Source organism: Solibacillus sp., from assembly GCF_040273735.1.
In the GTDB taxonomy this organism is placed as follows: domain Bacteria; phylum Bacillota; class Bacilli; order Bacillales_A; family Planococcaceae; genus Solibacillus.
In genome coordinates, this window is the sequence record NZ_JBELZM010000014.1 from 57,672 (window position 1) to 115,342 (window position 57,671).

At 37.5% G+C, this 57,671-nt stretch carries 56 protein-coding genes and 1 riboswitch (2 of these 57 cut by a window edge); of the genes, 11 read left to right on the plus strand and 45 right to left on the minus strand.

Annotated features, from left to right (window positions below; genetic code table 11):
* Positions 1–68 carry the start of an rRNA methyltransferase gene (locus tag ABS917_RS13920; protein ID WP_350479548.1) on the minus strand. Its footprint begins 307 nt before the window's first position, so 68 of the gene's 375 nt are visible here — the first part of the coding sequence; its start codon is at positions 66–68; its stop codon lies off the left edge, out of view.
* A gap of 499 nt (positions 69–567) precedes the next feature.
* On the opposite strand from ABS917_RS13920, the gene ABS917_RS13925 reads away from it, so the two are divergent.
* Complete coding sequence (locus ABS917_RS13925) at positions 568–1,941, plus strand: nucleoside-diphosphate sugar epimerase (protein ID WP_350479549.1); 1,374 nt, start codon at positions 568–570, stop codon at positions 1,939–1,941.
* 271 nt (positions 1,942–2,212) lie between these two features.
* Here the strand turns inward: ABS917_RS13925 and ABS917_RS13930 are convergent, their stop codons facing one another.
* Positions 2,213–2,374, minus strand: coding sequence for a transcriptional regulator (locus tag ABS917_RS13930; protein WP_350479550.1), 162 nt, complete (start codon positions 2,372–2,374; stop codon positions 2,213–2,215).
* A 210-nt stretch (positions 2,375–2,584) separates the two neighbouring features.
* Between ABS917_RS13930 and ABS917_RS13935 the strand changes: the two genes are divergently transcribed.
* Complete coding sequence (locus ABS917_RS13935) at positions 2,585–3,844, plus strand: mechanosensitive ion channel family protein (RefSeq protein WP_350479551.1); 1,260 nt, start codon at positions 2,585–2,587, stop codon at positions 3,842–3,844.
* Positions 3,845–3,978: 134 nt separating this feature from the next.
* Here ABS917_RS13935 and ABS917_RS13940 read toward each other — a convergent pair whose 3' ends face one another.
* Positions 3,979–4,920, minus strand: a complete 942-nt coding sequence (locus ABS917_RS13940; protein ID WP_350479552.1) for a tyrosine recombinase XerC — start codon at positions 4,918–4,920, stop codon at positions 3,979–3,981.
* A 277-nt stretch (positions 4,921–5,197) separates the two neighbouring features.
* Here ABS917_RS13940 and ABS917_RS13945 point away from each other — a divergent pair, with 277 nt between their 5' ends.
* Positions 5,198–6,619 (plus strand): sugar phosphate isomerase, encoded by a 1,422-nt coding sequence (locus ABS917_RS13945; protein ID WP_350479553.1) that lies wholly within the window; start codon positions 5,198–5,200, stop codon positions 6,617–6,619.
* Between the two features lie 53 nt (positions 6,620–6,672).
* Here ABS917_RS13945 and ABS917_RS13950 read toward each other — a convergent pair whose 3' ends face one another.
* Complete coding sequence (locus ABS917_RS13950) at positions 6,673–7,077, minus strand: hypothetical protein (RefSeq protein WP_350479554.1); 405 nt, start codon at positions 7,075–7,077, stop codon at positions 6,673–6,675.
* Between the two features lie 38 nt (positions 7,078–7,115).
* Complete coding sequence (locus ABS917_RS13955) at positions 7,116–7,985, minus strand: tyrosine-type recombinase/integrase (RefSeq protein WP_350479555.1); 870 nt, start codon at positions 7,983–7,985, stop codon at positions 7,116–7,118.
* Between the two features lie 172 nt (positions 7,986–8,157).
* Here ABS917_RS13955 and ABS917_RS13960 point away from each other — a divergent pair, with 172 nt between their 5' ends.
* Entirely contained in the window at positions 8,158–8,958 is an 801-nt protein-coding gene (locus tag ABS917_RS13960) for an enoyl-CoA hydratase/isomerase family protein (protein WP_350479556.1), read from the plus strand.
* 40 nt (positions 8,959–8,998) lie between these two features.
* Here the strand turns inward: ABS917_RS13960 and ABS917_RS13965 are convergent, their stop codons facing one another.
* The 6 genes from ABS917_RS13965 to ABS917_RS13990 form a co-directional block, all read right to left on the minus strand.
* On the minus strand, positions 8,999–9,700 hold the full coding sequence (locus ABS917_RS13965) for a FadR/GntR family transcriptional regulator (RefSeq protein ID WP_350479557.1): 702 nt from the start codon (positions 9,698–9,700) through the stop codon (positions 8,999–9,001).
* Positions 9,701–9,716: 16 nt separating this feature from the next.
* A complete protein-coding gene (locus tag ABS917_RS13970; protein ID WP_350479558.1) occupies positions 9,717–10,985 on the minus strand; it encodes a TRAP transporter large permease in 1,269 nt (422 codons plus the stop codon).
* Complete coding sequence (locus ABS917_RS13975) at positions 10,985–11,452, minus strand: TRAP transporter small permease (RefSeq protein ID WP_350479559.1); 468 nt, start codon at positions 11,450–11,452, stop codon at positions 10,985–10,987. Before ABS917_RS13975 ends, ABS917_RS13970 begins: the two co-directional genes overlap by 1 nt.
* Positions 11,453–11,467: 15 nt before the next feature.
* Entirely contained in the window at positions 11,468–12,448 is a 981-nt protein-coding gene (locus ABS917_RS13980) for a TRAP transporter substrate-binding protein (RefSeq protein WP_350479560.1), read from the minus strand.
* 11 nt (positions 12,449–12,459) lie between these two features.
* Entirely contained in the window at positions 12,460–13,824 is a 1,365-nt protein-coding gene (locus ABS917_RS13985; protein ID WP_350479561.1) for an FAD-binding oxidoreductase, read from the minus strand.
* 163 nt (positions 13,825–13,987) lie between these two features.
* Positions 13,988–14,788 carry a nucleoside/nucleotide kinase family protein gene (locus tag ABS917_RS13990; RefSeq protein ID WP_350479562.1) on the minus strand — a complete coding sequence of 267 codons (801 nt, stop codon included), beginning with the start codon at positions 14,786–14,788 and terminating at the stop codon, positions 13,988–13,990.
* Between the two features lie 165 nt (positions 14,789–14,953).
* Between ABS917_RS13990 and ABS917_RS13995 the strand changes: the two genes are divergently transcribed.
* Positions 14,954–16,117 (plus strand): aminotransferase class I/II-fold pyridoxal phosphate-dependent enzyme, encoded by a 1,164-nt coding sequence (locus ABS917_RS13995; protein WP_350479563.1) that lies wholly within the window; start codon positions 14,954–14,956, stop codon positions 16,115–16,117.
* Positions 16,118–16,162: 45 nt separating this feature from the next.
* Here ABS917_RS13995 and ABS917_RS14000 read toward each other — a convergent pair whose 3' ends face one another.
* The 3 genes from ABS917_RS14000 to ABS917_RS14010 form a co-directional block, all read right to left on the minus strand.
* Complete coding sequence (locus ABS917_RS14000) at positions 16,163–16,555, minus strand: cysteine synthase (protein WP_350479564.1); 393 nt, start codon at positions 16,553–16,555, stop codon at positions 16,163–16,165.
* 107 nt (positions 16,556–16,662) lie between these two features.
* Positions 16,663–17,874: an AI-2E family transporter gene (locus ABS917_RS14005; protein WP_350479565.1), complete on the minus strand. Its 1,212-nt coding sequence runs from the start codon at positions 17,872–17,874 to the stop codon at positions 16,663–16,665.
* A 93-nt stretch (positions 17,875–17,967) separates the two neighbouring features.
* On the minus strand, positions 17,968–18,906 hold the full coding sequence (locus tag ABS917_RS14010; protein WP_350479566.1) for an LCP family protein: 939 nt from the start codon (positions 18,904–18,906) through the stop codon (positions 17,968–17,970).
* A 285-nt stretch (positions 18,907–19,191) separates the two neighbouring features.
* Between ABS917_RS14010 and msrA (ABS917_RS14015) the strand changes: the two genes are divergently transcribed.
* Entirely contained in the window at positions 19,192–19,713 is a 522-nt protein-coding gene (gene msrA / locus ABS917_RS14015) for a peptide-methionine (S)-S-oxide reductase MsrA (RefSeq protein WP_350479567.1), read from the plus strand.
* Between the two features lie 74 nt (positions 19,714–19,787).
* On the opposite strand, the gene ABS917_RS14020 is transcribed toward msrA (ABS917_RS14015), so the two are convergent.
* The 5 genes from ABS917_RS14020 to ABS917_RS14040 form a co-directional block, all read right to left on the minus strand.
* Positions 19,788–21,035, minus strand: a complete 1,248-nt coding sequence (locus ABS917_RS14020) for a helix-turn-helix domain-containing protein (RefSeq protein ID WP_350479568.1) — start codon at positions 21,033–21,035, stop codon at positions 19,788–19,790.
* 275 nt (positions 21,036–21,310) lie between these two features.
* A complete protein-coding gene (gene recQ / locus ABS917_RS14025; protein ID WP_350479569.1) occupies positions 21,311–23,074 on the minus strand; it encodes a DNA helicase RecQ in 1,764 nt (587 codons plus the stop codon).
* Positions 23,075–23,385: 311 nt separating this feature from the next.
* Positions 23,386–23,766 (minus strand): hypothetical protein, encoded by a 381-nt coding sequence (locus ABS917_RS14030; RefSeq protein WP_350479570.1) that lies wholly within the window; start codon positions 23,764–23,766, stop codon positions 23,386–23,388.
* Positions 23,767–23,856: 90 nt separating this feature from the next.
* A complete protein-coding gene (locus tag ABS917_RS14035; RefSeq protein WP_350479571.1) occupies positions 23,857–24,054 on the minus strand; it encodes a hypothetical protein in 198 nt (65 codons plus the stop codon).
* Complete coding sequence (locus ABS917_RS14040) at positions 24,051–24,479, minus strand: hypothetical protein (RefSeq protein ID WP_350479572.1); 429 nt, start codon at positions 24,477–24,479, stop codon at positions 24,051–24,053. The genes ABS917_RS14035 and ABS917_RS14040 overlap by 4 nt, the downstream gene beginning before the upstream one ends.
* Positions 24,480–25,120: 641 nt before the next feature.
* Between ABS917_RS14040 and ABS917_RS14045 the strand changes: the two genes are divergently transcribed.
* A complete protein-coding gene (locus ABS917_RS14045; RefSeq protein ID WP_087616647.1) occupies positions 25,121–26,725 on the plus strand; it encodes an ABC-F family ATP-binding cassette domain-containing protein in 1,605 nt (534 codons plus the stop codon).
* A 52-nt stretch (positions 26,726–26,777) separates the two neighbouring features.
* Here the strand turns inward: ABS917_RS14045 and ABS917_RS14050 are convergent, their stop codons facing one another.
* The 3 genes from ABS917_RS14050 to ABS917_RS14060 form a co-directional block, all read right to left on the minus strand.
* The gene (locus ABS917_RS14050) at positions 26,778–27,077 is read right to left on the minus strand and encodes a hypothetical protein (RefSeq protein ID WP_350479573.1); all 300 of its coding nucleotides are present in this window, start codon (positions 27,075–27,077) and stop codon (positions 26,778–26,780) included.
* A 111-nt stretch (positions 27,078–27,188) separates the two neighbouring features.
* Positions 27,189–27,389, minus strand: a complete 201-nt coding sequence (locus tag ABS917_RS14055; protein ID WP_079526785.1) for a cold-shock protein — start codon at positions 27,387–27,389, stop codon at positions 27,189–27,191.
* A 218-nt stretch (positions 27,390–27,607) separates the two neighbouring features.
* Positions 27,608–27,898, minus strand: a complete 291-nt coding sequence (locus ABS917_RS14060) for a DUF1033 family protein (RefSeq protein ID WP_350479574.1) — start codon at positions 27,896–27,898, stop codon at positions 27,608–27,610.
* A 296-nt stretch (positions 27,899–28,194) separates the two neighbouring features.
* On the opposite strand from ABS917_RS14060, the gene ABS917_RS14065 reads away from it, so the two are divergent.
* Both ABS917_RS14065 and ABS917_RS14070 read left to right on the plus strand, forming a co-directional pair.
* Positions 28,195–28,842 (plus strand): 5-bromo-4-chloroindolyl phosphate hydrolysis family protein, encoded by a 648-nt coding sequence (locus ABS917_RS14065; RefSeq protein WP_350479575.1) that lies wholly within the window; start codon positions 28,195–28,197, stop codon positions 28,840–28,842.
* A gap of 3 nt (positions 28,843–28,845) precedes the next feature.
* A complete protein-coding gene (locus tag ABS917_RS14070; RefSeq protein WP_350479576.1) occupies positions 28,846–29,958 on the plus strand; it encodes a toxic anion resistance protein in 1,113 nt (370 codons plus the stop codon).
* A 46-nt stretch (positions 29,959–30,004) separates the two neighbouring features.
* Here ABS917_RS14070 and ABS917_RS14075 read toward each other — a convergent pair whose 3' ends face one another.
* The 10 genes from ABS917_RS14075 to dapF form a co-directional block, all read right to left on the minus strand.
* Entirely contained in the window at positions 30,005–30,202 is a 198-nt protein-coding gene (locus ABS917_RS14075; protein WP_079526794.1) for a DUF6501 family protein, read from the minus strand.
* Between the two features lie 335 nt (positions 30,203–30,537).
* The gene (locus tag ABS917_RS14080; protein WP_350479577.1) at positions 30,538–31,272 is read right to left on the minus strand and encodes an amino acid ABC transporter ATP-binding protein; all 735 of its coding nucleotides are present in this window, start codon (positions 31,270–31,272) and stop codon (positions 30,538–30,540) included.
* Between the two features lies 1 nt (position 31,273).
* Entirely contained in the window at positions 31,274–32,020 is a 747-nt protein-coding gene (locus ABS917_RS14085) for an amino acid ABC transporter permease (RefSeq protein WP_350479578.1), read from the minus strand.
* Positions 32,021–32,142: 122 nt separating this feature from the next.
* The gene (locus ABS917_RS14090) at positions 32,143–32,979 is read right to left on the minus strand and encodes a transporter substrate-binding domain-containing protein (RefSeq protein WP_350479579.1); all 837 of its coding nucleotides are present in this window, start codon (positions 32,977–32,979) and stop codon (positions 32,143–32,145) included.
* A 114-nt stretch (positions 32,980–33,093) separates the two neighbouring features.
* Positions 33,094–33,281: riboswitch (Lysine riboswitch) on the minus strand.
* 145 nt (positions 33,282–33,426) lie between these two features.
* The gene (odhB, locus tag ABS917_RS14095) at positions 33,427–34,689 is read right to left on the minus strand and encodes a 2-oxoglutarate dehydrogenase complex dihydrolipoyllysine-residue succinyltransferase (RefSeq protein ID WP_350479580.1); all 1,263 of its coding nucleotides are present in this window, start codon (positions 34,687–34,689) and stop codon (positions 33,427–33,429) included.
* A gap of 93 nt (positions 34,690–34,782) precedes the next feature.
* Positions 34,783–37,590, minus strand: a complete 2,808-nt coding sequence (locus ABS917_RS14100) for a 2-oxoglutarate dehydrogenase E1 component (protein ID WP_350479581.1) — start codon at positions 37,588–37,590, stop codon at positions 34,783–34,785.
* A 315-nt stretch (positions 37,591–37,905) separates the two neighbouring features.
* Entirely contained in the window at positions 37,906–39,300 is a 1,395-nt protein-coding gene (locus ABS917_RS14105; protein ID WP_350479582.1) for a HAMP domain-containing sensor histidine kinase, read from the minus strand.
* Between the two features lie 5 nt (positions 39,301–39,305).
* Positions 39,306–39,977 (minus strand): response regulator transcription factor, encoded by a 672-nt coding sequence (locus ABS917_RS14110; protein ID WP_350479583.1) that lies wholly within the window; start codon positions 39,975–39,977, stop codon positions 39,306–39,308.
* A gap of 123 nt (positions 39,978–40,100) precedes the next feature.
* Positions 40,101–42,110, minus strand: a complete 2,010-nt coding sequence (locus tag ABS917_RS14115; RefSeq protein ID WP_350479584.1) for a diguanylate cyclase domain-containing protein — start codon at positions 42,108–42,110, stop codon at positions 40,101–40,103.
* A gap of 30 nt (positions 42,111–42,140) precedes the next feature.
* Positions 42,141–43,103, minus strand: coding sequence for a diaminopimelate epimerase (dapF, locus tag ABS917_RS14120; RefSeq protein WP_350479585.1), 963 nt, complete (start codon positions 43,101–43,103; stop codon positions 42,141–42,143).
* Between the two features lie 390 nt (positions 43,104–43,493).
* Here dapF and ABS917_RS14125 point away from each other — a divergent pair, with 390 nt between their 5' ends.
* Entirely contained in the window at positions 43,494–44,042 is a 549-nt protein-coding gene (locus tag ABS917_RS14125) for a GNAT family N-acetyltransferase (RefSeq protein ID WP_350479586.1), read from the plus strand.
* A gap of 125 nt (positions 44,043–44,167) precedes the next feature.
* Here the strand turns inward: ABS917_RS14125 and ABS917_RS14130 are convergent, their stop codons facing one another.
* The 8 genes from ABS917_RS14130 to ABS917_RS14165 all read right to left on the minus strand — a co-directional run bounded on the left by ABS917_RS14130 (position 44,168) and on the right by ABS917_RS14165 (position 52,309).
* Complete coding sequence (locus ABS917_RS14130) at positions 44,168–45,244, minus strand: undecaprenyldiphospho-muramoylpentapeptide beta-N-acetylglucosaminyltransferase (protein ID WP_350479587.1); 1,077 nt, start codon at positions 45,242–45,244, stop codon at positions 44,168–44,170.
* 448 nt (positions 45,245–45,692) lie between these two features.
* Positions 45,693–46,514, minus strand: a complete 822-nt coding sequence (locus tag ABS917_RS14135) for a CAP domain-containing protein (RefSeq protein WP_350479588.1) — start codon at positions 46,512–46,514, stop codon at positions 45,693–45,695.
* Between the two features lie 178 nt (positions 46,515–46,692).
* Positions 46,693–47,595, minus strand: a complete 903-nt coding sequence (locus ABS917_RS14140) for a CobW family GTP-binding protein (protein WP_350479589.1) — start codon at positions 47,593–47,595, stop codon at positions 46,693–46,695.
* A gap of 83 nt (positions 47,596–47,678) precedes the next feature.
* A complete protein-coding gene (locus ABS917_RS14145; RefSeq protein WP_350479590.1) occupies positions 47,679–49,166 on the minus strand; it encodes a lmo1851 family serine protease in 1,488 nt (495 codons plus the stop codon).
* A gap of 167 nt (positions 49,167–49,333) precedes the next feature.
* On the minus strand, positions 49,334–50,179 hold the full coding sequence (locus ABS917_RS14150; protein WP_350479591.1) for a DUF6612 family protein: 846 nt from the start codon (positions 50,177–50,179) through the stop codon (positions 49,334–49,336).
* 189 nt (positions 50,180–50,368) lie between these two features.
* The gene (locus ABS917_RS14155; protein ID WP_350479592.1) at positions 50,369–50,827 is read right to left on the minus strand and encodes an RND transporter; all 459 of its coding nucleotides are present in this window, start codon (positions 50,825–50,827) and stop codon (positions 50,369–50,371) included.
* A 359-nt stretch (positions 50,828–51,186) separates the two neighbouring features.
* Positions 51,187–51,894, minus strand: coding sequence for a purine-nucleoside phosphorylase (deoD, locus tag ABS917_RS14160; RefSeq protein WP_350479593.1), 708 nt, complete (start codon positions 51,892–51,894; stop codon positions 51,187–51,189).
* A 190-nt stretch (positions 51,895–52,084) separates the two neighbouring features.
* Positions 52,085–52,309 carry a YozE family protein gene (locus tag ABS917_RS14165; RefSeq protein WP_350479595.1) on the minus strand — a complete coding sequence of 75 codons (225 nt, stop codon included), beginning with the start codon at positions 52,307–52,309 and terminating at the stop codon, positions 52,085–52,087.
* Positions 52,310–52,402: 93 nt separating this feature from the next.
* On the opposite strand from ABS917_RS14165, the gene ABS917_RS14170 reads away from it, so the two are divergent.
* Positions 52,403–54,190, plus strand: coding sequence for a methyl-accepting chemotaxis protein (locus tag ABS917_RS14170; RefSeq protein WP_350479620.1), 1,788 nt, complete (start codon positions 52,403–52,405; stop codon positions 54,188–54,190).
* A 42-nt stretch (positions 54,191–54,232) separates the two neighbouring features.
* Here ABS917_RS14170 and msrB read toward each other — a convergent pair whose 3' ends face one another.
* The 5 genes from msrB to ABS917_RS14195 form a co-directional block, all read right to left on the minus strand.
* A complete protein-coding gene (msrB, locus tag ABS917_RS14175; protein WP_350479596.1) occupies positions 54,233–54,661 on the minus strand; it encodes a peptide-methionine (R)-S-oxide reductase MsrB in 429 nt (142 codons plus the stop codon).
* Positions 54,662–55,189, minus strand: a complete 528-nt coding sequence (gene msrA / locus ABS917_RS14180; protein ID WP_350479597.1) for a peptide-methionine (S)-S-oxide reductase MsrA — start codon at positions 55,187–55,189, stop codon at positions 54,662–54,664.
* A 16-nt stretch (positions 55,190–55,205) separates the two neighbouring features.
* Entirely contained in the window at positions 55,206–55,778 is a 573-nt protein-coding gene (locus ABS917_RS14185) for a YpmS family protein (RefSeq protein ID WP_350479598.1), read from the minus strand.
* Positions 55,779–55,782: 4 nt separating this feature from the next.
* A complete protein-coding gene (locus tag ABS917_RS14190; protein ID WP_350479599.1) occupies positions 55,783–56,694 on the minus strand; it encodes a GDSL-type esterase/lipase family protein in 912 nt (303 codons plus the stop codon).
* A gap of 156 nt (positions 56,695–56,850) precedes the next feature.
* Positions 56,851–57,671: the 3' portion of a DegV family protein gene (locus tag ABS917_RS14195; protein ID WP_350479600.1), read on the minus strand. The gene runs 25 nt beyond the window's last position; the window shows 821 of its 846 coding nt (coding positions 26–846); the start codon falls outside the window, past its right edge — the gene reads right to left on this strand; its stop codon occupies positions 56,851–56,853.

A 57,671-nucleotide genomic window follows, 5' to 3' on the forward strand; every position in this document is an offset into this window, starting at 1 on the left:
CGCGTTTTGTACCGGATTCTTGATTCATCCGTTGTTTGAATCAGTTTCCTATTATGTATCTTCCACATTGTCATTCTCCTATCAGCAATTCATTACGTATATTATAGCCAATATTGCACAAAAGAAAACACTCCTTATGGCATAAGGAGTGAAAGTGGTAAAGTTGCGGTCGGTATTTCCTATTAAGTTGTAATGTTCCGTACGTTAGTTTAACATCATATAAAACGTTTGAGCTGAAATTTTCAATGGTATATCTCAAGTCGTGTATGCATTTCGCTCGCCTAACTTAAGTTGGCATCTTTCGAAAATCTTCGTTAAAGCATTTTGTTCATTAATTGCCTAAAATAAACTGTGAATGTTACTTGATAAACGCATACAACGAAGCTAATAGAAATCATCATATAAACAATCTAAACTAGTGGTTAACTTACATCTACTCTTCTGTGACCGCAACTTTACTTACAAGTTATATACCACGTCAAAACATCCTTAAACCTAATTTGCGAACTTTTTTTTCGGAATTTCTATGATTCAAGTATATAATAATAGGAACGGAGGTGTCTTAGCATGTTAAAAATTAAAAAGATCGAGTTTATTAAAGTTCTGTATGATGACGCATTGGCGCAAAATTTCTTTTCAATCGCGAATATTACCTTTTCAAATAGAAGTCCGATACAAGGAGCCCTCCTCTACTGGCAGCAAAATGAATCAAAGGAACCTTATACAAAAGAAGGCGACTACAAGTTTTTCTATGACTTGGCAAAAGCGCAATATTTTGCGGCTGTAAAGTTTCCGAAAGACTGTGACTTAACACGGGATGAACGCCAGGAACTTGCCTATATATTACTGGAAGAGCGCGGAGCAATCGGGACGTACAGTTTTGTTTCGACGAAACCGAAAGCAACTTTCCATTTAAATAAGGCTTTTCGGGAAATTCCGTTTCCTGCACAGTTTTCAGTAGATGATTTTAACGATCTGTCCATTGTGAAACAGCTGGAATCGAATGATGAAACTGTTTACGAGCTGCTTCCATATGACCGCGTATTTTTAGAAGCTTATCGGAACTGGTGCAATCAGGCGGTTCAGTTGCATCCTTCTCGCTTAACGGCTTATTTTCAATACTTGCCGTTTACGTATATGAGTTATGCCAATCCGCTTTTATCAGAGCAGTTTTTAATTGATTATTTGCCTGACGTGGATCTGGAAGCGCTTCAGTACAACAAGCCGGTACTTGCGCGGTTGTCGATGTCCTTTAGACGTTATTTAGTAACAACGTTAATGGCAAACAAAAAGCGTCTGAATCCGGATTTTGTCGATCAGCTGGATGATTTCATCGAAAGCAATGTCTTTTATAATTCATTTGAGCTTATTTATTTACCGGAAGCCGATGAAATCCCGGATATGGATATGCAGCTTTTCGAATATGACCGCGGTTCGTATAAATGGGCTGGCAGTGAGCATTTGGTTAAAGGTATCCCGTCACTAGTTAGTCAGAAGTATAACCGGTATGGGGACCGACGTTTAACAAATGCTGAGATGGATAAAAAAATTAAGGCATACAGTGACGAACAAAAGCAGTTATTCACTGCAATTGCGGAGCTGCATTGGCTGAATAAATACAAAAATGAGCTGGATTGGTCTTACATTTGTCAATACAATGTGCATTTGACGGAACAATTTTTAACAGCGCATATCAGTTACGTCGATTTCAATGCATTGGGCTTGAATACGGATATTGTAGTAAATGAGGATTTTTTATCAACATATTTGTACCGGTTTAACCATCAAAAAGCGGTTCCGTTAATTATTTCTCATTTAACAGAGCAGTTTTATTTAACGCATAAAGATGAAATTAAAGTCGACCTCGATTTGCTTTATAAATATATGGACAATATCGATGAGGAAGAGTTTTTACGAATTGAAAGTTATTTGCTTGATTAATAAAGGGCTGCTTTGTAACTCGTTTACGAAGCAGCCTTTTTGATTTATAAAGAATCAAAACATAAAAAAATCAATCTACAACGGATTCGTAGATTGATTTAATACAGTAGATTAAGTTGTGATTTCATAAACACCTCGATGCAGCATGGCGTAATTTGCACATATGTGGGACATTTCTATCGTCGGATTCGTCTGGATATAGTGAATGTTCACAAGTTCGATGGAATGAATGGGCATTACATCCTTATAATAAACAGTTTCGGTTTGAGGATTAATCATTTTGTCTCATCTCCTGTTCCATTGCATAGCCGTTGTAAGCAAGTAATTGCTGATAGGAAAGCTGATTAACGTAATATCGGAAATTCACCGGCTGTAATCCGAATTGTTCACATTTCTCTACATACATCTGATACCCTTTTTCAAAATAACTCATTGTTCTTCTCTCCTTTGTTATATAACAGTTATTATTTGTAGATTAAATATATAACAGTTTATAAACAGTGTCAATGAATTATAATGAATTATCTGAATTTTTATTTTAAATTTAAAAGTTTTCGGCAAAGGGTTTTTATCTGGAATCTCCAGTAGACAATCATTTCATCTCATCGACATCTTTGTTACCATAGGAGGCGGGAGGAATTAGATGAAACTTATTTATAAAAAACTAATCGATTTTGGATTAAGTCCATTATTTGCTGAATATCTTTCAGTAGCGCTCATGATTATATTTATTGTAATCATTTGTTTAATAGCAAACTTCATCACTAAAAAAATCGTCATCCGATTTATTACACATATTGTGAATAACAATAAGTATCGGTGGGATAACATTCTGTTGGAAAAGAAAGTGTTCCATAAGTTATCTCATATCGTGCCGGCGATCATTATTTATTATTTTGCTGAAGCCTTTACGTATCAAGCCCTTATCGAAAAAGGAGCTATTACGTATATTATAATAGTTGTATTAAGCCTAATTGGCAGTTTATTAAATGCTGTACATGATATTTATCAAACGTTTGAAATTTCAAAAGTACAACCGATCAAAGGCTATATTCAAGTCGTTAAGATAATTGTCTATGTCCTCGGTATTATACTGGTCATAGCGAATTTAATTGGTGAAAATCCGTTGATCATCCTAAGTGGACTAGGTGCACTATCAGCTGTATTGCTGCTTGTTTTTAAAGATTCCTTATTAGGCCTTGTCGCAGGAATTCAGTTAACATCGAATGATATGGTGCGTGTAGGTGATTGGATTGAAATGCCGAAATATGGAGCGGACGGGGATGTTATTGATCTTTCATTAAATACAGTGAAAGTCCAAAACTTTGATAAAACAATTACGACAATACCTAGTTATGCATTGATTTCGGATTCTTTTAAAAACTGGAGAGGTATGCAAGTTACTGGTGGCAGAAGGATAAAGCGCTCCATCTTTGTCGATACGACAAGTATCGCGTTTTGCTCGGAGGAGAAAATTGAGAAGTTACGTAACATCCATTATCTTACGGACTATATAGATACGAGACAACGTGAAATTGCCGAATACAATATTAAACATCATATTGATACAAGCAATCAGGTGAATGGCAGAGCGCTGACAAATGTCGGGTTGTTCCGAACGTATATTAGCAACTATTTAAAAAACCATCCAGGAATCCATAAAGAAATGACAACAATGGTGAGACAATTAGCGCCGAACGAACATGGGCTACCAATTGAAATTTACGCCTTTTCAAATGATATCAACTGGGCGGTCTATGAGTCGATTCAATCGGATATTTTCGACCATCTCTTTGCAATCGCAACCGAGTTTGACTTAAGACTATTCCAAAATCCAACCGGCAATGATTTTAAAGCTATGAGTTCCTTACAACCGAATAAACATGAAGGCGAATTAGATTGATTGATCGCTTCAAAACACCCATTTTCTCATGAATAGAAAATGGGTGTTTTTTTCGATTTAAACATGTTGCGCTCAGTCGCCTATCCTGTTATATGTCTTCTATATTTATTTAGTTTACATAATATTATTATGAGTTATAAATTATTAAACGGATTGTTTTTAAGTACTTCCTGAATTTGTTCGTCTTCGATATGTGTATAGATTTGCGTTGTTGCAACACTGGAGTGGCCAAGAATATGCTGCAAAGTTCGAATGTCTGCTCCGGATTTATACATCATTGTAGCAGAAGTATGTCGAAGTTTATGCGGTGTCAGCTTTTCTTTCGGTGACTGGCTGTTGGCATTGATTTCTTTCACGATCCGTGCAATCGACTGTCTCGCAAAACGTGTGCCTTTTTGAGAAATGAACAGCGGTTCTTTTCCTTCCCCTTTATATGCATGCCGCTCCTGTAAATACTTATCTAATGCATTTATACACGCATCATTTAAATACACATGCCGTTCTTTATTCCCTTTCCCGATCACCGTCAGCATTCGGCCATTGATGGAATCGATATTGAGTGAACACAACTCGGAAACACGAATGCCGAGGTTCAGGAAAAAGACCATCATGCATTCATCGCGTGCACTGTACGACTGTGTCTGTACAGCACCGATAAAATCCTTTGCCTCATTATAGTTTAAATAAACCGGTTGGCGTCGGCCGATTTTTGGTGTTTCCAAATGCTCGGCCGGGTTTTCATCAATCAGACGGCGCTTCCCTTTTAAGTATTTAAAAAAGGCTTTTAATGTTGCTACTTTACGTGCACGGGCTGCTGAGGAATTGCCGCGCTGTACTTCGCAATATTCCATAAACAAATATAAGTCTTCCAGAGACACTTCTTTAATTTGATCGATTGTAATCTCAGAAATGTCGATTGTATGTAAACGGTCTAACGGAATATCTTCTTCGATCGCTTTTAGAAAACGCATGAACAAAATAAGATCATATTCATATTCTTTCCGGGTTCTTTGGGACTTTCCCGTAATCGTTGTTAAGTAGATCAGAAAATCACGCAAAAATTTCGGCAGCTTCATTTTCGTCCATTCCCCCTCTAATTAGCTCTTATTATAGCACAAAAAATGTTCCCAAATTTATATTTGGGAACATTATTGCTAATTTAAGAGATTTATGCGGTTTTTCGACAACAAAAGGAAACATATGTTCTCTTGTTGTAATTTCGCTCTCAGACGAAGTGAAATGTCGATTCGTGGATGATGACCCGTGTCGAATCGTCTGAACTCGATTTTTGTCGAAGCCCTTTTTGGTTAAATTTATCGAATTTTGGGAATAGATGTTCCAGGAGGTGAAAGGATGAATTCGCTAAAAACCCACTATGTTTTTTATTATCCTTTCAATTATCGACAGTACGATTTTGAAAAGTTACAGCAAGTATTAAAGCGCAACAAATTTTATCATTTTACAATCGATGAAGAGGAATTTAACGAGACACTTTACGGACCCGACATCAAAGTTTCCCCCCAATTGTTAACGCAATTCTTTTATCCTTTCATGGAAGAAAAATTATTGAATGACGAAATTTCAGTACGAAACTTTAACCGCTACTCGAAAAAAATCCAATGCGAAGGAAAAATGAAGACGGCATTCGATGAGGTGCCATTTACATTATTGAGCGCGGATATTAATCTTTGTCCATTTGGTATTGGAATTTTAGCGTTAAGAATTCAATTGGCAGATAATGTGGATATGAATGCCGCGTTATCATTCGGTCATTTTTTTAGAGTGTTGCGTCCGAAAATTGATGAAGAGCTAGGTACGGAAATTTATTACGACAATTTTGTTTTTAATAATACAGATGAATTATTATTAACAAAAATCGCCCCTTTTATAGAAAGTTATTTTGTTGATTATTCATCAATTCACAAAAACATAAGCAAAATTCCATTTTTCGAAGATGAGCGTATGTATGTCAGTGCTTTTTTTCATATGGGAGAAGACGCGGAAATCGACGAAAAATTACTGTATCGAGCAGGACAGTTAAATGGACGGGATAGCATAGGGGAACCTTATATTTCGAGTACAAATGAGGAGTATATCGAACGATTTGTCGAGGAACATTGCTATGAGAGATGGGCACCAAAATTTCATATTATTACGACATTGCAAGGCCATATTCACCTATCATCCGTAGATGAAAAAAGCATGTATAAATATTTAAACAGCTTTCACTCTGTCTCTTACTATACATTGCTCATCCATTATTTTTATAAACTAATGTTGTTAAAACTCGTTTTCGAACATAGTGAATTAAAGTTTTCAAAAGATAAGGATATTGTAAAGGAGTTAATCGAACAGATTACGAAGTTTGCATCGAGGTATTATTTTTCGGAGGTATCGGCACGGACAGAAGGGAAAGAAATTTCGCATTATTTCAGGAAAGTATTCCGAATTGACGGACTATACCGTGAGACGAAAGAAACGCTTGAAGAACTATACCGAATACAGGAAGACCGTTCAACTGACAGGTTAAATAAACTGATTTTTATTTTAACGATATTCAGTATGATTTCCGGTATATACGGAATGAACCTGGTCATAGAAATGCTGGCAGAGCCATTTAAAATATCCGAAATTTTTAGTTTCACTTTCTTTGAATGGATTGCACTCATTCTAATGGTTATCGGCTTACTCACGCTGGCACTGCTTATTTTAAATCAAGTTTATAAATATTCGGTTAGCTATTACGGTAAAATAAATAGGCGACGACAACGCTAAAGGGGATATGGGATGAGTCGATTGACTGTTCCCGTATCCCCTCTTTATAATAACTAGACAAATAGTGTGATTAGTTCCCCATCACGCTCGACTTTCCAGTTTGAAGAAAGCATCCTGCGAATTTGCTGTTCAGTAATTAGATCGACTTGTAACGATTGCAGACCGTTCCCTTCAGGTAGTAGTTCGTATTGGTCATCGGATATTTGGAATCGCATGCGCAGCAAGTTTTTCAAACCATTGATCGTTACAAATTTCACCTCATAGTTGCCTTCAAAAGCCTGTTCCATCTCTTCAGCGTTTTCATTCAATAAAATTTTCAAACTATCTGTATCTATGTTGAAAGTTTCTGTTAATAAATAAAGTTCATCATTTTCAATATAGTGTTTTACTTGTTTAAATGTATAAGGATGGGTTTTCAGTAATTCAATCGTATACGCTTCCATCATTGAAATTGCCATTATGTTCCCTCTCAATCTTTTAACATACCTATTATTTACTAGCCGTTTTTCGGAAATCGTTGTTCTCGTTCAAGCAAGACGCCTTTTCTTGCATAGCCGAACTGCTCGTACAAAACTTTCGGATCCTCGTTTTTTGTTAATAGTTTTTGAATTGCATGGTAGCGCATATTGGTAGCAGTTACTTTAAATTGGAGCTGTTCGGACATCGCTTTGAAAATCCGTTCGATCGTTTTGACGGTGACCGGCTCACCCATTTTATTGCCGACGCCGAGCCAAACATAGGGTGACTGCTCCGTTAGCGGCATAAATTCAATCGTGTGGCTTTTATAGTCCTCGAGCAGTTCAAGCAGTTTTTTAGAACACTGCAAAACACGGTAACTTTTCGAAGCCAGTACAATGATTTCACGCTTTTCAGCATGTATATGCTTCCATTCCATCCGCACGAGCTCTGCTGGTTTAATACCGAGTTCCGCAACGGTAAAAACAATGACGGTATTGCGTAATGCAAGCCATTCATGTTCCTCATTCAATGCAATTTCATACTGCTTCGGCCAATAGGCTAATGCCCGGTTGAATTGCTTTTCCTCCAGCACATTCAGTTCCGTTTCCTGCTTTGTTAACGGAGCAATGATATCTTCATTATATACGGAAATAACACCGCGCAGCTGTAAGAAAGTAAGAAAATGGCGAATGGATGCGAATTTGCGGTTGACTGAATTGAACGAAGAATACTTTTCCTGAATCATTTTTGAATAAAGTTGCAATGCTTCATTAATCTGATTTTCATGCTGAATGATCTCCGCGAATTGCTTTGCGTCCAATGTATATTGTTTCGTCGTATGGAAGGATTTATTTAATGACTTCAAATAAGCTGTAAACGCTTTAACATACGGTTGAATTTCTTCCACATTTTTCGCCCCTTTCTTTATATTGTATCATGCGAAGGGGTAAGATTTATACGGATTTCATACGCTAAATTGCTGAATATTCGATAAATTTACTTGAACCGTCCAGATTGCATGTTATTGTATATTGTTTCGTCTATAATGACTATGTATATATAGTTAAGGGGGACCATAAATGCAAGTACGTACGACAAGACTTGAAGCGGAAGAAGCGAAAATCATTTATCAGGAAACAGCGGGGCTCGCCATTATTACGATTCATCGCCCGCAACTAAAAAATGCATTGACGGCGAATATGTGGGATCGGCTTGCAAAAATTGCATTGCATACACTGGATAATCCGAAAAATAAAGTTCTGTTATTACGGGGTTCCGGCGAGAACTTTACAGCGGGCTCGGATATTAAAGAATTTAATTCGATTTCGCTGGAAAAAGCGGAAGAAGCCTTCGTGCATATGGAAAGAACGATTTCGACAATAGAAAACTTGCCGATCCCTGTGATCGGTGTCATTAACGGACCGGCTATGGGTGCTGGACTGGAGCTTGCCCTTGCATGTGATATTCGCATTGGCTCGGACAAAGCGAAAATGGGCATCCCTGTCGGTAAACTCGGCATCACGTTGAATAATAAATTCGCCAAGCGTTTAGTCGATTTGGTCGGCCCATCCGCAACGAAGGATTTTGTATTTACAGGACGCATGTATAAAGCAGAAGAAGCGTTTAAAGCTGGAATGCTCAATTATTTAGTTGCTGAAAAAGATCTAAACCGTTTTGCAATCCGTATGGGTAAGCTTGTTGCCGGTATGTCACCGGATTCTTTATTGGCAGTAAAACGTTCGGTTAAGGAATGTGTGGATTCAGCCCCTGCTTTATGGGAAGAATCAACACCGTTTGTTTCCGAAAGAGACTTTTCTGAAGGTGTCCGTGCATTTGTTGAAAAACGTCAGCCGGTGTTCACAAGACAGCTTTCAAAATAATAAAAAACTGCCTCCATCGCGAGAGGCAGTTTTTAATTGTTTAGATCGATAATTCGGATAGTTCTTGTCTGATCGTTCGAATATGGCTCTCCATCAAGACTTTTGCCCGCTCGTTTTCCCCGCGGCTAATTGCAATAAATATCGCACGGTGTTCTTCTAAAGTACGGGCAAAATTTTCTTGAGAGGATAGTCGATGTTTTCTTGTTACTTCAATCGTACTTCGCATATGGGGTGCTAATGACGAAATTAGTTCAGCAAGCACACTGTTATTCGCGGCTGCTGCTATTGCCATATGGAAATCCAAATCGGCTTGTATCCCGACTTCTTCATCGTCGGTATTTTTCATCGCTTCCAATGTACGCGCCATTTTTTCAATATCTTGTCCTGTTGCACGTAATGCAGCAAGTGCAGCACATTGAGACTCTAAGATTAGACGTAATTCGAGCATTTCATACAATGTCGTCTGGTCTGTTTTTAATACAACGCTTGTCAATTGCTGCTGAACGGTCTGGTTTGTTTTGTTTTTAACAAAAGTTCCATCACCATGGCGAATTTCGACAAAATCGCTTAGCTCCAGTAGTCGGAGTGCTTCGCGTATAGATGTCCGGCTGACACTATATTTTGCTGATAGCTCGCGTTCCGGAGGCAATTTATCTCCAACGTTTAATATACCGGAAGTAATGTCGGACTGAATTTTCTGAAATATAATTTCGTACACTCTTTGCTTATTAGTGGAAGTCACTTTCTTCACACCTTTACTATTTTACTAAAAATAAACTTAAGGCCGGAACAAATGAAATAATGAGTACACATACAACCATTACAATGATAAATGGAACGATGGCACGCATGACTCCTTCAAATTTTGTTCCTGCAATTTTATTTGCCACAAATAAGTTTAATCCGACTGGAGGCGTAATGTACCCAATTGCCAAATTCACAATCATAATAATACCGAAATGCACTAGATCCAAACCCAGTGCGGTAGCAACCGGTGCTAAAATCGGAGTTAATATTAAAATCGCTGCCGCTGTTTCCATAAAGGTACCGACAATAAGCAAAATTAAATTAATGATGAGCAATGCAATAATCCAATTATCCGTAATGCCGAGTAATGCTTCCGTAATTTGCATAGGTATACGTTCGCGTGTCAAATAGTAGGCAAAAATTGAAGCCCCGGCAATAATAAAGAGAATTGTTGCGCTCATAATCGTTGCCGATGAGAAAATGTGATATAAATCTTTCATTGAAATTTCTCGGTAAATAAATACCCCGACGATCAATCCGTAAACGACCGCAACGAGCGCTGCTTCTGTTGCCGTAAATATACCGCTATAAATGCCGCCTAAAATAATGACAGGCATTAATAGAGCTAAAATCGAATCTTTGAAGGCAATGAAAAACTCTTTGAAATTATATTTTTCACCACCACCATATCCTTGCATTATGGAAATAATATAAACAAGAATCAATAGTGCAACTGTTACAAAAATACCCGGGATAATACCGGCCAAAAACAGGTCGCTAATCGAAACACCTGCTGTTACGCCAAACAATACGAGTGGTACACTTGGAGGAATAATAACACCAATTGTTCCCCCGGCAGCTTGAATGGCTGTGGAAAAGTTTTTATCATAGCCTTTTTTCACCATAGCCGGTATCATAATCGCTCCGACAGCTGCCGTTGTTGCAGCCGCACTCCCGGATAATGCCGCAAAAAAGGCACAGGCAACAATGGAAACGAGTGCCAAGCCTCCGCGAACCCGACCGAGCATTACTTCTGCCAGGTGAATCAAACGACGGGAAATTCCACCTGACTCCATCAGCTTACCGGCTAATAGGAAAAATGGTACCGCAAGTAATGGAAATGAATCAATAGAATTAAACATACGCTGGAAAATTGCCACAATGGGCATTTCGCTTTGCGTCACAAAAAATAGTGTTGCCGCCATTGCAAGCGCAATTGCAATCGGTACATTAATAAAAATTAATGCTAGTAAAACAACGAAAAGAATAATATCTGCCATTAGGATAATTCTCCTTTCAGTTGTTTAATCGTTACATGAAACAGATTCACAACGAGAATTACCCCACTGATCGGAATAACGGAATATACAATCCCCATCGGAACTTGCAATACAGCTGATGGCTGATCCATCACTCTCATCGACAGCTCATACCCTTTTATGACCATTAACACGAAAAACACTAAACATACTGCTGCAGCAAGCACAATCAAAACTTGTTTCAATATGCCTGCTGTGCGATCAACGAAAAGTTCCATTCCGATATGTGCGCGTTTGGCCAATGCATACGCAGCACCTAAAAAGGTCATCCAAATCATTGAGTACCGTGACAGTTCTTCGGTCCATGCAATGGAATAGTTGAAAAAGCGCAATGTAATTTGGCAAAATACAGATACGACAAGCACAACCATTAAAGCAATCAATACAATATGTACAACTTTATTAATCCCTTCTACTAATTTCATCATATTCTTTCTCCCATCCTACTGCTCACTTAAAATACGCTGCAATAATTGTTGATTTTCTGCACGATCGTATACTTTCATAATTTTTTCTCGGAATGCACCTGTATCAACTTCTTCAACAATTTCCATTCCGTTTTCCTCTAGTCGCTGAAGTGCCATTTTCTCCATCTCGACAACAAGTTGGCGTTCATAGACACCGATTTTTTCGCCTTCTTCCATGACAATTTGACGAAGATCCTCCGGCAAGCGGTTATATGCATTTTCACTCAACATAAATACTGCAGATGAATAGGCATGACTCGTTAAAGTCATATAATGCTGGTTGGCATCGTAAAGTTTGTAGCTGTCAATTACTAGAATAGGATTTTCCTGTCCATCCACTACTCCGGATTGAAGTGCTGTCAATGCTTCTGTCCAAGCCATTGGAGAAGGTGTTACACCTAGTTCATTAAAGGCAGAAATGAAAACTTTATTTTCCTGTACCCGTAGTGATAATCCTTCCAGATCTTCAGGTGTCGCAACCGGTTTTATGCTGTTTGTAACATGACGGAAACCATTTTCCCCCCAAGACAAACCGACGATTCCGATTTCACGTAATTGGGCAAATAAATCTTCACCAATTTCTCCTTCCAAAATATTAACGGCCGCTTCACGGTCATTAAATAAAAACGGTAAATCGAGTACAGCAAAATCTTTTACAAAGTTCATGATCGGACCTGATGTTGAAACGACAAGGTCTACTGAACCTAACATGGCTCCTTCAATCAACTCTCGCTCAGCACCGAGCTGGCTAAGCGGAAAAGTCTCGATAATTACGCGGCCATCTGTTCGTTCTTCCACCCGCTCTTTTAACTCTTGCATCGCCAATTCAAACGGATGATCTGCTGCCAGAGAATGCCCGGCATATAACACATACTGCTCTTTTTCATCTGAGGTGGAGCAAGCGGATAAAAACATGCTCCCTAACATCAGCCCAACGATATATATTATTTTTTTCATCTTTTAATCCCCTAATCAATAAAAATTTTGCCAGGATTCATAATGTTGTTTGGATCGAGTACCCGCTTAATCTCTTTCATCAAATTATAGGCAAGTCCGTGTTCCTGTTGTTGGTACTTGGCCTTGCCGACCCCTACACCATGTTCGCCGGTACAAGTTCCTCCTAATGAAAGCGCATATTCAACAACATGCTCATTCAATTCTCTTGCTCTTGCAATCTCTTCTTTACTGGCAATATCAACCATTAGTAAAATATGATAATTGCCATCTCCTACATGCCCGACAATCCCCGCGTCAATCTGCATACTTTCAATTTTATCGCGGGAATTCTGAATTGCATCAGGTAATGAATTTATCGGCACGACGACATCTGTAGACATAAGTCGTTTCCCCGGCGCGGAATGAATGTATGTATAGGCCAAGTTATGACGAAGCTCCCATAATTGGTTACGTGCACGTTCATCCTGTTCAAATGCTAGCTCGATACAGCCATTGTCATTCAATAATTCAGACGCAAAAACGATATCTGACTGCAAACCTGCCTCATTTCCATGGAACTCCAAAAATAATGTCGGCGTTTCGGCAAAGGTTGTACCGGAAGCGAAGTTTACTTGTTCAATACTGCGCTTATCGACAAGTTCAATGCGTGCCATTGGAATTCCGGCTTGTTTTAATGAAACGACAGCATCAACCGCTTGTTGGACCGTCACAAATGTAGCGCGGCCGGCAACAATTTTTTCAGGAATCCCGTAAACTCGTAATGTTAATTCAGTGATGACTCCGAGTGTTCCCTCAGAACCGACCATTAAACCATTCAAGTGATAGCCTGAAGAAGATTTCGCAGCCAATCCCCCAGTATGGATCACATCCCCATTTGCTAAAACAACTTCTAAATCACGGACCTGATCACGCATGATACCGTAACGTACAGAAGTAGTTCCACTCGCATTGGTCGCAGCCATCCCGCCTAATGTCGCATCGGCACCTGGATCAACAGAGAAGAATAAGCCGTATTTTTTTAATTCTTTATTAAGCTGGCTGCGTGTTACACCTGGTTGGACCTTTACAAGAAAATCATCCGGTCGTACTTCCAATACGGCATTCATAAGCGATAAATCTAGGGAGATTCCGCCTTGATAAGGAATTACATGTCCTTCTAAACTAGTACCTAGCCCAAATGGTACTACTGGAATTCGCTGTTCATTTGCGAGGGCAACAATTATACTGACTTCCTCAGCTGTTTTCGGAAATACGACAACATCCGGTAAATGCGGCTCATGATACGATTCGTCTTTTCCGTGTTGAGTACGTAGCACTTCATTCGTTGTTACTTGCTCATGTGATAATAGTTGCTGCAGTTTTTCAATGTAATTCAATTCAGTTCCTCCTAACTATTGTTGTTGGACCTTTGGAGATTTGGTCCAACCAACTCTTAATAATAAGAATATATTTATTTTTCTGAAAATACAAACTATTTATTTTTTGTACAATGTTTTCCATTAAAAAGAGCTGACATAAAGTTGTCAGCTCCGGATAAACTTATTTAATTCCTTTAATTTGAATATGAATCGTTTCGGGTTCAATGCCGAAATGCAATGAAAAATCGTCCGCAATTTCCTTCTGAAGATTATATAAAAAGTTTGGTACAACATAGGCAACTGGTGATTTTAAATAAAGTCCAATTGTCATTTGGGGTACGCCGTCTGTTTGAATATTGGCTATTTCGAATTTAGCCAGATTATCCTGCTTTTCAAGTACATGGTCCAACACATCGGTAAATACATTTCTAGAAATATAAACACTATTTTGATGAAAATCAGGCTGTACAATAGTCGTTTCTCCAAGCTTAACTTGTGAGGAAGAGAAAATTTCCTTCCCCCGTTGAATAAGGCGTTTGAAAAAATTCTGTTCTACTTGGCGGTACGGAACAGGCATAACATGTTTGCCCTGAATTTCCCGTACATATTTGGCAATGCGAATTTCCTTTTCCGTTCGAATATTATGGACATAATGAAATTCATCGATTTCCCCAAGCTGTAACCGAGCTGCAATTCTTTTCGTCATTTTGTCGGATGTGCCGATCAGTAGAATGGACTTCACCTCATGGGAGCTAATCGCCTCCGATATTTCCGCTTTATGTATGTCATCATCCAAAATGGCGCGGCGCACTGCTTTTAACGTATTCTTCTCAAATTTAGCGGATGTCCCAGCGGCTTTTTCACCGTTTATGATTAATATACCGTCATCAATGATGGCCTCAATTCCGTTGTCATGTGCGAATTGTAAAGCACTCGTACTCTTCCCTGTCCCACTTGGCCCGCTTAATGAATAGATTTTCATTCTACACCTCTTAATTATTTATTTTCCAGTACCTATATTGCTATTCCACTACGGTTTCGTGCTTTATGTAGTGAATTAATTCTCTTTTCTGATTTCATCCCCATTATACGTGATGTGTGTGATAAAATGGTGCTTACAATTGAAAGTTTTAAGGAGTGTTAAAGATTGAATATCCAACCGTCTAAAAAAATGTCATTATTTGTGCCGGCTATATTTGGTGACTTAAAAAAACATGCTAAATTGCAAGAGCAAAAAGGAATGGAACTCATTGATTTAAGCCTTGGTAGCCCTGATATTGCTCCGGCAGAGAATTTACGCCAAAAAATGTCCGAGCTTACGGCACTCTCGTCTTCTTACGGCTATACTTTAACGGGTATTCAAACATTCAATGAAGCGGTATGTCGCTATTATAAACGAGTAAACAATGTTGAGTTAGATCCGGAATCTGAAGTTGTCCAAACAATTGGCTCCCAGGAAGGTTTAGTCCATTTGCCAGTAGCATTCTGCGATCCTGGAGATATTGTACTTACTACAAACCCGGCATATGTCGCATATGATGCAGGAATTCATTTGGCAGGTGCAACACCTTACTATATGCCCCTTACAAAGGAAAATCAGTATTTGCCGGATTTAACAGCCATTCCAGAAGAGATTCGCCAAAAAGCAAAATTACTAATTTTAAACTTACCGGGTAACCCGGTACCAGCCATGCCATCGATAGCATATTTTGAAGAAGTCGTGGCATTCGCGAAAAAGTATAATATTATCGTTCTGCATGATGCGGCCTATTCCGAATTTTACTTTAAGGGAGATGCCCCAATCAGCTTCCTTGCAACACCAGGTGCGAAAGAAGTCGGTCTGGAAATAAACTCCTTATCAAAAAGCTTCAGTCTTGCTGGTACTAGAATTGCTTACATAGTTGGAAATGCAGAATTAGTCGGGATTATGAAACAGCTGAAATCGAACTTGGATTTTGGTATTTTCGAACCGATACAGCAAGTAGCTGCTTTAGCGTTGGACAATGCCGAGCAGGTTACAAATGTTCTAAGAGAAACCTTCTCTATCCGTCATAAAACACTTATGGAAGGCTTAACATCGATCGGCTGGGAAGTTGCACCGAGTGATGGCGGGATGTTTGTATGGGCAAAATATCCGTATGATATTAAATGCATCGACTTTGCTTATAAAGCAATCGAACAAACAGGTGTCGTTATGGTGCCGGGTACGGTATTTGGCACAGCCGGCGAAGGTTATATGCGTCTCGCATTAGTGCAGCCTGTCGAACAATTACAAGAAGCTGTTAAAAGACTTTCTACAATAAAACTATAAACAAAAAGGCGTTGCTGTATATAAGTATCAGCATCGCCTTTTCTTTTATTCAATGGTGCTATACGTAATAACACCTTTTTCTTCGATTTCCACACCATCTAAAAACACAACGGTCGTTTGCAAGATGAGCTGTTCATCTTTTCCGCATACCCAGCGCTCGTCTGGAATAATTTCGAATGGAATAATTTCGCCATCTTTTGATCGAATCCCGCCAACTAGCTGAAACGAGTGTTTCCCGACAATCGATAATTCGCCGTCCATTTCTTCACAAAGAACTTTTAATGAAATGTAATCAATTTTATCCTCTTCGTCTTCTGTAAGTGTTGTCACATAAACGGAACCGTTTAATATGTCACCTTCTACAAGCTCCGTCTTTTCAATGACGGTTTCAACCTTCACGCCATTCTCTTCTAGTGATGTTAGCCATTTGCTTAACATGTATACTCCTCCATTTAAATATGTAATTGGTAAAAGATTTTAAAAAGGGAGCATGTTAAAAGTTTTCGCTTTTAACATACCCCATCTTTACAATTTCCTGTTTAATCTTATTTCAATTCTTCATACAGGTTCGTCTCGTCTGACTGGAAACGATTGTAGCGTTCCTTAAAGAGTCGATACGTATGGGAAATGAGAACTTTTATTAAAGCATAACCAGGAATACCTAGCACGACACCTGGAACTCCAAATATAGCTCCAGCTGTTAATAATACAAAAATAATCGTAATAGGATGGATACTTAATGATTTACCCATAATTTGAGGGGAAATAAACTTTCCTTCGATTAATTGTACAATTGTCCATACAATAGCTAACTTTACTAACAGCCATGGTGAATTTACAATCGCAATAATGGCTGCAGGTGTAGCTGCGATGGCCGGTCCCAAATATGGAACAACACTTGTGATCATCGCGAGGAAGCCAAGTAATAGAGCGTACGGCATTCCGATAATTAAAAAGCCGATTGTCATCATGACACCAATACAAAACGATACTAAAATCTGGCCTTGTATGTAGGAGCTAATTTGCTTGTCCATATCATGCAATACATTTCCGATTCGCTCACGCATACGTGGCGGAAATAGGAGTAATATGAAGCGCGGCATTTTCTCGCCTTCATATAATAAATAAAATGTAATAAACGGCACTATTACGAGCGATAAAATGATACCAGTAACTGTTGATAGGAAACCTGTTATCCCAGTAGCCACACCAGTGGCTAAACTGCCTAAAGTTACTTTTACCGTTGTGATAAAACTATCCGTAAAGTCCGTTAAAATCTGATTGTAGTCAAAGTTGATCTTTTCAAAATACTCGCTGAAATGAGAGTTATTTAAAAAGGCTAATAGATCATTGGCAAGCGCCATTAAAACAACAGGAAATTCTTGCACTAAGTTTGTAAACTGATCACGTAAAAACGGGAAAACAAGTAAAACAAGTAAAGTGATCAGTGCTACGACTACAATATACAAAATTAGAATCGCTAATGCCCGCGGCACTTTCCATCTCACTAAAAGCTTCAATGGCGGGCGTAATAAGTAAAACAAGATGACCCCTAGTACACCGGGCAGTATGATGACTTCAAATAATACATGTAACGGTTCGAATATAAAGGAAATTTTATCGTACACGAATACCGTACAGCCAACTAATAAGATGATCACTAATAAGAATAATAAATTTTTACCACCTAAGAATCGAATAAATTTAGAAGAGAAAAATTTAGACGTTTCCTGGGGTAATGAATTCACTTTATTCATTTCATTTTTTCTCTCCAATAGACCACCTCAATGTTTCAACAATATTTAATTTATACTTTATTTTAGCATGAATAACCAATGTACATATAATGCTTACTCGTTTAAATTTAAAAAATCATGTAAAATTTGCGAATTTTTCGCAACATCGATTTCCAGTACTTCCCCGGCGTGTCGGTAATTGTTAATTTTGTAAGTACCCTCTGCTGGAATCGTCATTTTTTCAACGTTGATTTCCCCGCCTGATACGGCTTTTAATGCAGTTGTCAGCTGGTCTTTGCTAGTTAAATCTGTCGTAATGTAACCTTGAGTAGCACCGATGAATTTAGGTATATTCGCTACATTTTTTGCAGAAAATAGCTGATCCTTTAAAGCTTCAATTACTTTTTGCTGACGGGCTACACGTCCAAAATCACCTTCAGCATCACTACGGAAACGGGCATAGCCGAGCAATTCTTTACCGTTAAGATTCTGAATACCTTTTTTAAGTTCAACATAGATTAATCCGCCCATGTCTTTTTCAACATCCATTTCAATACCGTTTGGAGCTAAAATATCAATTAATGTTTCAAAGCTTTTAAAATCAATCATGGCATAATGGTGGATTGGTATATCGAACATATTATTTAACGTTTCCTGAAGTAACGGTACCCCACCTAAATAGTAGGCAGTATTCAGTTTATATGATTGATAACCAGGTATGTCAGCATAAATATCACGCATAAAAGAGACGAGCTTCATATCATTCGTTTTTCTGTTCCAAGAAAGAAGCATCATCGTATCGGAACGCGATTTTTCTTCACCTCGAGTATCAACACCTAATATTAAATAATTTTCTATAGTCGGATGATTATCATCTGGTTCAAAACCTTTTACTTCAATTTTTTTATCGCTTGCCAAATCCTTCCCCTTATTATATTGGACATAGCTATATCCAATTACACTTAAAAGTAAAAGAAATACAATTACGAATAGTACCCGGCCTTTACGCATTTTTTTCTTTCGATAGCGGGTTTGTCGCGTCTGTTCTTCCATTCCTACAACTTCCTTTCTATTTCTGTGAAGTTTAGACGATTTACATTAAATTTAGTTTCAAATTACTTATAGTATACCATTTTATGCACATTTTCTTCCTAACTAATGAAATGTCCGCATATCTTTTTTCTTTATTTTTATTACGCAACAGAATATTATATGCTATTAAAAGATTAATAAATTGAATGTCATTCTTATCCATGTTAGAATACAGCATATTTAACAGCTTTATTGAAGTAAAGTACAGGTTGAATATGTTTACTGGTTTATGAGGAGTGATTCAAAATGGAAAAGGCAACATTTGCAGGTGGTTGTTTTTGGTGTATGGTCAAACCTTTTGATCAATGGGAAGGCATCGGAAAAGTAACGAGCGGTTATATGGGTGGTCATGTGGAAAACCCTACATATGAAGATGTAAAGCGTGGAGAATCTGGACATGTGGAAGTTGTCGAGATTGAATTTAACCCTGAGATTTTCAGCTATGAAAAACTCTTGGATATATACTGGATGCAAATCGATCCGACAGATGCTGGCGGACAGTTCCACGATCGCGGCGAGTCTTACAAAACAGTGATTTTTACGCATAGCGCTGAACAGTATGCGGCTGCATTGCAGTCCAAGAAAAATCTGGCGGAAAGTGGACGTTTTAAAAAGCCGATTGTTACTGAAATTAAACAGGCGGAAACTTTTTGGCCAGCAGAAGACTACCACCAGGATTATTACAAAAAAGAAGAATCTCATTATCAAGAAGACCGTGCAAAATCCGGGCGCGATGAGTTTATTGATGCTCACTGGAAAGAAAGCTAATATTTCTGCATATTAAGAGACGTACCATTCGATATTTCGAGCGGTACGTTCTTTTTTGTATTGTGCTATTGAAGTTAAATGAATATTTCATTGAAAGCTTTGTAAATAAATTTTTTGTAAATCGTCTCGGGAAAGTCCTCTACGCCATTTTTCGCGAAAATGATATCACGTTTTGCGGCAACTTCATCCTTTTCATAGTAAGAAGCTAATGCCCGTATAGCAAAGAATTGATAATATTTAGCTAAATCAATGGGATGGTGTAAGTAGTCAGGAATGGTTAAAGCAGTACCGATTTGGAGTGCTTTCGAGTAGTTTTCTAATTTAAATTCCGCATACATCTCTTCACCGATGAAGATAGGATTTTTAAATAAAAATAAGTAATCCTGGAGTTTTGTTTTATAATGGCCAATTTCCGGAACGATTTGTGCGTATTTCTTTTCAACGATGTTCATATAATGCAGCTTGCTGTATAAATAACGTACAGATATCGTTGGATCGTCAGCAAACTCCGATAAAAGCATTAATTTATCTATGTACTCTTTGCTCTTGTTAATATCCTCATTCGCAATCGATTGAATAAACAACAAATGATAAAAGCGATCCATACGATAAAATATTTGCTTCTTTTTGGCCATGTTTAATGCCTTTTTTAAATAGTGTTGCGACATTCTAATATTATCAACTGCTGAATAGGAAATCGTTAAATTATAGTACAAATCAAGAATTACCATTGGGTCCATCATCAGTTCATATGGTTCGATACGTTTTTCTCCTTGCTTTAAAATAGCTAATGTTTCATTGTAATTACGCTGTTCGATCGCAGCCTGGCATAAATAAAAATAGCAACGAAGCATTCGGCTATATGCATGGATTTCTTCGTACTGATCAATAAACTTCCAATATTCGTCGAGTGATTTGGCTTTGTTAATCGTACGATTCATTAAAAAATAAACTTCTCTTATACGAATTTGTTCATAGTTTGTGCCTTGAATTTCCGATAAATAAGGTTCAATTTTTTCGATTATTTTAATCGTAAGTGATTGGAGCTCTTCATGGTCGCGTATGAGTTCTCTACGCTCTACATCTTCTTCGATTGTAGTATACAAGTTTCTGAGCATTGAGAGTGTGCCGTCATCCAGCAGATAATCGACATCGACATTTAATCTTTTCGCAATAAAACGAAGACTTTCCATTGAAGGCTGTGCTTTACCGTTCTCAATTAAACTTAGCATACCTTTCGTTAAACGTTCCCCTACTAACTCGGTTTGAGTTAATCTTTTCTGTTTCCTCAGCTTTTTGATGCGTTCTCCTAGTATATTCAATATTTCACCTACACTTCTTAACTGAATATTCTTATTAAACTATGAATACAGAATTTTTACAATATATTAACTTAAAGTTTAATGACTTAAACTATAAAATAGTTAAAAAAGAATGTACTGCACTTGGCAATACATTCCTTTAGTATAGTAAGATAGCAAATTTAATGAGTAAATTGAATTTAATCACTAAAAATATTTTATTAAAACAAAGTGGATATTTTTATAAAAAGTTTAATTTTGAGTAATTATCCATTCTGTAATTATTTAACATTATATTATGAATTTGCAATAATCGCCTCAATAAAAGTTTTACCGTATTTCTCTAATTTGCTCTCCCCTACACCACTGACCTCTAAAAATTGTGTACTGTTTTTAGGTTTACGGATACACATATCTTTTAATGATTTATCCGAGAAAACAACAAAAGGCGGAACTTTCTCCCGATCTGCAATTTCTTTCCGTATTTTACGAAGAATTTCGAATAGAGGATCGTTTGGCTCTACTGTTGATTCAATAATGCGTGCCTCTTTACGCAATACTTTTTTTTGACCAAGAAGTACTTCTTTACCTTCATCAGAAATGGATAATGTCGGGAACTGTCCATTATTTACGACTATCAGCTTTTCTGAAATTAAAAACTCGATAAAACTGGAAATCTCTTTCGCATTCATAGCACGTAAAATGCCATAAGTGGGCAACTTTTGGAAATTGAATTCAAGCACTTTCTTACTGCGAGAGCCAGCCAATACTGAAGCGGTTAATTGTTTACCGAATTTTTGCCCCATTCTTACGATACAGGACAATACTTTCTGTGCATCAGTTGTTACGTCCAGCTGCGGACGATTATCTGTGCAATTTGCACATCTGCCGCAATTTTGACCTGCCTCGTCTCCAAAATATTCAATAATATAGCTTTGTAAACAGCGCTCTGTATGACAGTAATCAATCATCGCATGCAGCTTTTGAAGTTCAAAAGGAATTCGAGAGCGATCTTGTGCCTGATCGATTAAGAAACGCTGCGTTTGTTCGTCGGAAGAGCTGTAAAGCAATATACACTCACTATCAAGTCCATCACGACCGGCACGGCCGGCCTCCTGATAATAGCTCTCCATATTACGAGGCATATTGTAATGAAGCACATAGCGTACATTTGTTTTATTGATTCCCATTCCAAAAGCATTTGTTGCGACCATTATTTGAACTTCATCATTTAAAAAGCGATTTTGCTCATATGTACGGTCTTCTTCAAACATACCACCATGATATTTTGCTACTGCAAAACCGGCTCTGTTCAGCATTTCATAGACGGCTTCCACTGATTTTCGAGTTGCTGCGTAAATAATCCCTGCTTCATTTTCATTTGCCTTCACATATTTTTTTATATAGGCTTCTTTGTTCTCTCCAAGTAAAACCGAAAATGATAAATTTTCACGTGCAAAGCCAGTAATGAATGTATTTTTCTTTTCGATTGAAAGAAGCTGTTGAATGTCTGCACTTACCTCTTCAGTAGCAGTTGCCGTCAATGCAATAACGGTCGGTTTCTTTTTCCATAAATGCAGCAGTTGCTGGATTGACCGGTAACTTGGACGAAAATCATGCCCCCACTGTGATATACAATGCGCTTCATCTATTGCCAATATTGGCACATTTATTCGAGAAAGTTCCATACAAAAGCGTTCATTTTCGAGTCGTTCCGGTGCGATGTAAAGCAATTTGATTTTACCGCTTTGTACACCATACATTACATCTTGCACTTCTTCATAACTTAGCGAACTATTAATATAAGCCGCTGGAATTCCACTGGATACAAGCATATCTACCTGGTCTTTCATAAGAGAGATCAATGGTGAAATTACGAGTGTTGTTCCTTCCATACACAATGCGGGTATCTGATAGCATAGGGATTTCCCGCCACCAGTCGGCATAATAACAAGCGTATCTTTGTTATCCAATACGTTATCGATAATTTGGGTTTGACCAGGACGGAAAGAGTCATAGCCAAAATTTGTTTTTAAATGTTGTAATGCTAGTGAAATCATAATCCCTCCTCAATAACTTCAATTTCTTTATTATACATGCAAATAAAAGTTCGTAAAAGTAACTTTAGTTTACATAATAAAATTATAGAACTATTTTTAAAAATGATGAACTATATGGATATATTTGTGTCCCCTATTTTCATTATTTTCGACATTTGCAAATAGATCCCTTTCTACAGGGGCAAACAATTTATTTGCTTTATTTCAGGACCTCCTTTATTTCTTATTGGCTTTTTTATCTATTTAAAATTTCAATATGTAGTGTCGGATAATATGTATAAATAAGAAAAGGATTGCCTATTTTGCAATTCTCATTTTCCGAATGTGGCGGTAATGTAATTTTCACTTTTTGTGTTAGTACATCCGGTTAACACAAGATGATGTTCCTTTACATCAATGAAACTGCATGTGAATTGCGCCGAACCATTTTCTACAGCAATCCCCTTGTCTTCATGTTTTAAATTCCATTGAATTTCGCCAACAGTTAATTGAATGGCCGGCAGTTGCTCTATTAAAAATAATTGTAATGCAGGAACTGCTTCAATTCTCTGATCATTGGTTAAGTTGAACTTTTGGTATCTTTTCTTCCTGACGTCGTCTGTCAGAAAATTTGCTCCGATTACTTTAAACTGCTCCTGATCGTTAACAAATGTGAGGCGTACTTCTTCTTTTTGTTCGTCCACCCCATCCACAAAATAACAGACACCTTCTTTACGCGCATCCTTTATTTGATAACCTCTAATAGGTTCTTTTATATACCTCAGCGCTTGTACTACATCATCTTAAGCAGTATACCCTTTTAATAAAGTTTGGTCTTTCTTTTCTATGGCTTCATTTAGTTGGTTAATAAAATGCAGACCAGCCCTCTTAAGTTCATCACTATTGTACGTAAATATATTTTTCTCATAGTAGTTCGTAAAGTTATCGATTTGTTCTTGTTTCCGCAGCAACTCAGTATTTTTTTCAGCCGCTGTTGTCAATTCATTTTCTGTTCCAATGCTTCACTTAACAAATGATCAATTTGTTCTTTGGTCGCAGCAATTTCCCCATTTTCTGGTCTTTCTTCAATTGAATAATCCTTGCCGTTACGGAAATGGATTATTGCGATATTATTCGCAACATCGATCGCCTCTGTTTCCCCGAGCGTAATATTTTCATCATAAACAAGTGAATATGGATGACTTGCAACATGCTGTGCATTTACTACAAGCCATTTATCCCGCTTACTTTGATGGATGATATAACCGTTAGTTGTCGTAGTATGGATTGCAACCTCCCCATTCAAAACAATCGGCTTTTTCTCCTCTACACTTGGCAATGTTTGAGCAACCCATTCTGCGTCACCGGGTTTGTCGGAACATCCCGACAAAAAGAGAACAAATATAAGGGTAAACAATTTTCTCATGCATTTTTCCTTATCCATAATTGTATTATGTAAACTAAAACGACTCATCAAAAAGAAGTGACTGAACAGATTCAGGCACTTCTCCATTATACTGATTTCTTTTTAATTAGCATTCCGATGATCGAAAGTGACATAAAACCGAATAATATGACGATAATCCACTTCGTAAACATAATGAGTACCGGTCATATCATACACAATTTCAAAGATCAGCGGGACAATCGCAAGATTCTATAATAAAGAATACGACCGAACTTTTTCCATGGATTCAACTTTTCATCTGTTTGAGCACTCCTGATGGATGTACCCATCGAATCATTTACTGTAGTGAACCGCTGATTATGGGGATAATAGCCAATACACCCCAAATTCCTAAACGATTAAAGTTGTTACCGACCAGATAACCGTAAATTCCTATGCTTCATATTCGTTCCACGTTTCTCTTTTAATAACTCGATAGTAAAACGTACTAAAAATTTGTGACAACTAAATGATTCGGCTTTATAAGAATCGTTTATTTCCGATGCGCTGATATTTAATTTAGTATTAAGTCATGCTATAATAGAAACATTGTGTGCAAAAGAGAATTCTCTTTTTTAAGCAATCGAAAATACAAAGAAACAATTCAAGGAGGTACTTGCATGATTCAAGTATCAGGTGTAGGTCTACGTTATGGTGACCGTAAATTATTTGACGATGTAAATATTAAATTCACTCCAGGTAACTGTTATGGTCTAATCGGAGCAAACGGTGCTGGTAAATCAACATTCTTAAAAATCTTATCTGGTGATATCGAGGCACAAGAAGGCCACGTATCAATGGGTAAAGATGAGCGTCTTTCAGTATTAAAGCAAAACCACTTCGAATACGATGAATTCAACGTATTAGATACAGTTGTAATGGGTAACAAACGTCTTTGGGAAGTAAAAGCTGAAAAAGATGCAATCTACATGAAACCGGAAATGACAGACGAAGATGGTATGCGTGCGGCTGAACTTGAAGGCGAATTTGCTGACATGAACGGTTGGGAAGCTGAATCTGATGCTGCCACACTTTTAAACGGTCTAGGTATCGGCGATGACTTGCACTACATGATGATGGCTGACTTAGAAGGTTCGGACAAAGTAAAAGTATTACTAGCGCAGGCTTTATTCGGTAAGCCGGACGTATTACTACTGGATGAGCCTACCAACCACTTGGACTTAAAAGCGATTAAATGGCTGGAAGAGTTTTTAATTAACTTTGAAAACACAGTAATCGTTGTATCCCATGACCGTCACTTCTTAAATAAAGTATGTACACATATCGCTGACTTAGACTTTGGAAAAATTCAGCTTTATGTTGGTAACTACGATTTCTGGTATGAGTCAAGTCAATTAGCGCAAAAAATGATGGCAGACCAAAACAAGAAAAAAGAAGAGAAAATTAAAGAACTAAAAGAATTCGTTGCACGTTTCTCTGCAAACGCATCGAAATCTTCTCAAGCAACGTCTCGTAAAAAAATGCTTGATAAGATTGAGCTGGATGATATCCGTCCTTCAAGCCGTAAGTACCCGTTCATCAACTTCCAAACTGGTCGTGAAATCGGGAATGACGTATTAACAGTTGATGGCTTAACAGCTTCACAAGATGGCGAAACATTATTTAAAGACATCCGTTTCTCAATGAACAAAGAAGATAAAATCATCCTTTTAGGTTCACCAAATGCAAAATCTGCATTTATGGATATTTTAATGGGTCGTAAACAGGCAGATGCCGGTACGTATAAATGGGGTGTTACAACATCTCAAAGCTACTTTGAAATGGATCATGACCAATACTTTGGCGGTAACGAAAAGTCATTAGTTGAATGGTTACGCCCTTATTCTCCGGAAGATGAAACTGAATCTTTCTTACGCGGTTTCTTAGGCCGTATGCTATTCTCTGGTGAAGAAGTGAAGAAATCTCCTGCTGTACTTTCAGGTGGAGAGAAAGTTCGTTGTATGCTTTCAAAAATGATGCTTTCAAACTCGAACGTATTATTATTGGATGAACCAACGAACCACTTAGACTTAGAATCAATTCAAGCACTGAATGAAGGTTTAATCCGCTTCAAAGGTGCAATGATCTTTACATCACATGACCACCAATTCATTCAAACTATTGCAAACCGTGTAATCGAAATCCGTGAAGACGGTTCTATTTTAGATAAACCATTAACATACGATGAGTATCTAGAGTGGAAAGATGCACAAGGCTTAAACTAATAATCGAAAAAAGAAGGATGCAGCTATCTGCACTCCTTCTTTTTTTTGTAACTTATTCCGTAATTGTATTTTTATAAATATCGAGAATTTCAAGTAATTGCTTTTTCTTTGTTTCATCGCTCTTTAACTGTTCAAGTTTGTCTATATATTGTGCGATTGAATACCGGGATAGGACCGGTAAATCATACGTTTGGACAAGCAGATCAAATAATGTTTGCTGTTCATCAGATAAATAGATCGGAAGAGTGTAACTATAAGTGAAAACATATTGTCCTTTTTTATTTATACCTAATTGTGGCGCATATTCCGGTAAGGAAAATGATAAATCAGGCTGCGGCTCGAGTGGTTCCACAATTTCCTCATCATCCATCGAGTATTTGCATTATATACTTTTTATATTGGGATCTCATGTTTTAACAAAAAAAGCTACGTACAATGATACGCAGCTTCGGAATTTGTACTATTATAGTTTGATTACATTAGATGCTTGTGGTCCGCGGTTGCCATCTACAACCTCGAATTCCACTTGTTGCCCTTCTTCCAATGTTTTGAAACCTTCACCTTGAATGGCAGAAAAGTGAACGAATACATCGTTTTCCCCTTCCACTTCGATGAAGCCAAAACCTTTTTCTGAGTTAAACCATTTTACTGTACCTTGTTTCATCAATAAATACCTCCAAAAATAAAAGTTAACAATTAAAAAACCAAATAAAAAAACACATATTACAAGAGTACCGATCCACTAACTCGATTACTGTTTGTAATATGTGAAGCCATTGTATTCGGTCAATCTTTCAATTGTTAAATATAGTATATATATCATAAGTATGACTGTCAATTACCATTTGGAAAATTAAGCAAATTTTCAATCAAATGGAGTTATTATTGTGTAATCGCTTCTGGCGTTAATATAATAATGCCATGATAAATTTGGGCATCATCATCACAGGCTTCACAAAATTCACATTCATCCTCTGACCAAAATGCATAAAATCGTTCATTTTTATGTGCTTCAAACTCATATTTGTTTCGAAATTGAGCAAGCAAATGATTCAATGCCATTTGGAATTGATGCTCTGTATCATATAGCTCCGTTGATACGATATACTCTTCCCAACCGTCAAATTGCCACCAAGGCTCGTAATCTGCCTTCATATAAATAATTTTATACATATACATTATCCTTTCTTTCTCTATATTTTAAACACTTTTGTCCGCGATGTCTAATAATGCTAATTATAATTAGGGGAAGAATGGAAATCATAATAATTGTTCGTCTTTCCGAATCTTTTTACTTTTTAATAGAGCCAAAACTTGTTACGATTAAGAAAAGACAGCATTTCAATTTTTTTAGAAATGTGGGGTATTAAATAACTAATTCTGCTGATTTTTGTGCAATAAAGTAACTAATATTGAAACTTTTTTACGTTTCATACGTATCAATAGTATCGAGTAAAGGAGGTATGACAATGCTTGGTCCTATAAATTTTCTAACACGACATCTAATTAATGTATTAGTTTTTTCGACAGCGGTCACACTTACGTTTGTTAATTTTACCGGCATAACAACGATGCTGGCATTACCTCTTGGAGCAGCAGCATATTTCATCAGTAATAAAGTAACTTACACCATTCAGAAAACGGCACAAAGCAAAAAAGTCGGGCTTTCAAAATCTGAATACAACTTAATCGAAGCACAATTAAAACAGGCCCGTTCACATATTCAGGCATTAAATCAGCAGTATGTCAGAGTGCGTTCTGTACGTTCTTTTAAGCAAATAAATGAAATGTCAAAACTAGCAAAACGCATTATCAATATTGTGCAGACAAACCCGCACAAGTTTTATGCAGTGGAAGATTTCTTCTATGCACACTTGCCGTCAGCCGTACAGCTTTCTGATAAATACACGTTACTGACAAAAGAACAAGTACCTGGTACGGAAGTGCATTTAGCGTTGGAAGATACACGTAGAACTTTAAAAGAGCTACAGATAACGATGGAATCTGATTTGAAAAGTGCTTTATCTTCGGATATCGAAAACTTGAAAATCGAACTCGACTTTGCAAAATTGTCGAATGAAAAGCGTAAAGATCGATTAAAAATCGGCGGTGAGTAACAAATGAATATGACAAATAATCCATTTGATGCCTTTACAGCGAGTGAAAATGTTGACTTGCAAGTAAGTAAAGAACAATTTGCGGTGAATGTTGCAAACAATGCAGCCTCACCGCTTTTCGCATCATTATCAAATGATATGAAACAGCGGGCACTGCAATTAGCCCAAAATTTAGAGCCAAAAAATTACGAAACGGTTTTGGCATTTGGTTTACCCGCACAAGAAGCACTAAAAAAATTCACGACCCAGATGCTGCAGTATATTCAACGCAAAGATGTACGGAAAGTCGGTGAAGTATTATCCGATTTAATGCAGCATTTGGAGATGATTGACCCGGATGCATTAATTGAACAGGATAAAGGTTTTTTTGCAAAACTTTTCAGCCGATCCACACAGTCTATTCAAGAAATCATGACCCACTACAATAAGTTAAGTAAACGCATCGATCGCTTAAGCATTCAACTGGAATATAATCAAAATGCTTTATTAAACGATTATCAGTTTTTAAATAAACTGTATGCGATCAATGAGGATTATTTCCAGGAAATCAATGTTTATATTGCAACACTGGAAATAAAAAAACAGCATATGCGAGATGTTGTCTTACCTGCAGTGCAAAAAGAAATTGTAGATGGACAAAATCCGTTTAAACAGCATGAATTGAAAGATATTGAAATGCAAATCGAGTGGATTGACCGCCGTATGTATGACCTGGAACTTTCGCGTGAAGTCGCGATACAATACGCACCGCAAATCCGGATGATTCAGCAAACAAATCAAATGTTAATCGAAAAAATTCAAAGTTCGATTATGACGACCATCCCCTTATGGCAGTCTCAAATCGCGATGCTATTAAATATGAACAATCAGCGTCGTGCGATACGGTCTCAGGAGCGTCTTATGGATGCATCTGAACAGTTGATGCGTAAAAATGGCAAAATGCTTGAAGTATCCAAAAAAGCAGTGAATCGACCAGCATTATCCCATAGTGATATTGACCGGTTTAAACAAACCCAAATGCAGTTGCTTCACGATATTGAAGATACATTACGCGTGCACGTACAGACAGACGAAAAGCGCCATGAAATCGAACATACGATATTAGAACAAAAATAAAAAGGTGTGTGAAAAGCCATTATGACTTTTCGCACACCTTTTCTTTTTAAGCGAAGTATTCTTTATAGAATCCGCCAACTTCACCTGTGTTGTCGATTACAAAGATGAATTCTTCTGTTTCATTTTTCACTTCATATTCTTTGCCTACTGTTAATACGTTTGATACCAAATATTTCGATGCATCCGTATGTACACATTTTACTGTGCGAATTGTCGGCGCATCTTTCCAATTTAAATGTAGCATGTTGTTCCCTCACTTTTAACTATTATCGATACTCTCCTATTTTATATGATTTTTCTGTCAGTGGAAAGCGCGTTGTAGTAAAAATCCACTTTTCTTGCTTCTTTAATTACTTAGAATCCCAACACATTAAATTAATTTTAATTTATCGCTGTTTCTGATATTTGATAGAACAACTATTCCATGTTAAACTCACAAACAGAGGTGGAATTTATGGCATTTGGTAGTATTCCAATGTGGTTTTTCGCAATTGTAATTGCCTTTGCAATTGTATTTATTTTAATAAGCGAATGGAACTCACGAAAATAAGCTCGCATTTAACTGCGAGCTTTTTGCTATTACCGTAATGTTCTTTTCAGGAACTCTTTAGTCCGGTCATGTTTTGGATTAACAAGCAAATGTTCCGGAGGGCCTTCTTCAACAATAACCCCTTTGTCCATGAATACAATCCGGTCCGATACTTCCTTGGCAAACTCCATTTCATGAGTAACGATCAGCATCGTATTTCCTTGATTTGCTAGATGGCGCATTACCTTTAATACTTCCCCTACCATTTCAGGGTCAAGTGCTGATGTCGGTTCATCGAACAGCATTACATCAGGATCCATCGCTAGTGCACGTGCGATTGCCACACGTTGTTTTTGTCCACCGGATAAGTGTTTCGGTTTCGCATTTTTATAGGCGCTCATCCCGACAAGCTCCAAATATTTCATCGCATTACGTTCTGCTTCATCTTTTGAACGCTTTAACACTTTAATTTGACCAACAATACAGTTATTTAGTACATCCAAATTATTGAATAAATTGAACTGCTGGAATACCATACCTAAATGCGTACGGTACTTTTCAATTTGATGTCCGTCATTTAGGATATTTTCCCCATTGTAGATTATTTCCCCTGCTGTTGGTGTTTCCAGTAAATTAATACAGCGTAAAAGCGTTGATTTCCCTGAACCTGAAGAGCCGATCAACGTTACGACTTCCCCTTTGTTTACTTGGAAATTGACATCTTTCAATACTTCATGATCACCGAATTTTTTATTTAAATGGTTAATATCAATTACAACTGTCATCTTATTCACCATCCTTATCTAGCTTGTTGCCTGTAATGAGCTCCACTTTATACGAAGAAGGTCCGTCCATCTTTTTCTCGAACAATAGTAAGAAGCGAGTTACAGTAAATGTCATAATGAAGTATAATACTGTCGCGATAAAGAATGCTTCAATATATTTATAGTTACTGCCCGCTATTGAATTCGCAGTAAAGAACAGCTCCACTACCGAAATAACACTTAGGACAGATGAATCTTTAATATTCATAACGAACTGATTCCCTGTTGCAGGTAAAATATTGCGTGCTACTTGCGGCAGTACAATATGAATCATCGTTTGCAGGTGATTCATTCCAATCGCTTGTGCAGCCTCAAATTGGCCTTTATCAATCGATACGATACCACCACGCACATACTCGGCCATGTAGGCTCCTGTGTTTAAACTAATTACGATGGAGGCTGCTAAAAAGCGGTCAATATCGATTCCTAAATAGACAAGACCGTAAAATACGACCATCGCCTGGACCATCATTGGCGTGCCTCTGAAAATTTCCACATAAGCCGTTAAAATAAAATTAATGACTTTCAGAAGAGCTGATTTAACATTTTTTTTGCGTTGTGGAATTGTGTGCATAATTCCGATGAAAAATCCGATCAGTGTTCCACAAACTGTCCCGATAATTGCCAAGAGAAGTGCAGTCCAAGCTCCACGTACAAATAAATCCCAATTGTTCGTAAACAAGTTCCATGATGATTCTAAAAATGCCATCGCCTTGTCCTCCATTTCTTTTTGTTTCTACTATTTATGTATGAAACCATAATTTTAATAGAAAAAGGTTGTCTTCCGTTTGCCGGCAAGACAACCTCATTAAAACTGTCAATGCTACACCATTATTGTGCTGCTGGTTGATTTGCAATTGCGTCTTCCATTAATTTCTGACGCTCATCTTCCGAAATTTCAGCTAATACTTTGTTAATTTGTTCACGTAAATCTGAACCCTTTTTCAAACCTACTGCTACAGCTGTTGACGCTTCGTCTGCTTCGAAGTTTGGCTCAGGTACAATGTATTTAATATTATTCAGAGCCATTTCAGCAGAGATACCTTCTGGACGTTCTGAAACGTATCCATCAATTGCGCCTGACTGTAATTGCACTCGCATTGCACCAAAATCAGTTGCCGCTACTTGTTTTTGAACACCTTCGATTTGATCGATTACATCATAATGTGTTGTCGCTTGCTGACCTGTAATTTTTGCATCTGCAAAGTCGGATAATGAAGTTGCATTTGCATAAGGGCCGTCTTCTTTTACAACAATGACATAGTCACTTGTGTAATAGTTCTCTGTGAAATCAATTACTTCCTTACGTTCAGGCATTGGTGACATACCAGCAATTACTAGATCAATGGCACCTGATTGTAATGATGGAATTAAACCATCCCAGTCTGTTTTAACAATTTGTAATTCCATGTCCAGACCTTCTGCAATTTTTTTCGCAATTTCCACATCATAGCCTGCTGCATATTCCTTTGAACCTGCAATTTGAACTCCGCCATTGGCATCATCTTTTTGTGACCAGTTAAAAGGCGCATACGCCGCTTCCATACCGATTTTAATCACTTTTTTTTCTGAATCAGAACTGCTTGTAGTACCTTCATCGCTTGAACCGCAAGCTGCTAGCAATAGCATTGTCATGGCAGTCAGTAAAATTAATAGTCTCTTTTTCAAAGAAATCCTCTCCTTATTTGTTAAATTTCGGGCGTTATATATGCAAAAAACGACCTAAAAGAAGAACTTTAGGTCGTTTAAATTATAATTAGCCCGAATCCTCTACAGTTCCCATTTTGAGATAGCACAACTCAACCATCATGGATATAGATGATTGAGACAGTTCTGCAATTATTCACTGCAGACCCAGCATTGTAAAATTGAGCGTTTACAACACTTCGGCGATATTTCCTTCTCTTATATTTCAAAGCCAGCTCATGGCTCCATATAAAACTGTTAAGTATCGCGCCTCTACCTCACGAGAGTGTGAGGTTTTGATATGAAATTGATATGTTTATATTACATTATTGCGACATTTCCGTCAACACTCATTTTTCTGAAATCTAACTGAAAAAAAAAACTAATGCGCAATACGTAAAGTATCGCGCATTAGTAGAGTAAATACTATTAAGAATTTAACAATAAATCTTCTGGGTTTTCGATCATTTCTTTAACTGTTTTTAAGAAGCCAACAGAATCTTTTCCATCGATGATACGGTGGTCGTAAGATAATGCTACATACATCATTGGACGAATTTGAACTTCACCATTGACAGCTACTGGACGGTTTACGATTGAGTGCATACCTAAAATACCAGCCTGAGTACCGTTCATGATTGGTGTTGACATTAATGAACCGAATACACCACCGTTAGTGATTGTGAATGATCCGCCAGCCATGTCGTTTAAGCCCAATTTTTTGTCGCGTGCTTTACCAGCTAATTCTGCAATGTTTTTCTCGATTTCAGCAAAGTTTTTCGCATTTGCATCACGAACAACCGGTACTACTAAACCTTCTTCTGTTGATACAGCAATACCGATATCGAAGAAGTTGTTTAAGTGAATTTCGTCACCGTTAATTTGTGCATTTACATATGGATATTTCTTTAATGCTGCTACTACAGCTTTTGTAAAGAATGACATGAAGCCTAATTTAATATCGTTAGCTTTCACGAACTCATCTTGTTTACGTTTACGTAATGCCATAATGTTCGTCATATCAATTTCGTTGAAAGTAGTTAACATTGCAGTTGATTGTTTTACTTCTAATAAACGTTTTGCAATTGTTTGACGACGACGGCTCATTTTTTCTACTGTTACACGGTCTGTATCAGCTGCTGGTGTAAAGATCATTGGACCATTGCCTGCTGGAGCTTGAGCAGCTTGTGCTGCTGGAGCCGCTGGTGCTGTACCATGTGCTGCAACGTCTTGTACACGTACGCGACCTTGTGGGTCAACAGGTGAAATTGCTGCTAAGTCGATACCTTTTTCACGAGCTAATTTACGAGCTGCCGGTGAAGCGATCACACGCTCACCCGAAGTTTCTTCAGCTGCAACTGGTGCAGGTGCTGCTGCTTTAGGAGCTTCTTCTTTTGCTGGAGCCGGAGCTGCTGCTGGAGCTTCTTCTTTAGCGGCCGGTGCAGGTGCTGCGCCTTCGCCTGCTTCAACTACTGCGATTACTTGTCCTACTAATACAGTATCGCCTTCTTCTGCTAAAATTTGTTTTAAAACGCCTGCTTCTTCAGAGATGATTTCAGCATTAACTTTATCAGTTTCTAACTCAACGATAAATTCGCCTTTTTCTACGCGATCTCCAACTTTTTTCACCCACTGGGCAATTGTACCTTCAGTAATTGATTCTGCTAATTCAGGGACTTTAATTTCAGCCACGTTCATATCCTCCTTTAATTACGCTACACATTCATTGTATAGCAAGCCACTTCTATTTTAAATAGAAGCAGCTCTTTTTAAACAAATCATTTATTACTTTTCAAGTGCTTCGTTCACTAATTTAGCTTGCGCTGCTTTATGTGAATCGCCATCGCCTTCAGAAGTTGAGCTCATTGCAGGACGTCCTACATAGCGAACTTTTTTGCCTTCTGCGATATCATATAATGTTTCAAGAACATATGTCCATGAACCTTGGTTTTTCGGTTCTTCCTGTACCCAAACGATTTCTTTAACATTCGGGAAACGAGCGATAATTTCTTTCACTTGTTGTGCAGGGAATGGATAAATTTGTTCAACACGGATAATGTGTAAGTGATCAAGCCCTTCGCCGTCTTTCACGCGTTCTGCTAAATCGATCATTACTTTACCTGTACCAAGTACTACTTTTTCAACCGCTTCTGTGTTTTTGCCTAAACCTTCTTGCTCGATTACTTCCTGGAAGCGACCAGTTGCAAGTTGTTCAGCAGTAGCTGCAGCAAGTGGGTGACGTAAAAGTGATTTCGGAGAAACCACTACTAATGGACGTACACCTTCTGTACCTAATAATGCAGCTTGACGGCGTAATAAGTGGTAGTAGTTGCCTGCATTTGAACAGTTTGCTACGAACCAGTTATTTTCTGCAGATAATTGCAGGAATCGTTCCATACGGCTTGATGAGTGTTCCGGACCTTGACCTTCATAACCATGTGGTAAAAGAAGTACGAATCCAGATTTTTGACCCCATTTAGCGCGTGCACTTGAGATGAAGTTATCAAACATTACTTGCGCCATGTTTGCAAAGTCACCGAATTGTGCTTCCCATACTGTTAGTACATTTTGGTTTTCTAAATTATACCCGTATTCAAAACCTACTACACCTGCTTCTGTAAGAGGTGAGTTGTAAACAGTGAATGATGCTTTTGCACCTTCAATGTGATGTAATGGTGTGAATTCAGAACCATTATTTTTATCATGTAAAACTAAGTGACGTTGAGAGAACGTACCACGTTGTGCATCCTGGCCAGTGAAACGAACCGGTGTGCCATCTTGCGTGATTGTTGCATATGCTAATGTTTCAGCATGACCCCAGTCAATTTTACCATCTGCGAAAGCATCACGGCGTTTTGCTAAAATTTTACCTAACTTGTTTTGTGGTTCAAACCCATCTTCAAATACCAGTAGATCTTCATTAACTTTAGCCAGACGCTCAGCATCTACTTTAGTATCGATTTCAGGGAATTCGATTTTTAGTTCTTCCGGCATATTAGGCGTTAAATGCTCGTCTTTTTCAGCCATTTCTTTGACATGATCATACGCAGTTTGCATTTCCGCATAAATAGCAGTATCTAAAGCTTTTACTTCATCAGCAGATAAAATACCAGCTTCTGCTAATTCTGCACCATACAACGCACGAATCGGCTCATGTTTTGCAACTAATTTATATGTTTCAGGGTTTGTTACTGTCGGATCATCTGTTTCGTTATGACCGTAACGGCGGTAACCGATCAAGTCGATTACGATATCCTTTTTGAACTTCTCACGGTATTCCGCTACAAAGCGACCAACAGCTGCCACTGTTTCAGGGCTGTCAGCGTTTACATGAATAACCGGAATATCATAGCCTTTAGCAGGGTCAGAAGAATAAGTAGATGAACGTGAATCATGTAGCTCAGTTGTGAAACCGATCATGTTGTTCGCGATAATTTGAACTGTACCACCTGTTGTGAATCCTTCTGTTTGAGAGAAGTTAAAGCCTTCAGTTACAATCCCTTGACCAGCGAATGCCGCGTCACCATGCATGATGATACCAAATGCATTTGATGGATCATGTTTAGCAACGCCTGCTGCTGACACATCATCTTGTGCAGCACGTACAGAACCAATTACAAGCGGGTTCCCTACTTCTAAGTGAGAAGGGTTGTAGGCTAATTTAACGTTCAATCCAGAATCATAAGTGTAAGATGCACCCATATGGTATTTAACGTCGCCAGTCCAGCCTTTTGTAATTTCTAATTTACCATCTTCAGGGAAGAAAAGATCGTTAGAAACGTGGGCGAAATCAGAGAACATCATATCGTATGGTTTATTTAATACATGAGTTAATACGTTTAAACGACCACGGTGAGCCATACCAATTCGTACATTTTTTACACCTTTAGACTCAGATGATTTGATAATTTCATCCAATAAAATGATTTGAGTGTCTAAACCTTCTCCAGAGAAACGTTTTTGACCAACAAATGTTTTATGAATAAATTTTTCAAAGTTTTCAATGCGTGTTAAACGCTCTAATACTGCTTTCTTTTCTTCAGCAGATAACGTTGTTTTGAACGTTCCGCCTTCAACTTGAGCTTCGATCCATGCACGTTCTTCCGCATTTTGTAAATGTGCAACTTCCACACCTATTTTATCTGTATAAACAGATTTTAAATAATCAATTGCTTCCTTACCGTTAGTAACACCTGCAGGAACATTTGCAAAAAATACTGATGCAGGAATAGCCTGAAGATCTGCTGCTGTTAAATTGAATACGCTTTCTTCAATGCGTGAAGTATCTAATTGACGATTTTTTAATGGGTATAAGTCTGCTGCTAAATGGCCGTATTCACGAATTGATTCTGCCAACTTAACTGCTGCTAATACTTTTTTGTAGTCTCCAGTACCTGTTACTGCTGCTGTTGCAACCGGTTGTTGACCATCTGCAAATACAGGACCACCGTAAGCTTGGAATAATTCTGCTAGTTCCGGTTCCACTTCTTCAGGAGATTGCAGGAATAAGTCATACTGCTCTAATACATAACCTAAGTTAGGACCAGAAAACGCTGACCATGGAGAACCTGCAGGTAATACATTGTTCGACATGAAAATAACCTCCAAATTTTGCCTTATGGCTGTTCCAATAATTTACTTGAAAAGGTATAATATTGTATATCACAATACAAAAATTACCTTCTTTTGTAAGTAGATAAATTAAGTACTCTCTTTTTATCTACCAAAACAAAGCAAATAATATTTTATCATTCTTCCACACGGACTAAAAGCACATTTATAAACGGCGGAAGAACATTTTTTCCATCTCAATCTTACTACTCTTCACAAAAAATACAACTCTTTTTAGCAAATTAAGCAATTTTTTTCGTGAACTATTGAAATAATAATTAGATTGACTAAAATTATTCATTTTTTAAGAAGTTTAAGGTAAAAAAAGGTACCTTTCTGTAATTTACTTTCGACACCAATTTCCACTTCATATTTATCTGCGAGCATCTTCGTAATACTTAACCCTAGTCCAGTACCGGCGACTTTATTTGTACGGGATGCATCCACTCGGAAAAACCGGTCGAAAATATGTGGTAAATGTTGTTCGGAAATACCGATACCATTGTCTTCTATCGTAACTAAAATTGGCGAGTGCAATTCATTATATTCGATTGTTACATGTAGACTTGGAACATTGCTATTATATCGTATACTATTACTCAAAATATTTCTAAAGATTTGCGCTAGAGCATGTTCGGTAATGGAGGCAGTTGTTTTACCGCCGGTAACTGTCAGGTGAAACTCAGCGGTAGGATACAGCAGTAATAATTCGTCTTTTACTTGTTCGTATACTTGTTCTATATCAGCAGAAGCTTGTTCATCCGCTTGCTCCCTTCTTGCCAATTTCAACAGTTCTTCGATCATTTTCCTCATACGCGCAATTTCGGTTAACGAAGTACTTAATGATTCTTCCATCACTTCCGGTTCATCTTTACCCCACCGTTTGATTAATGATAAATGACCTTCAATTACTTGAATCGGCGTTCGTAATTCATGCGATGCGTCTGCGACAAATTGCTGCTGCTTTGTAAATGAAATTTCAAGTTCATTCATTAAAGTACGATACATATGAAGTAAATCGCCAATTTCATCTTTTGCCGTATAATCAAACTTGGGCTGTGCTGTAAACCCGTTTTTTCTGACAAAACTCATCGCATCCCGTAATTGGACAAGCGGTTTCATTAACATATTCGCCAAGTAATAACTAATCATAACCGAAAATAAGATGGCACCGAAACCAATAATAAGAATGGTCGTCAAAATATAATTCATCATCGATTGAAATGCTGCTAGGGGGTGAATCAGCTGCATTATCCCTTGGAATTGTCCGATTTGAACGACTCGGTGAATGACATAGCTTTCAGATCCTGAAATCATCTGCTTTTCAATCATTGTTGAAAAATATTTTTGATTCATTGGCAGTTTTGCAGCCGGCGCAGCATCATTAATACGCATTACCTCAATACCATCCAGATTAAATACACGTACCGTTTGTTCTTGATTTAAAATGGCCTTCATCAAAGCAGTGTTGTTTTGGAGAGCCTGTACTGTAACAGTGTTCCCTTGTGATTCGAAGTAGGTTGTCATATCATCTACCGTTCGCAATGCATTTTTTTCTTCATTATGAATAAGCCATGTTTGCAATGCGATATACAGTACAACAGATATTAGAGCATAGCTTACAAAGATCGTTACACCGACCGCAAGCATCCACTTTGATTTTAATGAAAGGTTCAGTAATTTGTTTTTCATCATCTTCACCCGCGCATCACATATCCAACACCACGTACAGTTTCAATGTACGGAGTATTTTCTGTTTGCAGTTTTGAACGTAAATGGCGAATATATACATCGACTACATTAGTTTCTACCTCTGAATCGAATCCCCAAACCGTTTCTAAAATACGTTCACGTGTACATACATGGTTTCTGTTCTCCACAAGCAGCTTCAATAAATCGAATTCTTTTCTTGTAAGCTCAATTTTATTATTTTCAAATATTACTTCATATGCATGCACATCGATTTCCAAGTCTCTTAAAATGAGTTGTTTTGATTTTCGGGTATTCTGGACTCTCCTTAAAATCGAACGGATCCGGGCTAATAGTTCTTCTATCGCAAACGGCTTCACGATATAGTCATCTGCTCCTGCATCCAAACCTGAAACACGATCCATTACTTCATCTCGTGCAGTAATTAACAGAATCGGTACATCGCTTGTTTTTCTTATTCTTCTGCATACTTCAATCCCGTTCAGTTGAGGCAGCATGACATCGAGTAAAATACAGTCGAATTGTTCACTATCCGCAAATTCGAGACCAGTCCTCCCATCATATGCAACAACAGTTTCAAATTGCTCGTGCTTAAGCTCCAGTTCAAGGAAACGTGCAATATTTTTTTCATCTTCTATTATTAAAATCTTTTGGTTCATCAGCTTCCCTCACTATCAACTATTTATATCATCATTAGTGTATCATTTGTATTTTACAACAAAAAAAGAATACGGGGTAAATTTCCGTATTCTTGCGAGTGAGATATAGATATAAAGAAAATGCTAATTGGTAGATTGCTTCGCCTTGTATAATGCCTGATCCGCCAAATCGATAAGCACATCCAAACTTAAACTGTGCTTTGGATAAATCGATATACCCATCGAGGCAGTAGGTGAAAAATGCGCCCCTCTGATCTTCCATCCGATTTGCAAATTTTCTTTGATCCGGTCCATAATATAAGCTAGTTGAACAGAGCGCTCTTTTTCGGAAATGGACAGTCCTGTTAAAACAATTAAAAATTCGTCACCGCCCAGCCTTATTACGAGGTCTTCGTTTCGCACACTGCGAACGAGCGATTTCCCGAATTGAATTAAAAACTCATCCCCTACATCATGGCCATATACATCATTTACCTGTTTAAAATTATCACCGTCAAGATATAAAATCGCCAGGCAAGTGCCTGTTTCGTCTGCTTCGGCCATAAGAAGCGGAAAGTCCTTGTACAGTTTCCTGCGATTACCTAGCTGCGTCAGGCTATCATGGTACGCTAAATATGTTAATTTATCTTCCAGCTGCTTGCGCTCGGTTATTTCTCTTGAAACCATGACAATTTCCGTGATTTCATGATTTGCCAGATCGAACGTTAGCGTATAGTTCCCTTCCGTCCAAATCGTGCTATTATCTTTTTTATACAAAAGTAATTCAATTTTCTGTTCTTCTACTATATCAAGCGTTTCCGTGTTCAATGTTTCATGCCACAGTTGGACACTTTCAGGCTTCAGCAATCGATCGTACGGTACACCTATCAGCTCATCTTCCTGATAGCCAAGTTTTCTTGAATAGGAAGGTGAAGCGTATTTAATTTTGCCGTAGCGGTCTGTTACGATAATAAAATCATTCGTATTTTCAGTAATCGCTCTGAAATTTCGTTCAATTATATATAGTTCGGACATTAATTGCTTTTCAGACGAAATATTATATTGAACCATTAAAAACTGCTCGACTTCCCCTAGTTCATTTTTCAAAGGAATCATAGTGGAGTCCACCCAATAAATCTCGCCATCCTTTTTACGATTGCACACTTCATCACGCCAAATTTCTTCTTTACTTATTTTTTCCCAATAACTAACTGAAGCCGTATCGTGTTGATACGTTGAATGAAGAAAACGGTGCGGCTTACCGATTAATTCCTCATGGGTAAAGCCTGTACTTTTAATAACTCTTTCATTTACATCTAAAATATTTCCGTCAGCATCTGTAAATATAACGTCAGCAAATGAATTGATCGCATTTTTGAACATTTCCAGACCATACGATGCAGTGCGTAATGCCTGTCCTTGTTTTATAAACTCTGTTATTTCTTGCAATATAATAAATACGGCAATATTTTCACCGTTACTTGTCAGCGAAGAAAATGAAGCAGTAAAACATCGCTGTTCATTATGTTTATCGATAAAAAACAGCATTTTTGATTGAACATTTTCTCCAAGCTGAGCACGTTTCAAATAGCTTTTTAATTTTTTTGCCATTTTTCTTTCTATAAAAGGCATATCTAATATACTTGTACGGTAAGCATCTTCCATTTGAATATTAAACTCATCCAAAAATTTTGTGTTCGCTTCAAGCAATAGCAGGTCATTGGAAACTAATATCGTTGATAAAAATGAATTAGAAAACAAGGAACGCATAAATAAATATTTATCTTCTAAATCAAGACTCATAGATACTTCTTTTGTCATAGCTAAAATATAATATTTACCGTCTTGTACTACTGGAATTGTTGTCGTTCTTTGTTTTCGGACGTTCATTCTTTCATAAGTAAAATCTTCAAATTCCACTTGTTTATTTTGCTCGATTGTTAAGTCATAATGGTGAATAATCGTTTTTGCCAAATGGGACGGGATTACCTGTTCGATCGTTTTGCCGCAAGGATTCGTATTTATCAAATTTACTGCAGCATCATTGACAAAAATATAACGATACTTATCATCTGTTTTTTCCATAAAGAACACAGCATCATTACTATTTTTGAATAACAAATTCAATAGGTCCATTGAAAAAATGGAACTCATCATCCTTGTCCCCCTACTTTTTACTGATCTTTACAGAAAGCTTTCTATTTTATCTTTCACAAAAAGTTTGCATTTCTCATATTGGATTTGCTCTTCTGCAGGCTGAAAATGAACCAACTGTATTTTTTCGTCTTTAATTTCGAATTCATATTCCCCTAATACCGTAGCATTTCCGATGAGCGCTAATTCCCAGATTCCATCATTATTTGAAACTTCACATTGAACAAAGCCACCTGGGTTATAGACGGTTACTTTACTATTCGTAACGAATCCTTCAATCGAGGCAATTAGTGCAGAGGCAGTCATTGCTGTACCGCAAGCATTTGTAAAGCCTACGCCCCGCTCATAAGTACGGACAAATATTTCTTCAGGCGATAATGGCTGGACATAGCTAACATTCACCCCATCTGGGCAATATTCATTTTCACTGTTTAAATAGGCTGCGAGCTGTTGTTGGTGTGTCGTATCTTCTATATATTTTTTATCAACGATTCCGATTAGATGAGGGTTCGGTACAGAAATCGCAGTAAAAGGAATTTCCTCTGAAAAAGCAGGTATAATTTCATGGCGTAATTGTTGTCTGTTATCTACCTTCATTGGTAATGATGATAATTCAAATGAAATGGGCGAAATTTCTACTGAATATGTAGGAAGCTGTTCAAATATGGATTCCTCTCGTTTCACTTTCAAACAGGCATGCATTGTTTCAATAACCGCTTCATTAACATTCAATTTTTCGCAGACATAACGCGCGACGCAGCGCAATCCATTCCCGCACATCGAAGCTTCCGAGCCGTCTGCATTAATAACGCGCATTTTTGCATCTGCTACGGAAGATGGCAGCACCATCAACAAACCATCTGCACCTCCATCATTGGATGGTTGACATAATTGTTTTGTGATATTCACAAAATTAAATTGTTCATCATATAATGCTTCGTATAAATAAAATGTATTGCCAGAACCATGAACTTTCGTTAGTTGGATATTCATATTTTACGCCTCCGCGTTCTCTCTTATTTTATTATATTATACTTTTAAAAAATTCATCTTGTCATTAATAGTTTTTATTTACGCATTATTCTGAATATATCGACTTTTAGCAGAAAAAAATGTTTTTTTCGAGCTTGAAAGTTGCGGCAAGAGAATATATTATAATAAACTGTAGATATATTTCTTATTTCGATATTGTTATTAATTGTCTAGGATAGAGCGAGACATACGAATTATGCATAATAGTTTAACGTCAAATTCTTTTAGGTAAGATCAAGCTCGAAATGACTACTGCCTTATGATAAAGAACCTTTTAGCATTAGAAGATTATTTGCACCATTTCTTTAACAACAGGCTCTACCATTTTCTTCTTAAAAGGAGGCGTTTCACATGTTAAAACAGAGAGAACTTCATGAAACAGCAGAATTATACGAATTATTACGTCATCCGTCTGTGTTTCCATTCGTACGTCAGAAAGCGACTTCAGCTGAAGAGTATTTATTTATGACTAAACAATTAATAGAAGAAGAACAAAACGGCTTAACGATTTCACGTACAATTGTAGATGATTGGGGTGCCCCAATCGGAACAATCAGTATTTTTGATATCCAAGATGGCGCCGGCTTTTTAGGAACATGGATCGGCAAACCATATCAAGGCATCGGTTATAATCAGAAAGCGAAATTAGCGTTTTTAAATGAACTATTTTTCGACTTTGATTTCCACACAGTTTTCTTACGCATCCGGGAAGAAAATGCACGCTCACAAGCAGCAGCATTAAAATTACCTTATGTAGTAGATGCCGAGCAATCAAATCCATCCCTTTTCACAGAAATTAATCAAGGCGAAAATAAATTCCGTCTTTTCAAAATTCCTAAAGACCTGTTCTATTTGACAACTGCAAATACGCACGAGGAAACAGAAGAACAGGCAATGTAAAAAGGAAATTATCACTAGTGTTGTAATTACTTTCATTACGCTTATATGAAAAAGGCGTCACAAATATTCCTAAAACAAAGGGGCTACCTAAAAGTATGAACTTTAGGTAACCCCTTTTTTATTGATTATTTTTCATATTGAGTAATTAAGGCAACCATTTCTTTCGGAGTTTTCGGATGTTCGACTTCGAGCATGTGATCGATCATTTCTTCCGCTTTCTCTTCAAGCTTTTGAAGAGCCTGCATGAATGATGCTTTTGTCATTTTTTCCTCGTCCAAAACTTGTGCAAAGCCTTGTTTTTTAAATAAGTTGGCATTTAAAATCTGATCGCCACGGCTTTTTGCAGCAGAAAGAGGAATGAGCAGCATCGGCTTATGCAATGCCAAAAATTCGAAAATCGAGTTCGAACCGGCACGTGATACAACAAAATCCGTTGCATACAGTAAATCTGGCAATTCTGTCGTCACATATTCAAATTGACTGTAGCCCTGCAGATTTTCAAGACTTTTGTCGGCGTTCCCTTTACCGCATAAATGGATAATCTGATACTTTTCAAGTAGGGTCGGCAAATTTTCACGAAGCGCATCATTAATAATGACCGATCCTAAGCTCCCGCCCATGACAAGCAGAACTTTTTTTTCGGTTGTGAAGCCACATAATCCCATGCCGCGATCACGATTTCCCTCAAATAGTTGCTGACGAATGATCGAGCCAGTGCAAGTCGATTTGTCGTTCGGTAAATGTTTCATCGTTTCTTTAAAAACTGTAAAGATATGGGATGCGAACGGCAATGAAATTTTATTCGCTAATCCAGGCGTCACATCCGACTCATGGACAACAACCGGAATATTTGCCAACTTTGCCGCAATAACGACAGGCACCGATACAAATCCGCCTTTAGAAAAGATGACAGTCGGCTTTATTTTTTTAATAATTGAAAAGGCTTGTGTAACCCCTGCCATCACTTTAAACGGATCTGTAAAATTCTGTACTGAAAAATAACGACGCAGCTTCCCGCTCGATATACTGTGATATGGCAATGAAGGAAACGCATTTGTTATAAGTTCCTTTTCGATCCCATCGTGAGAGCCTATATAATGGACATTATACCCCGCTTCCTGCAATGAAGGAATGATCGCTTCATTTAATGATACGTGACCGGCTGTACCCCCGCCTGTTAAAATAATTGTTTTCTCGTTCATAAATTTCTCCTAACAAAGCAAATGTCATTGCCACTATTTTATGCAACATGACATTTCAACATGCTTCGATAAATATCTTATTTATTTTATGTTTCATTTTATTTTCAATGATTATTTTTACTATTTTTTACAGTTCCTTAATTATTATTCAATAATTGTTTTAGTATTATTATTTCAAAAAAATGATTTTACTTTTTATCACTTCTATTCCATCGAATTTTACACCTTTTTTTAATGAGGCTTTTAAAAGTATACCGTATATTGTAGCACATTTTGGCACTTTATAAAGCATTTCTCTAAAAATGGTTGTTTTCGCATATAAAAATATAAAGGTAGAAAGAAATAATAAATATTCAATAAAAGTATTTTTATTGTTTGAAGAATTCGATCAATAACTAATAAACAAAAAAACTACCCTTTTCATTGCGAAAAGGATAGCATCAGCAAATTACTTTTTAATAAATTGTTGCGTCCAGATATTACCGTCCTGAACATAGCCTACACCAATATGAGTGAAGTCTTTATTTAAAATATTCGCTCGGTGACCCTCTGAATTCATCCATGCTTGTACAACTTCTTCAGGAGATTTTTGCCCTTTGGCAATGTTTTCACCTGCTGATTTATAAGCAATACCTAATGCTTTCAATCTGTCAAACGGGCTGCCGAATGTTGGTGATGTATGAGAGAAGTAATTTTTATCTTTCATATCTTGAGATTTTTCACGTGCCGCTGCCATTAATGGGCGGTCGATTTGTAATGCACTTAAACCGTTTTTAGCACGTTCTGCATTTGTTAATGCAACAACTTTTTCTTCAATCGCTAAAATTTGATCTGTAGCTGTCGTTTCTTTTTGTTCTTGAGCTGGTGCCTGTTCAGTTTTAGATTGTTTAGCAGGTGTTTTTGACGGTGTTTCAGCCGTTGTAGGAGCTTTTGGAGTTTCATTGTTTACTACATTTGTAGGCTCTTTTTCTACTTCCTTATCAACTTCTTTGCCAGCCTCTTTAGAAGCTTCGTTGTTTACTTCTGTTGAAGCCGGTTTTTTAACTTTATTCGTTGAAACCTCCTGTTTAATAACTGTCCATTTTTGAGGTGTCGTTTTTTCAAGTTTATAGAAATTGTTAAGTTTTATATTATAGTCATTCGCTAATTGAATATGATTTGTAGTTGTTGTTGATTTGGCCCCTTCAATTGCATTTGAACTTGCATTAGCAACGGGTGCTTGAGTTGCAAAAAGTATTACTGCACAAAATGGTAGAACTAATTTTTTCATTTTGTACGCCTCCTTTCGTGATTTCATCGTAAATGAAAAATCGAAGAAAAAAAGGCCTATAAATTGGTAAACTGTCCATCTACCAAAATATTAGCCTTAAAGTCTTATATTTTATTCGTAATTTGCGATAAATTTATCCAATTTCATCAAACATTTCATTTGAAAAGCTATTGACGAATTATGATAGAGAGATAATTTCCAGTTTGTTAATCTTCTCACCTATGATGACTAAGTTCGGTTCCATCTTTATATATTCCGGCAACCATTGGACCATTCCATAGGCATATTGGAACAGCATAGGGTTTTTGATTCCCTCAATCGGAACATATCCTTTCATACGGTAAACTGTATCCGGTAATGAACGCACCCAGTTTTCAAACTGTTCCTGTGTAAAGCTTGTATCAAATCGTACGAGTCGCGAGCCTAAATTAAAGCTATCACCAATACGGGCTGTCACGATATCGTCTTTTGATACACGAGCAGTTGACTGCATATTTTGCAATAACTTTAATGGAACCCGGCCATTTGTCGTCTGAAGAATGAAGGCATTTGCATTAAAACCTTGCAGTTCATAAACAACTTGCGCTTGATCCGATTCAGTAAGCAAGTCCGTTTTGTTGGCCAATAACAGATGGGCATGACGAATTTGCTCCATAAAAAGGGAGCGTACTTGCGGAGTAAGGCTTGCTCGGTCTAACCATAACCGACTGTCCGCCACCGTCACAATTCCTTTAATATTTAACTTATCCGCAAATAAAGGCGAATAGACTGCATCCAGTGCTTCTACAGGGTGTGCAGCCCCGGTTGTTTCTATTATAAGTACATCAAATTCCTGATCGTGTAAAAGCGATTGGATTTGCGCTTCCGTTTTTTCTGCTCCACTACAGCAAATACATCCTTCCAACATTTCCTTCAACGGTACATCCTGTTCCACGGCCTGTGAATCAAATGGCAGTTTGCCCAATTCGTTCATAATAACAGCAGGCTTCAAATTGGCCTCTTTCAATTGACGAATGACATCGGTTAACATGGACGTTTTGCCGCTCCCTAAAAATCCGCTAAATAAATATACATCTTTCATATTTCCACTTCCTATAATAATGGGCTGGCAATAAAGTGTTTCATCACTTTTTACCAGCCCGCATTTTTTTATTCGTTTGTCATTTATTCAGGTTTAATATCCAGTAATTCTTTCGCCTTTAAAATTTGAGGATCTTCATTTTTCAGCTTTTCGCTAATTGCATCCATTAAGGCATATGTTGTATCACCTGTTAAAATACCTGTCACTTCTAATTCATTATCCTGTTGATACGCTTTTATTGCAGCTTCAGTCTCTTCATCGAATTGAGTATCGACTTTACCCGGCTCATATCCCAAAACTTCCAGAATACGTTCAGCTGTTTTGATTGACGCATGATTGGCATCCTGTTCATATTGCTGGCTCGGATCGATATATGGTAATGAAGCATAATCCGGATAGTCAACTTTCACATCTGGTGCAATTCCTTTTTCATTCACCCAGTTACCGTCTGGAGTTAACCATTTGCCTGTTGTGAACTTCAAGTTTGCTCCGTCTTCCATATAAATGATTTCCTGCATTGTCCCTTTACCAAAGGAATTTAATCCAACGACTTGGGCACCTGCAGATTCTTTTAGTGCACCTGCCAAAATTTCAGAAGCAGAAGCACTTCCTTCATCAATTAATACTGTTACCGGAAGCTTATATTTAGAACGATTGTCCGCGGTTACAATTTGAGGCGTTTCATCTCGTTCTTGAATTTGAACAATTGTCTTCCCTTCTTCAACAAACAAATTTGAAATATCGATTGCTGCCTTTAAATAGCCGCCTGGATTTTGGCGTACATCTAAAACAATCCCTTTCATCCCTTGTTTTTCATATTCAATTAGCAGTTTTTCCAGTTCTACTGCTGTTTTTTCACTGAAAGAAGTAATTTGGAAGTGTGCGATTCCATCTTCATCAATATCACCATACACAGTTTCTACAGGGATATCATCACGCACGATTGTCATATCAAAGCTTTCTGCATCTCCACGTTGAATAGTCAGAGTGACTTCAGAACCTTTTTCACCGCGAATCAGCAATACAGCTTCTGTAGAACTCATACCTTTGACGCTTTTCCCGTCAACCGCCAGTACCATATCTTTCGGTTGTAAACCGGCTTTTTCGGCAGGTGTATTTTTAATTGGGGAAACAATCATTATATATCCATTTCGTTCTTGGATTTCCGCACCAATTCCTTGAAAACTTGAAGACAGGCTTTCATTAAATGAACTTGCCTCATCTTTATTCATATAATCAGAATAAGGGTCACCCAATGCATCAAACATTCCGTTGATAGCACCATATACCACTTCTTCTTCATCTATGTCTTCATAATATTTTTGCTGAAGCGCATCATACGCATCGTAAAGTTTTTTGAATTCCGCCCGTTCAGCCGGTTCCTTTACATCCACAACTTTCTTTTCGCCGAATGTTAATGCAAAAATTGTTAAACCGGCTGTACATAAAATTGTCAGGAAAATGACCATTATGAATGCAAATGGTTTCATTCGTAAATATTTCCCTGCCGGCTTTGTAATTTGCTCTTCGTTTAAACCGTTTTGATCCTCATCTCTTTTTTGTTCATCCATTTCTAATTCACCACTCTCATATTTACACTGTCTGATGTCACACTATACCAATAATATCAGTTTACAAGCGACTAGAAAAGGATAGACGTCAATTTTTTTATTTCATTTCATATTAAATAGGAAAAAGCAGCGAAATCCGCCGTAAAGCGGCCTCGCTGCTTGAATTGTTATTGGGTTTTAGCTTCATTTATAACATCATTCGGTACATTGATCTCTTTTACTTCATCAAATTTAGAATAGACAATGTTCGCATCATTTTCAATCGTTGTTTCCTGACCTTCGACATCTGTGATGATTTTCAGGTCCATATCCATTTCTTTTATATCAAATGTATCTTTCGCAACAACAATATTATATTGTGAATCTTCAAAGGACATATTCTCAAGAATTTCTCCATTCATCTCCATTGATTCACCTAAGCTAGCACCCATCTGTGAAAGTATGAACTGCTTGAACTGGTCCCCTTCAATGTTCAGCGTCAATAAATAATTTTCATCATCCTGCTCGAAGCTGAAATCTTCGATAAATTGCTCCAGCTGTTCGAGTTGTTCTGACGCATCTGCCTGAGCACCTGTTTGCGCCAGAAGTTGTTCATATTGTTCATCCGGCATTTTTAGCCATTCATTCGAATCGCCATTAAACAAGTAAAATCCATCTTCTTCTGTCATATACATTTCTATCGGCATTTCCATTTTATCATCGCCCATATCCATCTTAACTGTTCCTTTTGAATACATCGCCATCGGATTTTGCTGAATATCCATTGCTAAATTTGAGTTGCTCGTCATTTCCATCGTCTGACCGTCCATCACGAAACTCGTCACTTGATCCATTTTTGTTTCTGCATGAACACTTTTCAAATTTTGCTGGCGCTGCATAGCATTTTCATAAACTTGCTGTAATGTTAAATTGGCTTCGCTATCTGTACCTTCAACCGGTTCTGCTGTATCTCCGCAGCCTGCAACAAGTGCAATCGATAATGTTGACATCGCAAATAAGTATCGTTTTTTCAAATGATTTCAACCCTTCCTAGGTAAACTTCCCTTATCCATACCCTAATTTGGTGTAATAAAATCTTTTATATTGGATTAAAATTAAATGAAATTCATTATGGATTGGTAATATTGTATGGTTAGAGCGCATTTTTTTAGGAATGACGGATAAAATAAAAAGTGTCTACAGGCATAGACACTTTTTATTGTTCACCAATTTAACTTAATACCGTATTGTTCATTTAAGAACACATGCAATTCTTTGTACGTGCAAAGTGCTATTCCGATGACAATTTCGTTTTCATTCATGTCTTTTTCGATTCTGAGATTATTATCAAAAATATGAAAGTTCATCGGCAAAGCTTTAATATCCACACTAATATTATGTGCTGCTTTGTTGCGCCAATAATTGAGTAACCACAAGTTTTCGAACAAATTCTGCTCGATTAAGCCTAATGCATAAACAGAATATACTTTAGTGCTGTAATTGGAGCTCGCCATAGGGATATAGGTTGTCTGATCCTTGAAGCTTCGTACTTTCGGCAGCTTTTCCTGAATCAAATGGTTAATGGCATTTTCACAAAACAAACTAACCGTGACAATATTCGCTAACGGATCCACTGTGCTTGAGATTCGATCAATAAATTTCTTCGCTACTTCCTGACTCATCCCCTCACTCCTTTTTAATTTTTTGACCGTCATCTTATGTGCTTTAAAATTGTCGGTATCTCAGTTTGCCCACAACACAAATTCGATATGCCAAATAGCCGCTAAGAAAATTTTTGTAAGTTTTCATTTTGTTTTTATTTGAAACATAAAAAAACGCATCATAATTGTATGACGTGTAAAATCAATGCTACTCATTTTCTAAAAGTTTATTCATCACGGTTACGAACGTGTTTAACTATCCATGAGATGCCGATTGGGCTCCTGTTTTCTCATTTACACCCAAAAAGGATTAAAATTCTATATACAAAAAAGCACTTAATAAGCGAAATTAGGCCTATTAAGTGCTTTTGATTTTGTTATTAGTCTTGAATTGCTGCTTCCAACGCAATAACCATCATGTCATTGAACGTAGTTTGACGTTCTTCTGAAGTTGTTACTTCACCAGTCAGGATATGGTCAGATACTGTTAATACAGTTAAAGCTTGACGACCGAATTTCGCTGCTAATGTATATAGTGCTGATGTTTCCATTTCAACAGCTAATACGCCATATTGCGCTAATTTTTCGTTTTGTGCTTCGTCAGAATAGAACATATCCGCCGTAAAGATATTTCCTACACGTACGTTTAAGTTCGCTTCTTTTGCAGCATTGTAAGCTTTTAGTAATAGATCGAAGTCTGCAGTTGGTGCATAGTCGATTGTACCGCCGAAAACAACTCGGTTCATGTTTGAGTCTGTAGATGATGTTTGAGCAATAATAACGTCACGTACTTTCACGTCTTTTTGAATTGCACCACAAGTACCTACACGGATTAGTTTTTGTACACCGTATTCTTGCATTAATTCAGTCGCATAAATCGAAATTGATGGTACACCCATGCCTGTCCCTTGTACAGAAATGCGTTTCCCTTTATACGTACCTGTGTAGCCAAGAATATTACGTACTTCGTTATACTGTACAACATCTTCTAAAAATGTTTCTGCAATATATTTTGCACGTAGTGGATCTCCTGGTAATAGTACAATTTCTGCAATGTCGCCTTTTTTGGCATTAATATGAACGCTCATCAAAAAACCTCTTTTCATCATAATTCTTTTAAATTGTAAACGTTTTCGTATAAACATTCAATCGTTAGACGTCTTGCTTCACAAAAAAATTTGCATAAAAAACAAAAATTGGACAAAATAATGAATTATTTTACGAAGGTTCGTCCTATTTCACTATACCCCATTTGGCGTATTGCATGCAAAACATCGCTTATACTGAAAATTTATTTTCATATAAGTCCCATAATTGATCAAAGGCACCTATTGTCAAATATTCATCGGATTGAAACTCAATATAATTAGTTAATTCTTCAAAGCTGTCGGACATTTTTGGAAAGGCATGATCAAGAAACATGCTTTCGGCAAAACGCACCTTTTCGTCCGACCACTCTCCCCCTCTAAATGTTAGTGCAAAATGATAAAATGATTTTTTCAAAATTTCCCCTCCTTTATACATTTTTTCACAATAAATAGTGTAAATTTCCCATTCATGTAGTAAAATAGTTAAATATTGATTTTTCAGAAAGTGGTGAATTATTTGCGAAAGAGCAAGAAAACTATACCTGACAAAGAGAAACTAAGAAAAAACCCTATTAAACCGAAAGCCCTATTTCACTTCTTTCACCTAATACGAGGGAAAATTTTAATTACTTTCACTATTCTAATGGCAATTATTATCTCTATGCAAATTTTGTCGTATATTAATATAACAAACTTGGAAAATAACTTGCGGGAATTTGCAGAAGAAAATTTAAAACAGCAAATGCATATTAATAGTTTAGCTTCCGATATTGCGAAGCTTTCAAGTCATGAACAAACTTACTTAATTACAGGAGACGAAAAATTTCTTCAATTATATGAAGAGACAAAGGAACGGATACATACAAATTTAACATCTGTTGAAACTTCATTTAAAAATCAGGATGAAGAGCTTAAAATCGTCGGGTTAATCCAGCAGTTCTACGCTAATTATTTATCCTATTCTAAATCGACAATTGAAGTCCGTCAAAAATATGGCTATGAAAATGCCGCTAAACTTTTTGCAAATAGCGGAAGCCAAAACTTTAAAGCATATATTGATGAAAACACAGGCAAACTGATTCAAATACTTGAAAAGCGCAATGAAAAAACCATTTCAGACTTGGAACAGTTTGCATTCGCCTCTAAAATAATGATTTCTGCCTTAACAGGAGTTGCTGTTATTTTAACAATTTCCTTAGGTTATATTTTATCGAAATCAATCCGGAGAAATACGAAAAAAATCAATGAATCGATTCTGGATATCGCCAAGGCTGGCGGTGATTTAACACGCCGCGTAAATGTTAAAACAAAGGACGAATTTTCAATTATAGGAGATTCCACGAATATTTTAATCGACTCGATTTCTGCATTGGTTAAACGCGTTTCAAACCTTGCCGATAATGTTTCCGGAAGTTCGCAGGAATTAATGGCCCTTGCAGATGATAACGCTCGAACAATTGATTTTATTGCTGATTCTACGATGAACATAGCGAGCGACAGCAGTGAAATTCTAAACAGTATCGGGAATGCCGGTAATGAAATGCAGAAATTGGAACAATCGATGCACGTATTGGACGAAAGAGCACGTGAAGTTCAGCAAGCTGCATCTGAAATGAAAGTAGCTGCGCATCAAGGAAGCAGATCGGTAAATCATTCATCAATTGTCATGCTTGAAATCGAGGAAACAATGGCAACAACTTCTGATACGGTAGAAAAATTAGGGGAAAAATCAAAAAATATTACTTCAATTATTGGTACAATTACAGCGATTGCCGAACAAACAAACTTACTTGCTTTAAATGCGGCAATCGAGGCTGCTCGGGCAGGAGAACATGGACGAGGTTTTGCCGTTGTAGCGGCTGAAGTTCGTAAACTTGCAGAACAATCCCAAAAGGCAGCAAAAGAAGTTTCGTCAATAGTTGGATCTATTCAAACAGAGGTCAAGTCCATTATCGAGCAAAATCACACAGGTGTAGAAAAAGTAATCCTTGGTGTGGAAGTGACGAATGAGACGACCAATTCTCTACAAAATATTTTACTGCAAACAGAAAAAACATCTGATATTTTAACACAGATGGTTGCTCAAATTGAACAGACTCTAAATAATAGTCACGGTGTAACAACTTCGTTCGTACATGTCGCTGCCATTGCAGACAATACTGCTGTCAATACGGAACGCAGTGCAGCTGCCGCATCTCAAGGATCTGCTTCCATGGAAGAAATCAATGCATCCGCGGTGGAACTGGCTTCCCAAGCAGATCACCTGCGAAGTGTTGTTAACGAATTTAAAATCTAATATAAAAAACTCGCTCATGGGACATTCCATAAGCGAGTTTTTCTATTCAAACAATGATTTATATTCACCGTAGCCTTCTTTTTCGAGGTCCTCTACCGGAATAAAGCGTAATGCTGCAGAATTGATGCAATATCGCAATCCGCCTAATTCTTGCGGACCATCCGGAAATACGTGACCTAAATGGGAATCGGCTGTTTTACTGCGGACTTCCACACGACGCATACCGTGCGACGTATCAAAATGCTCGGTTACCTCTACTTTCTCAATCGGCTTTGAAAATGATGGCCAGCCACAGCCTGCATCATATTTGTCTTCTGAACTGAAAAGAGGCTTTCCTGAAATGATATCCACATAGATACCATCTTCGAAAACGTCATTGTATTCGTTGCGGAATGGAGGTTCCGTTCCTTGGTTTTGCGTAACATGATACTGCATTTCTGTTAACTCTTTTAAACGTTGCTCTTTATTCATTTATTTCGCCCCCCAGTATTTTTCAATAAATCCTGCACGCCCTGAACCAACCGAATAGCGTTCGTAGTGTGCCGGGTTCTTCTTATAGTAGTGCTGATGATAATCTTCTGCAGCGTAAAATGGCTTCGCTTCAAGAATTTTAACGGCAATCGGTGATTTGAATTTTCCGCTTGCCTCAAGTTTGGACTTGGATAATTCGGCAATCTGCTTTTGGACATCATCATGGCAAAAAATCGCCGTTGAATATGATTCGCCACGATCATAGAATTGACCGCCCGCATCTGTCGGATCGATCAGTGTCCAATAAAGTTCAACCAGTTTTTCGTATGGATAAATTTCAGGATCAAACGTAATTTGAACTGCCTCAAGATGGCCCGTTGTTTCACTGCATACTTGTTCGTATGTCGGGTTCTCGACATGCCCGCCCGTATAACCGGAAACGACTTCTATAATACCGGGCTGTTGATCAAACGGCTTTACCATACACCAAAAGCAGCCCCCTGCAAATGTTGCTTTTTCAAATGCCATTTAAATTACCTCCTATTTACTTCGTCTGGTTTGGAATAACTACTTCCAACTCTATTTTATCATTCGGTAAATCAATTTCCTTCGCCCGCACTCTGGAACCACTTGCGATATTTATGCGCGACAGATCCACATAAATTTCTTCGTCATTTGGTTTCACCGTAATCCAATTCGGAAAAGCAACCGCATCGTCAATCATTTTCAGAACGGTTTTCGGAGGAATATTTACCTTGCCGACGTGGACAGCTTCTTGATTAAGTGTAATATTACCGTTATTTACAACAGGAATGAAGTCCATCTGAATCGGCAACTCGATATTAAAAACAGTTAATGTACTGTATAAATAAATTTTATCATCCACTGTCAGCTCTACCGGAACTGGTGACTGGTTCATAGCTTCTGATAAATATTGTTTTGCGATTGCTTCAAATTCTTTAGCTGTCGTTTCCACAGTCAATATATTGCCCTCGATAGGGAGTGGTGGCTGTTCTGTTCCTTGTTCAACGTCAGCAGTTATTAAATAGAGCAATGTGGCAAATGTAATGAGAACTGCTCCAGCCAATAATAAAAATGCGACTTTCCATTTGTTCATCTTCTCACTCCTCAAATCCTAATAAACCGTCTGACATCTGCTCAATATCACATTGTTGCATTGTTTCAATGATGCGTTTTGTCATACGATCATATCCTGTGCTATTCGGATGAAAGAAGTCTACATGATATACCATATCCTCATTTGAGACAAATAAATCCTCTACAGATACGAAACACGCATTTTCATCTGTGGCAGCAAGCTTTTCGATTTCATCATTCCATTCCGAAATAATCGGATCGAAAGGTGTAATCTCATCGACTACGATTGAAAAGGGATTATAAAATCCAACTAAAATAATTGGCGCATCAGGATTTACTTTACGAATTTCTGCAATGACTTGCTCGTAGCGTTCAGCAAATTTTGGCAATTCCTTATCAAACATAGACTTTTTCATTGAAAACAAATTCTTTTTAACTATTTTCATTACATCATTGCCGCCGAGCGTAATCGTAATCAGATTAGCTTTTTGCAGCTCTTCTTCATAGTGGCCGCGTTCTAGTAAACTTAACAGCTGGTCACTGCGTCTACCATTTTTACCTCGATTATCGAGTTCCACTTCCTCTACCATCGCCCATTTTTCCAGCTCCTGCTGCAGACGAATCGTATAGCCATAATCCTGGGTTTCGTCTCCAACACCACGCGTAAGCGAATCACCTAATGCTAAATAGAAAACTGATTGTGCATCTTCTTCCTTACGATCAGACCAGTCTAGTTGAAATACATCATTTATAATATCAAAAAAGCTCGTATTAATTGTTTCTCCGTTTTCGGCTTCTTTTTCTGATATAGACAACTCATTGTTATCTTTCGATGAATTGTCGGATTGTTGTGCTTCTTCTATTTGTGGGTCAATTGTAACGGAGCATGCGGACAAGAAAATGACAGCTAATGATGTGAGTACTAACCGCCACATGCAACTTCCCCCTTTTTATTTTGTTATTTCATTATAAAATATTTTCCCCACCTTTAGGAATGATTTGCCTATAAAAATAGTGATATATCAGAAAATATTTTTTACTTTATAAAAAAAGTAATTCTAAAGTTAATACCCTTTAGAATTACCTTTTAACTATTCTGTATAATAAATAAAACCGATTGCTCCTTCACCTGTATGTGTACTAATAACCGGTGAAGTATAAGCAACTTCAACTTGTCCTGTATATCCTGTTGCTTTTACCTGTTCGATCAACGGATTCACTAATGTATCCATTGCATTCGCATGAGAGATGGCAACACCTGCCACTTTTTTACCATGAGTATCCTTTTCAAATTCACTCATTAAATATTTCACCACTTGCTTATAACTGCGCGGTTTTGCACAAATCGTCACTTCCCCAATATCTAAGTGACCAATTGGCTTAATATTCAATAAAGAACTAACTACTGCCTTACCTTTTCCGATTCGGCCGCCTTTTACCATATTTTCCAACGTATCCAATGCAACAAAAAGACGTGTGTTTTCACGTACACGATTCACACCAGCAACAATTTCCTCCGCAGTAGCACCTGCATTACGTAAACGGATTGCTTCACGAAGCTGGAATGCCAACCCAAAAGCAATATAACGCGAATCAATTACGGTTACGTCAGAATCAGTCATTTGGGAAGCTTGATTTGCTGACTGGTATGTACCGCTCATACTTCCTGTCATATGAATTGATATAATTTCCGAACCGTCTTTTCCAAGCTCGTCATATAATTCTTTAAATACACCAGGTGACGGTTGAGAACTTTTCGGAAGTTCTTTTGCTGTTTTTAATAATCTAATAAATGTATCCGGTTGCAAATTTACACGATCTGTATACGTTTTATCATCAATTTGAACTGTTAGTGGTACTACATGAATTCCATGTTCCTGAATTTCCGCGTCTGTTAAATCGCAAGTTGAAT

Coding starts and splice junctions, on each gene's coding strand:
- ABS917_RS13925 (WP_350479549.1), top strand. CDS start 568: ATGTTAAAAATTAAAAAGATCGAGTTTATTAAAGTTCTGTATGATGAC.
- ABS917_RS13930 (WP_350479550.1), bottom strand. CDS start 2,374: ATGAGTTATTTTGAAAAAGGGTATCAGATGTATGTAGAGAAATGTGAA.
- ABS917_RS13935 (WP_350479551.1), top strand. CDS start 2,585: ATGAAACTTATTTATAAAAAACTAATCGATTTTGGATTAAGTCCATTA.
- ABS917_RS13940 (WP_350479552.1), bottom strand. CDS start 4,920: ATGAAGCTGCCGAAATTTTTGCGTGATTTTCTGATCTACTTAACAACG.
- ABS917_RS13945 (WP_350479553.1), top strand. CDS start 5,198: ATGAATTCGCTAAAAACCCACTATGTTTTTTATTATCCTTTCAATTAT.
- ABS917_RS13950 (WP_350479554.1), bottom strand. CDS start 7,077: ATGGCAATTTCAATGATGGAAGCGTATACGATTGAATTACTGAAAACC.
- ABS917_RS13960 (WP_350479556.1), top strand. CDS start 8,158: ATGCAAGTACGTACGACAAGACTTGAAGCGGAAGAAGCGAAAATCATT.
- ABS917_RS13970 (WP_350479558.1), bottom strand. CDS start 10,985: ATGGCAGATATTATTCTTTTCGTTGTTTTACTAGCATTAATTTTTATT.
- ABS917_RS13975 (WP_350479559.1), bottom strand. CDS start 11,452: ATGATGAAATTAGTAGAAGGGATTAATAAAGTTGTACATATTGTATTG.
- ABS917_RS13980 (WP_350479560.1), bottom strand. CDS start 12,448: ATGAAAAAAATAATATATATCGTTGGGCTGATGTTAGGGAGCATGTTT.
- ABS917_RS13990 (WP_350479562.1), bottom strand. CDS start 14,788: ATGAAAATCTATTCATTAAGCGGGCCAAGTGGGACAGGGAAGAGTACG.
- ABS917_RS14000 (WP_350479564.1), bottom strand. CDS start 16,555: ATGTTAAGCAAATGGCTAACATCACTAGAAGAGAATGGCGTGAAGGTT.
- ABS917_RS14005 (WP_350479565.1), bottom strand. CDS start 17,874: ATGAATAAAGTGAATTCATTACCCCAGGAAACGTCTAAATTTTTCTCT.
- ABS917_RS14010 (WP_350479566.1), bottom strand. CDS start 18,906: ATGGAAGAACAGACGCGACAAACCCGCTATCGAAAGAAAAAAATGCGT.
- msrA (WP_350479567.1), top strand. CDS start 19,192: ATGGAAAAGGCAACATTTGCAGGTGGTTGTTTTTGGTGTATGGTCAAA.
- recQ (WP_350479569.1), bottom strand. CDS start 23,074: ATGATTTCACTAGCATTACAACATTTAAAAACAAATTTTGGCTATGAC.
- ABS917_RS14040 (WP_350479572.1), bottom strand. CDS start 24,479: ATGAGAAAATTGTTTACCCTTATATTTGTTCTCTTTTTGTCGGGATGT.
- ABS917_RS14045 (WP_087616647.1), top strand. CDS start 25,121: ATGATTCAAGTATCAGGTGTAGGTCTACGTTATGGTGACCGTAAATTA.
- ABS917_RS14055 (WP_079526785.1), bottom strand. CDS start 27,389: ATGAAACAAGGTACAGTAAAATGGTTTAACTCAGAAAAAGGTTTTGGC.
- ABS917_RS14060 (WP_350479574.1), bottom strand. CDS start 27,898: ATGTATAAAATTATTTATATGAAGGCAGATTACGAGCCTTGGTGGCAA.
- ABS917_RS14065 (WP_350479575.1), top strand. CDS start 28,195: ATGCTTGGTCCTATAAATTTTCTAACACGACATCTAATTAATGTATTA.
- ABS917_RS14070 (WP_350479576.1), top strand. CDS start 28,846: ATGAATATGACAAATAATCCATTTGATGCCTTTACAGCGAGTGAAAAT.
- ABS917_RS14075 (WP_079526794.1), bottom strand. CDS start 30,202: ATGCTACATTTAAATTGGAAAGATGCGCCGACAATTCGCACAGTAAAA.
- ABS917_RS14080 (WP_350479577.1), bottom strand. CDS start 31,272: ATGACAGTTGTAATTGATATTAACCATTTAAATAAAAAATTCGGTGAT.
- ABS917_RS14085 (WP_350479578.1), bottom strand. CDS start 32,020: ATGGCATTTTTAGAATCATCATGGAACTTGTTTACGAACAATTGGGAT.
- ABS917_RS14100 (WP_350479581.1), bottom strand. CDS start 37,590: ATGTCGAACAATGTATTACCTGCAGGTTCTCCATGGTCAGCGTTTTCT.
- ABS917_RS14105 (WP_350479582.1), bottom strand. CDS start 39,300: ATGAAAAACAAATTACTGAACCTTTCATTAAAATCAAAGTGGATGCTT.
- ABS917_RS14110 (WP_350479583.1), bottom strand. CDS start 39,977: ATGAACCAAAAGATTTTAATAATAGAAGATGAAAAAAATATTGCACGT.
- ABS917_RS14115 (WP_350479584.1), bottom strand. CDS start 42,110: ATGAGTTCCATTTTTTCAATGGACCTATTGAATTTGTTATTCAAAAAT.
- dapF (WP_350479585.1), bottom strand. CDS start 43,103: ATGAATATCCAACTAACGAAAGTTCATGGTTCTGGCAATACATTTTAT.
- ABS917_RS14125 (WP_350479586.1), top strand. CDS start 43,494: ATGTTAAAACAGAGAGAACTTCATGAAACAGCAGAATTATACGAATTA.
- ABS917_RS14130 (WP_350479587.1), bottom strand. CDS start 45,244: ATGAACGAGAAAACAATTATTTTAACAGGCGGGGGTACAGCCGGTCAC.
- ABS917_RS14135 (WP_350479588.1), bottom strand. CDS start 46,514: ATGAAAAAATTAGTTCTACCATTTTGTGCAGTAATACTTTTTGCAACT.
- ABS917_RS14140 (WP_350479589.1), bottom strand. CDS start 47,595: ATGAAAGATGTATATTTATTTAGCGGATTTTTAGGGAGCGGCAAAACG.
- ABS917_RS14145 (WP_350479590.1), bottom strand. CDS start 49,166: ATGGATGAACAAAAAAGAGATGAGGATCAAAACGGTTTAAACGAAGAG.
- ABS917_RS14155 (WP_350479592.1), bottom strand. CDS start 50,827: ATGAGTCAGGAAGTAGCGAAGAAATTTATTGATCGAATCTCAAGCACA.
- deoD (WP_350479593.1), bottom strand. CDS start 51,894: ATGAGCGTTCATATTAATGCCAAAAAAGGCGACATTGCAGAAATTGTA.
- msrB (WP_350479596.1), bottom strand. CDS start 54,661: ATGAATAAAGAGCAACGTTTAAAAGAGTTAACAGAAATGCAGTATCAT.
- msrA (WP_350479597.1), bottom strand. CDS start 55,189: ATGGCATTTGAAAAAGCAACATTTGCAGGGGGCTGCTTTTGGTGTATG.
- ABS917_RS14185 (WP_350479598.1), bottom strand. CDS start 55,778: ATGAACAAATGGAAAGTCGCATTTTTATTATTGGCTGGAGCAGTTCTC.
- ABS917_RS14190 (WP_350479599.1), bottom strand. CDS start 56,694: ATGTGGCGGTTAGTACTCACATCATTAGCTGTCATTTTCTTGTCCGCA.